At 62.7% G+C, this 51,292-nt stretch carries 62 protein-coding genes, 2 tRNA genes and 2 pseudogenes (1 of these 66 running past the window's edge); 39 read left to right on the plus strand and 27 right to left on the minus strand.

Annotation, left to right across the window (positions count from 1 at the left end; genetic code table 11):
• On the plus strand, window positions 1–649 hold the 3' portion of the coding sequence (gene mazG, locus ACWKV7_RS19265) for a nucleoside triphosphate pyrophosphohydrolase (protein WP_483859313.1). Its footprint begins 188 nt before the window's first position; the window shows 649 of its 837 coding nt (coding positions 189–837); its start codon lies beyond the left edge, outside the window; its stop codon occupies window positions 647–649.
• A 45-nt stretch (window positions 650–694) separates the two neighbouring features.
• Window positions 695–1,234 (plus strand): DUF2058 domain-containing protein, encoded by a 540-nt coding sequence (locus ACWKV7_RS19270; RefSeq protein ID WP_483859314.1) that lies wholly within the window; start codon window positions 695–697, stop codon window positions 1,232–1,234.
• A gap of 49 nt (window positions 1,235–1,283) precedes the next feature.
• On the opposite strand, the gene ACWKV7_RS19275 is transcribed toward ACWKV7_RS19270, so the two are convergent.
• The 3 genes from ACWKV7_RS19275 to ACWKV7_RS19285 are packed head-to-tail and all read right to left on the minus strand — an operon-like array spanning window position 1,284 to window position 2,061.
• Window positions 1,284–1,553, minus strand: coding sequence for a Rho-binding antiterminator (locus ACWKV7_RS19275; protein WP_483859315.1), 270 nt, complete (start codon window positions 1,551–1,553; stop codon window positions 1,284–1,286).
• Window positions 1,554–1,562: 9 nt separating this feature from the next.
• Window positions 1,563–1,817 carry a DUF2024 family protein gene (locus ACWKV7_RS19280; protein WP_483859316.1) on the minus strand — a complete coding sequence of 85 codons (255 nt, stop codon included), beginning with the start codon at window positions 1,815–1,817 and terminating at the stop codon, window positions 1,563–1,565.
• Between the two features lie 10 nt (window positions 1,818–1,827).
• Window positions 1,828–2,061: a glutaredoxin family protein gene (locus ACWKV7_RS19285; protein ID WP_483859317.1), complete on the minus strand. Its 234-nt coding sequence runs from the start codon at window positions 2,059–2,061 to the stop codon at window positions 1,828–1,830.
• Window positions 2,062–2,176: 115 nt separating this feature from the next.
• Between ACWKV7_RS19285 and ACWKV7_RS19290 the strand changes: the two genes are divergently transcribed.
• Complete coding sequence (locus tag ACWKV7_RS19290; protein ID WP_483859318.1) at window positions 2,177–2,737, plus strand: MarR family winged helix-turn-helix transcriptional regulator; 561 nt, start codon at window positions 2,177–2,179, stop codon at window positions 2,735–2,737.
• A gap of 51 nt (window positions 2,738–2,788) precedes the next feature.
• Here the strand turns inward: ACWKV7_RS19290 and ACWKV7_RS19295 are convergent, their stop codons facing one another.
• Genes ACWKV7_RS19295 through purM form a run of 3 tightly spaced genes read right to left on the minus strand, consistent with a single transcriptional unit; the run spans window position 2,789 to window position 5,219 of the window.
• Entirely contained in the window at window positions 2,789–3,505 is a 717-nt protein-coding gene (locus ACWKV7_RS19295; RefSeq protein WP_483859319.1) for a DUF3108 domain-containing protein, read from the minus strand.
• An 8-nt stretch (window positions 3,506–3,513) separates the two neighbouring features.
• The gene (gene purN / locus ACWKV7_RS19300; protein ID WP_483859320.1) at window positions 3,514–4,161 is read right to left on the minus strand and encodes a phosphoribosylglycinamide formyltransferase; all 648 of its coding nucleotides are present in this window, start codon (window positions 4,159–4,161) and stop codon (window positions 3,514–3,516) included.
• On the minus strand, window positions 4,161–5,219 hold the full coding sequence (purM, locus tag ACWKV7_RS19305; RefSeq protein WP_483859321.1) for a phosphoribosylformylglycinamidine cyclo-ligase: 1,059 nt from the start codon (window positions 5,217–5,219) through the stop codon (window positions 4,161–4,163). Before purM ends, purN begins: the two co-directional genes overlap by 1 nt.
• A gap of 207 nt (window positions 5,220–5,426) precedes the next feature.
• Here purM and ACWKV7_RS19310 point away from each other — a divergent pair, with 207 nt between their 5' ends.
• The 4 genes from ACWKV7_RS19310 to hda are packed head-to-tail and all read left to right on the plus strand — an operon-like array spanning window position 5,427 to window position 8,832.
• Window positions 5,427–6,437, plus strand: a complete 1,011-nt coding sequence (locus ACWKV7_RS19310) for a DUF2066 domain-containing protein (RefSeq protein ID WP_483859322.1) — start codon at window positions 5,427–5,429, stop codon at window positions 6,435–6,437.
• Window positions 6,438–6,481: 44 nt separating this feature from the next.
• Window positions 6,482–7,033 (plus strand): CDP-alcohol phosphatidyltransferase family protein, encoded by a 552-nt coding sequence (locus ACWKV7_RS19315; protein WP_483859323.1) that lies wholly within the window; start codon window positions 6,482–6,484, stop codon window positions 7,031–7,033.
• 3 nt (window positions 7,034–7,036) lie between these two features.
• On the plus strand, window positions 7,037–8,131 hold the full coding sequence (locus ACWKV7_RS19320; RefSeq protein WP_483859324.1) for an AI-2E family transporter: 1,095 nt from the start codon (window positions 7,037–7,039) through the stop codon (window positions 8,129–8,131).
• Entirely contained in the window at window positions 8,128–8,832 is a 705-nt protein-coding gene (gene hda / locus ACWKV7_RS19325) for a DnaA regulatory inactivator Hda (RefSeq protein WP_483859325.1), read from the plus strand. Before ACWKV7_RS19320 ends, hda begins: the two co-directional genes overlap by 4 nt.
• Before the next feature lie 10 nt (window positions 8,833–8,842).
• Here hda and ACWKV7_RS19330 read toward each other — a convergent pair whose 3' ends face one another.
• Genes ACWKV7_RS19330 through arsC form a run of 4 tightly spaced genes read right to left on the minus strand, consistent with a single transcriptional unit; the run spans window position 8,843 to window position 10,899 of the window.
• Window positions 8,843–9,526, minus strand: a complete 684-nt coding sequence (locus tag ACWKV7_RS19330) for an alpha/beta fold hydrolase (RefSeq protein ID WP_483859326.1) — start codon at window positions 9,524–9,526, stop codon at window positions 8,843–8,845.
• Window positions 9,527–9,540: 14 nt separating this feature from the next.
• On the minus strand, window positions 9,541–9,951 hold the full coding sequence (locus ACWKV7_RS19335) for a DUF2069 domain-containing protein (RefSeq protein WP_483859327.1): 411 nt from the start codon (window positions 9,949–9,951) through the stop codon (window positions 9,541–9,543).
• Window positions 9,944–10,549, minus strand: coding sequence for an NAD(P)H:quinone oxidoreductase (gene wrbA, locus ACWKV7_RS19340; RefSeq protein ID WP_483859328.1), 606 nt, complete (start codon window positions 10,547–10,549; stop codon window positions 9,944–9,946). The genes ACWKV7_RS19335 and wrbA overlap by 8 nt, the downstream gene beginning before the upstream one ends.
• Complete coding sequence (gene arsC, locus ACWKV7_RS19345; protein ID WP_483859329.1) at window positions 10,546–10,899, minus strand: arsenate reductase (glutaredoxin); 354 nt, start codon at window positions 10,897–10,899, stop codon at window positions 10,546–10,548. The genes wrbA and arsC overlap by 4 nt, the downstream gene beginning before the upstream one ends.
• A 101-nt stretch (window positions 10,900–11,000) precedes the next feature.
• Here arsC and ACWKV7_RS19350 point away from each other — a divergent pair, with 101 nt between their 5' ends.
• Entirely contained in the window at window positions 11,001–12,221 is a 1,221-nt protein-coding gene (locus tag ACWKV7_RS19350; protein ID WP_483859330.1) for a virulence factor BrkB family protein, read from the plus strand.
• Between the two features lie 165 nt (window positions 12,222–12,386).
• Window positions 12,387–12,578 carry a hypothetical protein gene (locus ACWKV7_RS19355; protein WP_483859331.1) on the plus strand — a complete coding sequence of 64 codons (192 nt, stop codon included), beginning with the start codon at window positions 12,387–12,389 and terminating at the stop codon, window positions 12,576–12,578.
• A 48-nt stretch (window positions 12,579–12,626) separates the two neighbouring features.
• Here the strand turns inward: ACWKV7_RS19355 and ACWKV7_RS19360 are convergent, their stop codons facing one another.
• Both ACWKV7_RS19360 and ACWKV7_RS19365 read right to left on the minus strand, forming a co-directional pair.
• Window positions 12,627–13,019: a hypothetical protein gene (locus tag ACWKV7_RS19360; protein ID WP_483859332.1), complete on the minus strand. Its 393-nt coding sequence runs from the start codon at window positions 13,017–13,019 to the stop codon at window positions 12,627–12,629.
• Window positions 13,020–13,132: 113 nt separating this feature from the next.
• Window positions 13,133–14,545 carry a PilZ domain-containing protein gene (locus ACWKV7_RS19365; protein ID WP_483859333.1) on the minus strand — a complete coding sequence of 471 codons (1,413 nt, stop codon included), beginning with the start codon at window positions 14,543–14,545 and terminating at the stop codon, window positions 13,133–13,135.
• A gap of 30 nt (window positions 14,546–14,575) precedes the next feature.
• On the opposite strand from ACWKV7_RS19365, the gene ACWKV7_RS19370 reads away from it, so the two are divergent.
• On the plus strand, window positions 14,576–15,043 hold the full coding sequence (locus tag ACWKV7_RS19370) for a TlpA disulfide reductase family protein (RefSeq protein WP_483859334.1): 468 nt from the start codon (window positions 14,576–14,578) through the stop codon (window positions 15,041–15,043).
• 4 nt (window positions 15,044–15,047) lie between these two features.
• Window positions 15,048–15,323 (plus strand): acylphosphatase, encoded by a 276-nt coding sequence (locus tag ACWKV7_RS19375; protein WP_483859335.1) that lies wholly within the window; start codon window positions 15,048–15,050, stop codon window positions 15,321–15,323.
• A 46-nt stretch (window positions 15,324–15,369) separates the two neighbouring features.
• Here ACWKV7_RS19375 and ACWKV7_RS19380 read toward each other — a convergent pair whose 3' ends face one another.
• Window positions 15,370–16,326 (minus strand): hypothetical protein, encoded by a 957-nt coding sequence (locus ACWKV7_RS19380; protein ID WP_483859336.1) that lies wholly within the window; start codon window positions 16,324–16,326, stop codon window positions 15,370–15,372.
• Window positions 16,327–16,340: 14 nt separating this feature from the next.
• Window positions 16,341–18,056 (minus strand): proline--tRNA ligase, encoded by a 1,716-nt coding sequence (locus ACWKV7_RS19385; protein WP_483859337.1) that lies wholly within the window; start codon window positions 18,054–18,056, stop codon window positions 16,341–16,343.
• A gap of 113 nt (window positions 18,057–18,169) precedes the next feature.
• Between ACWKV7_RS19385 and ACWKV7_RS19390 the strand changes: the two genes are divergently transcribed.
• Window positions 18,170–18,577 carry a PaaI family thioesterase gene (locus ACWKV7_RS19390; protein WP_483859377.1) on the plus strand — a complete coding sequence of 136 codons (408 nt, stop codon included), beginning with the start codon at window positions 18,170–18,172 and terminating at the stop codon, window positions 18,575–18,577.
• Between the two features lie 68 nt (window positions 18,578–18,645).
• Here ACWKV7_RS19390 and ACWKV7_RS19395 read toward each other — a convergent pair whose 3' ends face one another.
• On the minus strand, window positions 18,646–19,938 hold the full coding sequence (locus ACWKV7_RS19395; RefSeq protein ID WP_483859338.1) for an OprD family porin: 1,293 nt from the start codon (window positions 19,936–19,938) through the stop codon (window positions 18,646–18,648).
• A 755-nt stretch (window positions 19,939–20,693) separates the two neighbouring features.
• Between ACWKV7_RS19395 and ACWKV7_RS19400 the strand changes: the two genes are divergently transcribed.
• Together ACWKV7_RS19400 and ACWKV7_RS19405 are read left to right on the plus strand one after the other, a co-directional pair.
• Entirely contained in the window at window positions 20,694–21,122 is a 429-nt protein-coding gene (locus ACWKV7_RS19400; protein WP_483859339.1) for an HIT family protein, read from the plus strand.
• Complete coding sequence (locus ACWKV7_RS19405) at window positions 21,119–21,328, plus strand: SlyX family protein (protein WP_483859340.1); 210 nt, start codon at window positions 21,119–21,121, stop codon at window positions 21,326–21,328. The genes ACWKV7_RS19400 and ACWKV7_RS19405 overlap by 4 nt, the downstream gene beginning before the upstream one ends.
• 43 nt (window positions 21,329–21,371) lie before the next feature.
• Here the strand turns inward: ACWKV7_RS19405 and ACWKV7_RS19410 are convergent, their stop codons facing one another.
• From ACWKV7_RS19410 to ACWKV7_RS19430, 5 genes are all read right to left on the minus strand, one after another.
• Window positions 21,372–21,977 (minus strand): cold-shock protein, encoded by a 606-nt coding sequence (locus ACWKV7_RS19410; RefSeq protein ID WP_483859341.1) that lies wholly within the window; start codon window positions 21,975–21,977, stop codon window positions 21,372–21,374.
• 194 nt (window positions 21,978–22,171) lie between these two features.
• Window positions 22,172–23,236 (minus strand): GGDEF domain-containing protein, encoded by a 1,065-nt coding sequence (locus tag ACWKV7_RS19415; protein WP_483859342.1) that lies wholly within the window; start codon window positions 23,234–23,236, stop codon window positions 22,172–22,174.
• Window positions 23,237–23,344: 108 nt separating this feature from the next.
• Complete coding sequence (locus tag ACWKV7_RS19420; protein ID WP_483859343.1) at window positions 23,345–23,815, minus strand: Dps family protein; 471 nt, start codon at window positions 23,813–23,815, stop codon at window positions 23,345–23,347.
• 115 nt (window positions 23,816–23,930) lie between these two features.
• Complete coding sequence (locus ACWKV7_RS19425) at window positions 23,931–24,764, minus strand: SDR family NAD(P)-dependent oxidoreductase (RefSeq protein WP_483859344.1); 834 nt, start codon at window positions 24,762–24,764, stop codon at window positions 23,931–23,933.
• 92 nt (window positions 24,765–24,856) lie between these two features.
• Entirely contained in the window at window positions 24,857–25,975 is a 1,119-nt protein-coding gene (locus ACWKV7_RS19430; protein ID WP_483859345.1) for an HD-GYP domain-containing protein, read from the minus strand.
• Window positions 25,976–26,152: 177 nt separating this feature from the next.
• Here ACWKV7_RS19430 and ACWKV7_RS19435 point away from each other — a divergent pair.
• The 17 genes and pseudogenes from ACWKV7_RS19435 to nadA all read left to right on the plus strand — a co-directional run.
• Window positions 26,153–26,351, plus strand: a pseudogene (locus ACWKV7_RS19435) (FmdB family zinc ribbon protein); the annotation flags it as partial.
• 95 nt (window positions 26,352–26,446) lie between these two features.
• Window positions 26,447–28,222: an aspartate--tRNA ligase gene (aspS, locus tag ACWKV7_RS19440; RefSeq protein WP_483859346.1), complete on the plus strand. Its 1,776-nt coding sequence runs from the start codon at window positions 26,447–26,449 to the stop codon at window positions 28,220–28,222.
• Window positions 28,223–28,286: 64 nt separating this feature from the next.
• The gene (locus ACWKV7_RS19445; RefSeq protein ID WP_483859347.1) at window positions 28,287–29,036 is read left to right on the plus strand and encodes a YebC/PmpR family DNA-binding transcriptional regulator; all 750 of its coding nucleotides are present in this window, start codon (window positions 28,287–28,289) and stop codon (window positions 29,034–29,036) included.
• A 165-nt stretch (window positions 29,037–29,201) separates the two neighbouring features.
• On the plus strand, window positions 29,202–29,726 hold the full coding sequence (gene ruvC / locus ACWKV7_RS19450; RefSeq protein ID WP_483859348.1) for a crossover junction endodeoxyribonuclease RuvC: 525 nt from the start codon (window positions 29,202–29,204) through the stop codon (window positions 29,724–29,726).
• 16 nt (window positions 29,727–29,742) lie between these two features.
• Window positions 29,743–30,348 carry a Holliday junction branch migration protein RuvA gene (ruvA, locus tag ACWKV7_RS19455; protein WP_483859349.1) on the plus strand — a complete coding sequence of 202 codons (606 nt, stop codon included), beginning with the start codon at window positions 29,743–29,745 and terminating at the stop codon, window positions 30,346–30,348.
• A 5-nt stretch (window positions 30,349–30,353) separates the two neighbouring features.
• Window positions 30,354–31,406 carry a Holliday junction branch migration DNA helicase RuvB gene (gene ruvB / locus ACWKV7_RS19460; RefSeq protein WP_483859350.1) on the plus strand — a complete coding sequence of 351 codons (1,053 nt, stop codon included), beginning with the start codon at window positions 30,354–30,356 and terminating at the stop codon, window positions 31,404–31,406.
• 54 nt (window positions 31,407–31,460) lie between these two features.
• Entirely contained in the window at window positions 31,461–31,913 is a 453-nt protein-coding gene (gene ybgC / locus ACWKV7_RS19465) for a tol-pal system-associated acyl-CoA thioesterase (protein WP_483859351.1), read from the plus strand.
• A 2-nt stretch (window positions 31,914–31,915) separates the two neighbouring features.
• Window positions 31,916–32,608, plus strand: a complete 693-nt coding sequence (tolQ, locus tag ACWKV7_RS19470; RefSeq protein WP_483859352.1) for a protein TolQ — start codon at window positions 31,916–31,918, stop codon at window positions 32,606–32,608.
• A 14-nt stretch (window positions 32,609–32,622) separates the two neighbouring features.
• Window positions 32,623–33,081, plus strand: a complete 459-nt coding sequence (gene tolR, locus ACWKV7_RS19475) for a protein TolR (RefSeq protein ID WP_483859353.1) — start codon at window positions 32,623–32,625, stop codon at window positions 33,079–33,081.
• Window positions 33,081–34,034 (plus strand): cell envelope integrity protein TolA, encoded by a 954-nt coding sequence (gene tolA / locus ACWKV7_RS19480; RefSeq protein WP_483859354.1) that lies wholly within the window; start codon window positions 33,081–33,083, stop codon window positions 34,032–34,034. The genes tolR and tolA overlap by 1 nt, the downstream gene beginning before the upstream one ends.
• Before the next feature lie 26 nt (window positions 34,035–34,060).
• Window positions 34,061–35,320: a Tol-Pal system beta propeller repeat protein TolB gene (gene tolB / locus ACWKV7_RS19485; RefSeq protein WP_483859378.1), complete on the plus strand. Its 1,260-nt coding sequence runs from the start codon at window positions 34,061–34,063 to the stop codon at window positions 35,318–35,320.
• 54 nt (window positions 35,321–35,374) lie between these two features.
• Window positions 35,375–35,872 carry a peptidoglycan-associated lipoprotein Pal gene (gene pal, locus ACWKV7_RS19490; RefSeq protein WP_483859355.1) on the plus strand — a complete coding sequence of 166 codons (498 nt, stop codon included), beginning with the start codon at window positions 35,375–35,377 and terminating at the stop codon, window positions 35,870–35,872.
• A 6-nt stretch (window positions 35,873–35,878) separates the two neighbouring features.
• A complete protein-coding gene (gene ybgF / locus ACWKV7_RS19495) occupies window positions 35,879–36,682 on the plus strand; it encodes a tol-pal system protein YbgF (RefSeq protein WP_483859356.1) in 804 nt (267 codons plus the stop codon).
• Window positions 36,683–36,799: 117 nt separating this feature from the next.
• On the plus strand, window positions 36,800–37,447 hold the full coding sequence (gene queE, locus ACWKV7_RS19500; protein ID WP_483859357.1) for a 7-carboxy-7-deazaguanine synthase QueE: 648 nt from the start codon (window positions 36,800–36,802) through the stop codon (window positions 37,445–37,447).
• Between the two features lie 47 nt (window positions 37,448–37,494).
• Complete coding sequence (queC, locus tag ACWKV7_RS19505) at window positions 37,495–38,169, plus strand: 7-cyano-7-deazaguanine synthase QueC (RefSeq protein ID WP_483859358.1); 675 nt, start codon at window positions 37,495–37,497, stop codon at window positions 38,167–38,169.
• 58 nt (window positions 38,170–38,227) lie between these two features.
• Window positions 38,228–38,303, plus strand: a tRNA-Lys gene (locus tag ACWKV7_RS19510).
• Between the two features lie 104 nt (window positions 38,304–38,407).
• Window positions 38,408–39,466, plus strand: coding sequence for a quinolinate synthase NadA (gene nadA / locus ACWKV7_RS19515; RefSeq protein WP_483859359.1), 1,059 nt, complete (start codon window positions 38,408–38,410; stop codon window positions 39,464–39,466).
• A gap of 57 nt (window positions 39,467–39,523) precedes the next feature.
• Here the strand turns inward: nadA and ACWKV7_RS19520 are convergent, their stop codons facing one another.
• Window positions 39,524–40,957, minus strand: coding sequence for a M48 family metalloprotease (locus ACWKV7_RS19520; RefSeq protein ID WP_483859360.1), 1,434 nt, complete (start codon window positions 40,955–40,957; stop codon window positions 39,524–39,526).
• A 106-nt stretch (window positions 40,958–41,063) separates the two neighbouring features.
• Here ACWKV7_RS19520 and ACWKV7_RS19525 point away from each other — a divergent pair, with 106 nt between their 5' ends.
• Together ACWKV7_RS19525 and ACWKV7_RS19530 are read left to right on the plus strand one after the other, a co-directional pair.
• A complete protein-coding gene (locus ACWKV7_RS19525; protein ID WP_483859361.1) occupies window positions 41,064–41,300 on the plus strand; it encodes a sulfurtransferase TusA family protein in 237 nt (78 codons plus the stop codon).
• A 43-nt stretch (window positions 41,301–41,343) separates the two neighbouring features.
• Complete coding sequence (locus ACWKV7_RS19530; protein WP_483859362.1) at window positions 41,344–42,414, plus strand: AI-2E family transporter; 1,071 nt, start codon at window positions 41,344–41,346, stop codon at window positions 42,412–42,414.
• A 69-nt stretch (window positions 42,415–42,483) separates the two neighbouring features.
• Here ACWKV7_RS19530 and ACWKV7_RS19535 read toward each other — a convergent pair whose 3' ends face one another.
• Both ACWKV7_RS19535 and ACWKV7_RS19540 read right to left on the minus strand, forming a co-directional pair.
• Complete coding sequence (locus tag ACWKV7_RS19535) at window positions 42,484–42,957, minus strand: peroxiredoxin (RefSeq protein WP_483859363.1); 474 nt, start codon at window positions 42,955–42,957, stop codon at window positions 42,484–42,486.
• Window positions 42,958–42,984: 27 nt separating this feature from the next.
• Window positions 42,985–43,542, minus strand: coding sequence for a glycine cleavage system transcriptional repressor (locus ACWKV7_RS19540; RefSeq protein WP_483859364.1), 558 nt, complete (start codon window positions 43,540–43,542; stop codon window positions 42,985–42,987).
• Window positions 43,543–43,709: 167 nt separating this feature from the next.
• On the opposite strand from ACWKV7_RS19540, the gene dapA reads away from it, so the two are divergent.
• From dapA to ACWKV7_RS19560, 4 genes are all read left to right on the plus strand, one after another.
• On the plus strand, window positions 43,710–44,588 hold the full coding sequence (dapA, locus tag ACWKV7_RS19545; protein ID WP_483859365.1) for a 4-hydroxy-tetrahydrodipicolinate synthase: 879 nt from the start codon (window positions 43,710–43,712) through the stop codon (window positions 44,586–44,588).
• Window positions 44,589–44,606: 18 nt separating this feature from the next.
• Window positions 44,607–45,725 carry an NlpB/DapX family lipoprotein gene (locus ACWKV7_RS19550; RefSeq protein ID WP_483859366.1) on the plus strand — a complete coding sequence of 373 codons (1,119 nt, stop codon included), beginning with the start codon at window positions 44,607–44,609 and terminating at the stop codon, window positions 45,723–45,725.
• 89 nt (window positions 45,726–45,814) lie between these two features.
• Window positions 45,815–46,684, plus strand: coding sequence for a phosphoribosylaminoimidazolesuccinocarboxamide synthase (locus ACWKV7_RS19555; protein WP_483859367.1), 870 nt, complete (start codon window positions 45,815–45,817; stop codon window positions 46,682–46,684).
• A gap of 101 nt (window positions 46,685–46,785) precedes the next feature.
• Window positions 46,786–46,875, plus strand: a tRNA-Ser gene (locus ACWKV7_RS19560).
• Window positions 46,876–47,062: 187 nt separating this feature from the next.
• Here ACWKV7_RS19560 and arsN2 read toward each other — a convergent pair.
• The 4 genes from arsN2 to ACWKV7_RS19580 form a co-directional block, all read right to left on the minus strand.
• Complete coding sequence (gene arsN2 / locus ACWKV7_RS19565) at window positions 47,063–47,491, minus strand: arsenic resistance N-acetyltransferase ArsN2 (RefSeq protein ID WP_483859368.1); 429 nt, start codon at window positions 47,489–47,491, stop codon at window positions 47,063–47,065.
• A gap of 47 nt (window positions 47,492–47,538) precedes the next feature.
• Window positions 47,539–48,648 carry a hypothetical protein gene (locus ACWKV7_RS19570; RefSeq protein WP_483859369.1) on the minus strand — a complete coding sequence of 370 codons (1,110 nt, stop codon included), beginning with the start codon at window positions 48,646–48,648 and terminating at the stop codon, window positions 47,539–47,541.
• A gap of 66 nt (window positions 48,649–48,714) precedes the next feature.
• Window positions 48,715–49,203 carry a YchJ family protein gene (locus ACWKV7_RS19575; protein ID WP_483859370.1) on the minus strand — a complete coding sequence of 163 codons (489 nt, stop codon included), beginning with the start codon at window positions 49,201–49,203 and terminating at the stop codon, window positions 48,715–48,717.
• Between the two features lie 2 nt (window positions 49,204–49,205).
• Window positions 49,206–49,703, minus strand: a complete 498-nt coding sequence (locus ACWKV7_RS19580; RefSeq protein ID WP_483859371.1) for a DUF6231 family protein — start codon at window positions 49,701–49,703, stop codon at window positions 49,206–49,208.
• 175 nt (window positions 49,704–49,878) lie between these two features.
• Here ACWKV7_RS19580 and ACWKV7_RS19585 point away from each other — a divergent pair, with 175 nt between their 5' ends.
• Together ACWKV7_RS19585 and ACWKV7_RS19590 are read left to right on the plus strand one after the other, a co-directional pair.
• Entirely contained in the window at window positions 49,879–50,616 is a 738-nt protein-coding gene (locus tag ACWKV7_RS19585; RefSeq protein WP_483859372.1) for a PA1041 family peptidoglycan-binding anchor lipoprotein, read from the plus strand.
• Window positions 50,617–51,129: 513 nt separating this feature from the next.
• A pseudogene (locus ACWKV7_RS19590) lies at window positions 51,130–51,292 on the plus strand (IS5/IS1182 family transposase); the annotation flags it as partial.

The raw sequence follows: 51,292 nt of genomic DNA on the forward strand, positions 1-51,292 counted from the left end.
GTTCCAGGTCGTCTACTACAGCCAACTGGCCAGGGAGGAGGGGCGCTTCGAGTTCGCCGCCGTGGTCGACGGCATCACCCGCAAACTGATCCGCCGTCATCCCCATGTCTTTCCCGACGGTGACCTGTATGGTGCGCCGGATGCTGCGAGGCTGGAGGAAGCTGCGGTCAAGCAGCGCTGGGAAGAGCTCAAGGCCGAGGAGCGTGCGGAAAAAGCCGGCGTGCCGGAGCAGTTGTCGTTGCTCGACGACGTACCCATGGCATTGCCGGCGCTGTCGCGGGCGGTCAAGTTGCAGAAGCGCGCGGCCCAGGTCGGCTTCGACTGGCCGGAAGCCCTGCCGGTGGTGGACAAGCTGCGCGAGGAGCTGGATGAGGTGCTGGAAGCCATGAGCGAGAACGATCCCGAGGCGGTGGCCGAGGAAGTCGGCGACCTGTTGTTCGTGGTCACCAATCTGGCCCGGCACCTGAAGGTCGACCCGGAGACTGCGCTGCGCGCCGCCAATGGCAAGTTCGAGCGGCGCTTCCGTTTCATCGAACAGGCATTGCGCGAAGCGGGTCGGGCCATGGAAGATTGCGCCCTCGAAGAACTGGATGCGCTCTGGGGCGAAGCCAAGCGCCGGGAGAAAGATGCGCTCGGTTGTGGCCGCTGAACCGGCGTCGCGCCCTTTAACCTCTTTTGAACACGTAGGACAGTTATGAGCCTTTCCCTCCGAGACCAGCTGCTCAAAGCCGGGCTGGTCAATGAAAAGCAGGCCAAGCAGGCTGGCAAGCAGAAGCAGAAGCAACAGCGCCTGGAAAAGAAGGGCCAGGTCGAGAAGGACGATTCGCAGCGCCAGGCCGCGCTCCAGGCCCAGGCCGAGAAGCTTGCCCGCGACCAGGAACTGAACCGCCAGCAACAGGAAAAGGCCGAGCAGAAGGCGCGCGCCGCCCAAATCAAGCAGCTCATCGAGCACAGCCGCCTGCCAAAGCTGACTACCGAGGACTACTACAACTTCGTCGACGAAAAGAAGGTCAAGCGCCTGTCGGTGAACAACCTCATGCGCGACAAGCTGAGCAGCGGCTCGCTGGCCATCGTTCGCCATGGCGGCGGCTACGAGGTGGTGCCGCGCGAAGCAGCGTTGCGTATCCAGGAGCGCGACCCGCGCCGCATCGTGCTGTTGAACACGCCGAAGGAAGCGCCGGATGCCGACGATCCCTACGCGGCCTATCAGGTGCCTGACGACCTGATGTGGTAGCCGTGTTGGCGTCTGAAAAAACAGCCGGGCATCGCCCGGCTTTTTTCTGTCAGCGCTCTTCGGCCAGTTCGATCCGCGCAAAGCACGCGCCGGCGGAGCAGGGCGTGATGGCTCGAAGCCGATCGAGGCGCAGCCTCAGGCGCTTGCCCTCGGTCTCGACGATAAGAAACTCCTCCTTGCTGGCATCGGTCTGGGTGTCCAGTGCGTCCGCCTCCAACGGCGCTGCATCATGCAGTTCGATCCAGAGCCGGTAGCGATGCAGGCAGGCGATCTCCAGATAGTCGTGCAGGTCGCAGGCCAGTGGCCGATAGTCGCTCATTTAGCCTCCTCAGCAACCCTCCAGCGGCAGAACGAAATGTCCCTGGCGGTGAATGGTCTCGATAACCGCTGGCGATGCGCTTTCGCGATGGCAAAAACGGCACTGGCTCTGTTCGATATCGATCTCTTCGATGCCGCGGTTCGCCAGCCACTGTCGAGCATAGCGCTCGGCCCGGTCGGCCGGGCCGGCTTGCACCAGCACATCGAAGTGCAGGTAACGGCCATCCCAGGTATGTACGTGGGTATCGAATACCTGCACTTCCATGGCTGCCTCCCTATTTCAACGCGCTGAGCGCAGCGCCGAAGTTCAGGTGCAGCACCTGGCCATCCACCAGCAGGGCGGGAACCGACTGCACGCCGGCGCGCTCGGCCTCGCCCAGCCGCTCCGGTTGCTGCCCCAGGTGAACGATTTCCACCTCGACCTTCTGTGCATCCAGCAGGGGCAGCAGGTTCTGCTCGGCGTCCAGACACACGGGGCAGCCGGCATGGTAGTAACGGGCATGGGTCATGATCTTCTCCTTGAATGAAATTAAGTATCGAATCGATACAATATCAAGGTAGTGCGGATCTCCGTTTTTTGTCAATATGGTTTTTATTCGATACTATCTTGGCGGAGGTAAATCCATGACCGCGACCGTTCTCTACGACTATCTGGAGCGCCTGACCAGCCTGATGCGGGTCTGGTCCCGCGAACATCCGCTGCTGGCCGACCTGCAGCCGATCCATGTCAGCGCCTTGCAGTACCTGGCCCAATGCAACCGCTACTCGAATACGCCGCTGGCGGTGACCGAGTACCTTGGACTGACCAAGGGCACGGTCTCGCAATCGCTCAAGGCGCTGGAGGCCAAGGGGCTGATCGACAAGCAACCTGATCCGCGGGACAAGCGCAGCGTGCACCTGCAGTTGACCCCGCAGGGGCAGGCGCTGGTGGATACCTTGATCCCGCCGCAGTTCATCCGCGAAGCGGTGGACGACATGGGAGAAGAGGCCCTGCACCTGGTGCGGCTGCTCGATCGGCTGTTGAGGGGTATCCAGCGCCGTCATGACCTGCCGGGCTTCGGTCTGTGCAGGCATTGCCGTTTTCATCGCCAGAGCGAGGACGGCTCGTTCTGTGGGCTGACGGAGGAGCCGCTGGAGCCCCGTGAGGCCGGATTGATCTGCCGCGAGCACCAGAGCGTCGCCTGAATCGCGGGCAAGAAAAAGCCGGGCAAGCCCGGCTTCGTGCGGTACTGTCGCTCAGTCTCGGCGACCTGAGACGGGTTTGCCGTCGACTTCGCCTTCCTCGAGCATGATCTGGTATTCCTTGCCGTCCTTTTCCACCTGATGCAGACGCACCAGCAGGTAGTCCCAGTCCTTGGCGAACCAGAGCACGGTCTTGCGGTTGCTCTGGCCCGGATCGCGCACGCGCTCGACCTTGAGTGCGTCGATCAGGCCGGCCTTGGTGCGCACCACTTCCTCGCCGAGCACGCGGAAGTCATAGGTGTCGATTTCGTCGCCGTCCACCACCTGGTAGCTCATGCTCTGCTTGCCGTCGGCAACGTCGCGCTGCAGTGCCAACTGGTAGGTCGACTTGTCTTGCAGGCCTCGGTTGAGCTGCAGGCGTACCGGTTCACCGCGATCGCTGCCGATCACTTGTTTTTCGGTCCAGTCGAAGTCGTACTCGACTTCCTTCGACTTGCCCAGGCCGCTGCGGTTGAGGCGGTAGGTCAGCGGCAGGTAGGCGTTGTTCTCGATGCGGAAGGTGCTTTCCTCGGTAAGGCTGGCGACCAGCATGGCGGCCTCGAAGCTCAGCTCCCAGCGGCCGTCTTCCTTGTGCTTGAGGCTCCGCTCGGCAGTGCCGCTCACCGGCAACTGCTTCCAGTCGGCGGTGTAGCTGGCGGAGAAGGGTTTCGGTTCGAAAGCCTGGACCGGTAGGGCCAGCAGGGCCAGGGCGAACAGCATGGCGCGGCGCATAAACTCTCCTAGGTTCGAATCAAATGGCCGGTGGCCGGCAACGGCTGGCCATCCAGCAAGGCTCCTTGCTCACCGAGGCGCAGGCGGCCCTCGGCGAACCAGCGCACGGCCAGCGGATAAATCCGGTGCTCCTGGGCGTGCACTCGCATGGCCAGGTTTTCCGGCGTGTCACCGGGCTGTACCTGGACGATTGCCTGCACCGCCAGCGGCCCGCCATCGAGTTCCTCGGTGACGAAATGCACGCTGCAGCCGTGTTCAAGATCGCCGGCTTCCAGTGCGCGCTGGTGGGTGTGCAGACCTTTGTACTTGGGCAGCAACGACGGGTGGATGTTCAGCAGGCGGCCCTGGTAGTGGCGTACGAAGGCCGGGGTGAGGATGCGCATGAAGCCGGCCAGCACCACCAACTGCGGATCGCATGCGTCGATCGCTTCCATTAGCGCCTGGTCGAACGACTCGCGGTCGCTGAAGGCCTTGTGATCGAGCACCAGGGTCGAAATGCCGGCGTTCTCGGCGCGGGTCAGGCCATAGGCATCGGCGCGGTTGGAGATCACCGCGCGGATGCGCAGAGGATTGTCCTCGGCCTGGCTGTCGATCAGGGCCTGCAGGTTACTGCCGGACCCCGAAATCAGCACGACCACATTGCAGGCGTCGGTCATCAATGGGTTTTCAGGTTGTTCAGCTGGACCTGGGTCGCGCCTTCGCCGGCCTGGGCGATATGGCCGATGACCCAGGGTTGTTCGCCGGAGGCGCGCAGGTTGGCCAGGGCGGACTCGACCTGGTCCTGGGCCACGCAGATAACCATACCGACGCCGCAGTTGAGTACGCGGTGCATCTCGTGCTCGTCGACGTTGCCCTTCTCCTGCAGCCAGTCGAATACTGCCGGCCGGGTCCAGCTGGCCACGTCGATCACGGCCTGGGCGCCTTCCGGCAGCACGCGCGGAATGTTGTCCAGCAGGCCGCCGCCGGTGATGTGGGCCATGGCCTTGACCGCGCCGGTGTCCTTGATCAGCTTCAGCAGCGGCTTGACGTAGATGCGCGTCGGCGCCATCAGCAGGTCAGCCAGGGGCTTGTCGTCGAGCTTCACGCTTTCGATATCGGCACCGGAGACTTCGATGATCTTGCGGATCAGCGAATAGCCGTTGGAGTGCGGACCGGAGGAGGGCAGGGCGATCAGGGCGTCGCCGTTAGCGACTTTCGAGCCGTCGATGATCTCGGCCTTTTCCACCACGCCGACACAGAAGCCGGCCAGGTCGTAGTCTTCGCCTTCGTACATGCCGGGCATTTCGGCGGTCTCGCCGCCGACCAGGGAGCAGCCAGCCAGTTCGCAGCCGGCGCCGATGCCGGTGACCACGGTGGCGGCCACGTCGACGTTGAGCTTGCCGGTGGCATAGTAGTCGAGGAAGAACAGCGGCTCGGCACCGCAGACCACCAGGTCGTTGACGCACATGGCGACCAGGTCCTGGCCGATGCTGTCATGCTTGTTCAGATTCAGCGCCAGGCGCAGCTTGGTGCCGACACCGTCGGTGCCGGACACCAGCACCGGCTGCTTGTAGCCGGCCGGGATTTCGCAGAGGGCGCCGAAGCCGCCCAGGCCGCCCATCACCTCAGGCCGCGCGGTGCGCTTGGCCACGCCCTTGATGCGTTCGACCAGGGCTTCGCCGGCGTCGATGTCGACACCGGCGTCCTTGTAGCTGAGGGAGGGTTGCTTGCTCATAATCCAGGCCTTTGAGGGGGAAGTCGGAGGTCGACCGGGGCGGCGCGCGCCGGTCGGCGAAGGCGCGCGATTTTATCAGGCTTGCCCGGCAGCGGCCACCAAGGCGCTATCGCGCCGGCGGGCACATCCTGCGGCCACGGTTGCCGGGTGACGGACGGCTGTTTAAGGTATACCCCTTTGCCGCTGCAAGTCTCCCGAGAACCCATCATGCCTCCCATTTCCCGTCTGCTGATCCTTTGCCTGTCGCTGCTTGCCCTGCCGGCTCTTGCCGAGCCGGTCAACGGGCTCTACCAAGTGCGCGAGGCGGTCGCCAACCAGACGCCGGAGGAGCGCGACCAGGCCTTGCAGCGGGCCTTGGATACCCTGGTGGTGCGGTTGACCGGCAGCAGCGCGGCGGCGCAGAACCCGACAGTGGCGGAATTGCGCCGCGATCCGCAGCAATTGATCAGCACGTACGGCTATGAGGGCAACGCCTTGGTGGTGGATTTCGATCCGTCTACCACCGACTACCGTCTGCGCGAGGCCGGGCTCTCGTTGTGGGGCGTCAATCGTCCGGCCCTGCTGGCGTGGTGGCTGAACGAAGGCAATGGCGGCAGCAATCTGGTGGGCGACGGCCAGGACAGCGCGGCGCCGCTGCGGCGCGCCGCTGAGCACCGGGGCCTGCCGCTGCGCCTGCCGCTGGCCGATCTGAACGAGCAGCTGGTCGGCACCGCCGGCAACCTCACCGCGGCCGAGCCGAACGAGCTGCGCGAGGCCTCCGCCCGCTATGCCGCCGATGCATTGCTCGCCGTATATGCCCGTCAGGAGGGCGATCAGTGGCGCGCGCAGTGGCGGCTCTGGCTGGGCGACAGCCGCGAGCAGGGCAGCGCCGAGGGCGTCGACCAGGCTACCGTTGCCGATGCCGTACTGCTGGCAGTGGCCGAGCGCCTGGCGCCACGCTTCGCCGTCGTCCCAAAGACCGCTTCCGACAGCCTCACCGTGCAGGTCGAGGGCGCCACGCTGACCCACTACGCCGAACTGGAGCGATTGCTGGAGCCGTTCGGCGCACGCTTGCAGCAGGTTGACGGTACCCGGCTGATCTATCGGGTCAAGGCCAGCGCTGAGCAACTGCGTGCCCAACTAGCGCTGGCGCGCTTGCAGGAAGTGCCGGCCGATGCCCCGGCGCCGGACGCCCCTCTGCAGCCGGCGCGCGAGTCGGTGCTGCGCTTCCGCTGGTAGACGGCGTAAACTGCGGGCTTGCCGAGGCCTCGACAAGGACTGCCATGCTGCGCCAACTGCCCAATCTGCTGACTGCCCTGCGTCTGGCGTTGACGGTGCCGATCGCCTTCCTGTTGATGGCCGAGCGCCACGGCCAGGCGTTGGTGCTGTTCGTTGTCGCCGGTGGTTCCGATGCGCTGGACGGCTTCCTCGCCCGTCGTTTCGGTTGGACCAGCCGACTCGGCTCCATTCTCGATCCGTTGGCCGACAAGCTGCTGCTGGTCTCCAGCTATGTCTGCCTGGCCGTTACCCAGGTGCTGCCCTGGTGGCTGACCGTCGCGGTGCTGCTGCGCGACCTGCTGATCGTCGCCGGGGCCAGTATGTACCGCCTGCTGCTCGGCCCGTTCGAGTTTCGTCCGAGCTGGCTGGGCAAGCTATCCACCCTGCTGCAGATGCTGCTGATCGTCGTCGTTCTGCTGCAGATGAGCGTGCTGCCGGCCTGGAGCAATGCGGTGCGGTTGCTGGTGTTCCTGGTGCTGGCGGCCACCGTGGTTAGCGGCCTGCAATATGTATGGGCCTGGGCCCGGAAATTCCATTCGGCACGTCTGCAAGGATAAGAAATGTCCGACTCCCATCGCTGGCTTTGGTTGGCCGGCCTGTTGTTCGCTGGCTGGCTGGTCTACCTGCTGACCCCGATCCTCTCGCCGTTCCTCATCGGGCTGTTGATCGCCTATCTGGGCGATCCGCTGGTGGATCGCCTGGAGGTGCGCCGGGTGCCGCGTATCTGGGGCGTGGTGCTGGTGTTCGGCGTGTTCACCCTGGCTTTCCTGATCGCCCTGCTGGTGTTGTTGCCGATGCTGGGCAAGCAATTGATGCGCCTGTACCAGCTTGTCCCGCAGCTGCTCGACTGGCTGCAGCACGGTGCCTTGCCCTGGCTGCAGGTCAAGCTCGGCCTGGCGGAGGGTTTCTGGCGCTTCGACCAGCTCAAGACGAGTCTTTCCGGGCAACTGGGCAAGACCGGCGATCTGCTTGGTCTCGTGGTTTCGCAGGCCACCGCCTCGGGCCTGGCATTGCTGGCCTGGCTGGGCAACCTGATGCTGATCCCGGTGGTCAGCTTCTACCTGCTGCGCGACTGGGACATCATCATGGCCAAGCTGCGCGGCTTGCTGCCGCGTCGCCGCGAGGGCGTAGTAGTGCGCCTGCTCGGCGAATGCCATGAGGTACTGGGCGCCTTCCTGCGCGGCCAGATGCTGGTGATGCTGGCGCTGGCGGTGATCTATTCGACAGGCCTGATGCTGGTCGGCGTGGAGCTGGGGCTGTTGATCGGCCTACTGGCCGGCGTCGCCAGCATCGTGCCCTACATGGGGTTCGTGGTCGGCATCGGCTCGGCTGTTGCGGCGGTGCTGTTCCAGTTCGGCGGCGAGGCGCTGTATCCGCTGATCGGCGTGGCGGTGGTATTCACCGTCGGGCAGTTGCTCGAGGGCATGCTGCTCACCCCCATGCTGGTGGGCGATCGCATCGGCCTGCATCCGGTGGCGGTGATTTTTGCGATCCTCGCGGGCGGCCAGCTGTTCGGCTTCACCGGCGTGCTGCTGGCGCTGCCGGTGGCCGCGGTAATCATGGTCCTGCTGCGCCACGTGCATGATTTGTATAAACTTTCCGAACTTTACGGAGAGTCTTCCGGCGGTTCCGAGGAGCCGCCCAGCCCGGCATGACACCTATCCAGCTCCCTCTCGGGGTGCGTCTACGCGACGACGCCACCTTCGCCAACTATTATCCCGGCGCCAATGCCGCGGCCCTCGGCTATGTCGAGCGTCTCTGCGAGGCCGATGCCGGCTGGACGGAGAGCCTGATCTACCTCTGGGGTGGCGAGGGGGTGGGGCGTAGCCATCTGTTGCAGGCCGCCTGCCTGCGCTTCGAGCAGCGCGGCGAGCCGGCGGTATACCTACCGCTGACCGAGGTGGTGGATTACGGTCCGGAGCTACTGGACAACCTGGAGCAGAGCGAACTGGTGTGCCTGGATGACCTGCAGGCGGTCGCCGGGCGCGCCGACTGGGAAGAAGCGCTGTTCCACCTGTTCAATCGCCTGCGCGATGCCGGTCGGCGCCTGCTGCTTGCCGCCGACGCTGCGCCGCGCGAACTGCAGATCCGGCTGCCGGATCTGCAATCGCGTCTGACCTTGTCGCTGGTCTTCCAGCTGCAATCGCTGTCTGACGAGGACAAGCTGCGTGCCCTGCAATTGCGTGCATCGCGTCGCGGCCTGCACCTCACCGACGAGGTCGGCCGATTCATTCTCACCCGCGGCAGTCGCAGCATGAGTGCGCTGTTCGAGTTGCTCGAGCGGTTGGACCAGGCTTCACTGCAGGCCCAGCGCAAGCTGACCATTCCCTTTCTCAAAGAAACCCTCGGCTGGTAGACGCCACTCGTTACCAGTTGGCGTCTTCTCCTGCCAGATGCGCCAGGAAGCCATCGATGGCGGTGGCGCAGGCCTTGGGCTGGGCCTGCAACAGAAAATGCGGGCCCTCGATACTCACCTGTCGCAGATTCGCGCAATGGAGTGCGAGGCTGGCGTGGGCATCGCGGCAGACCAGTCGGTCCCGGCCCGGCAGCAGCTGCAGAACGGGTAGCTTCAAGCGTTCCGTGGGCGGCTGCAGGGTGCGTAGCGTGTTCAAACGTTCGCGCAGTATCGCCTCCGGGATATCCCCGATTACCTTGGCCAGCAATTGCAGCGTGGCTTCCGGCGCCTCGTGCCCGAGGCAGAAGCTGCGCAGCAGCAAACGGTTGCGGAGCAGACGCCTCGGCACCCGGGGGGTGCCCAGCCAGCGCAGCAGATGGTTCGGGCAGCTCAAGAAGGATGCCGCGAAGATGACGCCCCGCAACCCTGCCGGGGCGTTCAAGGCGATCCGATGAGCCAGCGGCCCGGAGAAGGACTCGGCGAGCAGGACGAAAGGCCCGGTACTGGCGTCCAGGCGCTGCTGCACTGCGCTGGCAAGACTGGCGTAGTCCTGCGGGCCTATCGCCGGCAGGGCAACGGCCTGTGGCGGTTCACTGAGCCAGGGCCGCAGCGGCGCGAACAGTTCGCTGGTTCCGTCGAGCCCTGGCAGCAGCATCAGTCGCGGTGGTTTCAAGCCTCACCGGCGAGTTTGCGGTCGTACTGGAAACGCCAACGTGTATACAGCAGGGCGCTGCAGAACAGGCTGCAACTGAGCAGGGTGCTCAGCCAGCCATACCACTGGCGACTCGGGTCGGTGGCGGCAAGTACGCCCTGGATGAAGTAGATATTGACGATGAAGCACGCCCAGGCGTGGGTACGGGCGTGTCCGAGCAGCATGCCCGGCAGCAGCAATAGCAGGGGCAACAGCTGGATGCTCAGCACTACCCAGGGGCGCGCCCCATGCAGGTCGGCGAACGTCAGGTTCCACAGCACCACCAGGGCGGCCAGTGCAATAAAACTGAGCATGCTGAGACCGCGGCTGAGTGCCAGGCGCGGTTTCAGCCAGTCGAGGGAGGGTAACGGCTTCGGGGTTCTAGCCACGGGCATTCTCCAGTTGCAGCGCGGTCTGGGCCAGGCGCTGGCCGAGGGCGCGGCACAGGCTGGTTTCGTGCTCATCCAGCGGTCGCTTGCTATCGGCGCCGGCATGGTGGCTGGCTCCGTAGGGCGTGCCGCCGCCACGGGTTTCGATCAGTGCGCTCTCGCTGTAGGGCAGGCCGAGCAGCAGCATGCCGTGGTGCAGCAGCGGCAGCATCATCGACAGGAGCGTGGTCTCCTGGCCGCCGTGCAGACTGGAGGTGGACGTAAAGACGGCGGCGGGCTTGCCTACCAGCTGGCCGGTCAGCCAAAGGTTGCTGGTGCCATCGATGAAATATTTCAGCGGTGCCGCCATGTTGCCGAAGCGGGTGGGGCTGCCCAACGCGAGGCCTGCGCAATTCTTCAGGTCATCAAGGCTGGCGTAGGGTGCGCCTTCGGCAGGAATGCTCGGCGCAACCGCTTCGCATTCGGTGGAGACCGCCGGTACGGTGCGGATGCGGGCTTCCAGCCCCGTCAGCTCGATGCCGCGGGCGATCTGCCGGGCCATTTCGGCGGTGGCGCCGTGGCGGCTGTAGTAGAGCACCAGGATGTAGCGAGCGCTCATGGTAGTAACTCCAGGACTCGCTCGGGCGGCCGGCCGACCACGGCCCTGTCGCCGACGATCAGGATCGGCCGCTCGATGAGTTTGGGATGGGCGGCCATGGCCTCGATCAACTGCTCTTCTCCAAGGCTTGGATCGGCGAGGTTCAGCGTCTTGTAGTCGTCTTCGCCGGTGCGCAGCAACTGGCGCGCGTTCATGCCGAGCTTGGCGAGCAGAGCCCTGAGTTCGGCAGCAGTCGGCGGGGTCTCCAGGTAGCGGACCTGGCGTGGTTGCAGGCCGCGGGCTTCGAGCAGTTCCAGCGCGCCGCGGGATTTCGAGCAGCGCGGATTGTGATAGAGCGTCAATTCGGTCATTTGCGGGTCGCATCTTGCCTTGGGTGGTGGCTATTCTAACCCCCTCGGCACCTCCGCCTGAACCGTGCGGGCCTTCAGGGTGCGACAGCTAAGGAGACGGCATGCGCCTGGGTTTCAACGAAGTCATGGATTTCTGGCGTTTTCTGATCAAGCGCTTTCTCGCCGACCGCTGCATGCACAACGCCGCGGCCCTGACCTACACCACCCTGTTCGCGGTGGTGCCGATGATGACCGTGACCTTCGCCATGCTGTCCGCCATTCCTGCCTTCCAGGGCGTTGGCGAGGAAATCCAGAACTTCATCTTCAGCAACTTCGTTCCCTCCACCGGGGTGGCGGTGCAGGAATACCTGCTGTCCTTCACCAACCAGGCGCGGCAGCTGACGTGGATCGGCGTGGCGCTGCTGATGGTGACCGCGCTGATGATGTTGCTGACCATCGAAAAGTCCTTCAACACCATCTGGCGCGTGCGCCAGGCCCGCCGTGGCGTGTCCAGTTTCCTGCTCTACTGGGCGATCCTTAGCCTCGGGCCGCTGTTGCTCGGCGCGGGTTTTGCGATGAGCACCTATATCACCTCGTTGTCGCTGATTTCCGGCCCGGACGCGTTGGTGGGGGCAAAGGACCTGCTGGCGGTGATGCCGCTGGTGTTCAGCGTGGCGGCGTTCACCCTGCTGTACGTGGCTGTGCCCAATACTCGGGTACCGCTCAAGCATGCCCTGCTGGGTGGCCTGTTCACCGCATCGTTGTTCGAGGCGGCCAAGGCGCTGTTCGCGCTCTATGTGCGGCTGTTCCCCGGATACCAGTTGATCTATGGGGCCTTTGCCACGGTGCCGCTGTTCCTGCTGTGGATATACCTGTCCTGGATCATCGTGCTGTTGGGGGCGGAACTGGTCTGCAACCTTTCTTCGTCCCGGCAATGGCGCCGCTATCCAGTGCCACGGCTGTTGGTGCTCTTGGGCATCTTGCGGCTGTTCCATGAACGGCAATTGCGTGGCAAGTCGCTGCAGCACCGCGATGTACAGCGTGCCGGCTGGCCGCTCCCGGAAGACGAGTGGGACGAGCTGCTGGATTTTCTCCAGAGCGAGCGATTGGTTTGCCGAACCAATGGCGGCGCCTGGGTGCTCTGCCGGGACCTGTCCCACTACAGCCTGAACGAGTTGCTCGCCCGATGCCCTTGGGGGCTGCCTCAGGTCGCGCAGTTGCCCAGCCAGCTGGACCAGGTCTGGTATCCGGGGTTGCGCGAAAGCCTGGAGAAGCTGCAGCAGGAACAGGCGCGCTTGTTCGAAGGCAGCCTGGCCCAGTGGCTGCAGACGAAGGTGGAGTGACAAAAAAGGTCAGTTTCCGGCATGCAGCCGACCACCGTGGGTGCCGGGCATGGCTTGAAACAGGCAACCGTGCGTCATCCAAAGCTGGCACGGTTCTGGCAATCTCAGGAAGAGTTTGCTATCACTCTGCTACCAGGCAGGGATTGGCTAAGGAAGATCAGGAACATGAGCAGCGCGAAGCACAAGGTTATCCATCTGCATCAGCGGGACCCGCAGGAGGCGCTGGAGCGCCTTAACCGGGTCACTGGCCTGCGTTTCTCCCGCTGGCCGGAGTCCCTGGTGCCCTCCGTGCCGGCCGAAGAGCTGGATCAGTTGGCCAGCAACTGCTGTGCGCCGTCCAAACTCAACGCATCCTGAAAAAGAAAAACCCGCGGCAAGCGCGGGTTTTTCATGGAACGCAGGGCGTCAGGCGAGTGCTTGGCGACTGTCCGCCGTGGCGACCTCCACCGGCTGAACGAACAACTCCTCCACGACGATACCCGAGACCGGTACGGCCGAGCGCAAGCGCACCTGCACATCTTCGATCTTTTGCTTGGCCGGGAGGCGGGCGATGCCGGACAGCAGGATCTTGCTGTAGGAATTCACCTTGCCATGATCGACCATCACCTCGCGGCGGCTGTTGCCGTCGCGGTAGCTGACCAGCAGGGAGACCGGCAGGTTGGCCAGGCCCGGTACTTGCAGCCATGCAGCCACGTTGTACTCGGCCACTCGGCCTTCATAGGGGGTAACGATCAGGCGGGCGGCTTCGACGATGCGGGACGGCACCGGGCCGATCAGCTTGTCATTGGCTTGGGACATGGTCTGGCTTCCAGGCTGATAGCGAGCGTAAGTATGCAGGCCGAATTATAAGCAGGTGACTGCCGATGAAACTGTGCGCTTGGCCGACGTACGGCGTGACTCGTCTCGCAGTTTTATCCCAAGCGCAGCGGATGACGGGTAACCAAGGGGCTGTTCAGGTTGGCGGCCGGCAGAGGAACCATCACTTGGTTGTTCACGCTCGGCAATTGCAGCCAGAGGCTTTCCCCTTCGACGAACTGCCCCTGGGCGAGCCACAGGCCATGGTGCCAGCCCTGGCCGGGAGAGGGTGTGCTCTGCAGCACGCCAAGGTGAGTCTGGGCGTTAAGGGCGCGGCGCAACCACACCGGCCGAGCCAGGCCCTTGAGATAACGCAGGCCGAGATGCAGCCCTTCGCCGTTCTGATGGCGCCAGCGGATCAGGGCCAGCACCGGGGTGGGGCTATCGCTCAGCAGCAGTAGCAACTGGCCTACCGGCATCTGCCGCGCCTGGTCGATACCACACAGCAGGCGTGCACCGCCGGGACTCGAATCCAGCAATTGGGCGGGATTCCTGGCGGGATGTTGCTCCAGCAACTGCGCATGGATGTTTGCCAGTCCTGCGACCAATTCGCACTGGCCACCATGCCCGGTTCGGGCGTGTCGACGCTGCTGGCGGCCGATCCAATGCAGGCGGACCCGCTCCAGCAGGTTTCGCTCGGCAGCGCTTTGCAGGGGGGCTGGTTCCTGCAGGGCAACCAACAGCGCGCCCAGTTCGAAGCGGCGCAGATCGGCAGCCTGACTCACCGGAGGTTGATCGACGGCCAGGCAGGGCTGAGGCAGTCCGAGGTCGACGACCGGCATCTCGCTGTCTTCTTCTTCGTCCCAGGGCAGCAGGCGGGCCAGGCCGGCCAGGGGGGCGAGCGCATCGAACAGCAGCAGGCATTCGCCCTCGGCCAAGTGGAAAGGGTTGCTCAGCGCCATCAGCAGCATCTGTTGGTAAAGGCCACGCAGACTGTTGGCGGCTATCGGCTGGAAGGCCGCTGCCACTTGCTCGTCCAGGCACTGTTGCTGCTCGCCGAGCCTATAGAGCTGGTGGCTGTCGCTCCACACGCCGGCCGGCGCTTCGAGATAGAGCTGGTAGTGACGCAGCAGCGTTTGCGCGAGGAAGTGCTGGGCCATGTACAGGCACCAGGCCAGGTGCGGGGGCGACGGTTGATGACCCTGCGCGATCTGCAATAACAGGCGCTTGAAGCCTATGGCCAGTTCGCTGCACAAGCGCACGAACAGGGGCGGCGGTGCGGAGCCGCCATGTTGGTAACCCGCCGCGTAATGCCGGTACTCCTCGGCGAAGCTTTGCAGCGCACGTTGCCTTTCGAGTAAGGTCATGGCGCTGCGATTGAAGCGAAACAACAGCGCCAGCACCTGTTGCAGCGCATTGCCCCGGGGCAGCAGGCGGGCCTGGTCGAGCTGCTCGCGAAGCTCGCCCAGGGGGATGGCCGGCTCGTCCAGCAGTGCGGGTACTTCCAGTCGTATGGCCTCCAGTGTCATATCAACCCTGCGTGTACGAGGATCGAATGCATGGTAATGCGGCTCCAACTTGTCATGGCAATACTCGCCGGGCTATTGCTTGCCGGCTGTGGTGAGGGTCTGGGTGTCGATCAGCATGGACAAAAGGTAGCGGCTGAGGACTTGGAAGGCCAGTGGCTGGTTATCAATTACTGGGCCGAGTGGTGCGCACCTTGTCGCATCGAAGTGCCGGAGCTGAATGCCCTTGCCGAGCAGCTCGATGGCCAGGGGGGGCGGGTGCTTGGCGTGAACTTCGACGGACTGCAAGGCGAGGCGCTGACCGAGGCCAGCGATGCGCTGGGCATCGAATACCGCGTATTGGCGGCGGATCCGGCCACGCGCTTCCAACTGCCGCGCAGCGAAGTGCTGCCGGTAACCTACATCGTCGATGACCGGGGGCGCATGCGCGATCGTCTGCTCGGCGAACAGACGGCTGCAGGCGTCCTGCGGCGGCTCGGCGAACTACGGAAACAGGAGTGAACCAATGGCACGTATCTGTCTGCATGGAATAGTCAGCGGCCGAGTTCAAGGCGTGAGCTATCGCCAGGCTACGCAAGAGCAGGCCGAGCGCCTGGAACTCGATGGCTGGGTGCGCAACCTCGCCGATGGCAGCGTCGAGGTGCTGGTCGAAGGCGAGGAGGCGGGCGTGCGCGAACTGGCGGGATGGCTGGAACAGGGCCCGAGCAAGGCCAAGGTGATTGCGGTGACGCTGGAGGAGCAGCCCTTGCAGGGAATCGCTGGCTTCATCGTGCGTCGCTAGGGAAACCCAGCCCCCTTGGGCGGCAAAGGGGGCAGTGCCCAGGATGTCAGTCGCTGGCTCCGGGGTCTGCCACCAGGCGGCCGGCGTCTTTCATCAACGCCTTGAGAAACTCCTGCTGCAATTCCGGATCGTTGCGGGTCAGCTCGATCAGGCTCTGTTCCAGCTCGCTAGCCTCTTCTTCCAGGCCAAGGTCGGACAGGCGCTTGACGCGATGGACCCACTGCGACAGCTCGTCATCTTCCAGGTCGTCGTAGATCAGCCCATGGGCCTCCTGCAACTTTCCGCGCAGGCTGCGGCTGACCAACAGCGTCGCTTCGGTCCGCGTGCCGTCTTGAGGGTCTTCGACGCTCAGCAGCAGCTTGCCGACGGGCGTGATGTCCTGTTCGGCCAGCGAGCCGTCGAGAAGATTCAGCTGCAGGATGCCGGCGCGATTGGTCAGCAGTTCATGCTGCTGTTCTCCCGCCTGGACCTGAACGGGGCGCTCGGCCCAGGGCAGGCTGGAGTATTCGATGCGCTTGTCCTTCTGCTCCTCGACGAGTTCGGCCAGGTTCTGCTGCGAGCGGCCATTGGACTCGGCGTTCAGGAACGGATTGATGCCGGCGAAGCCGTAGCTGATCCAGTCTTTGGTGGCGCTGTCCGGCAGGTTGCCGAGCAGCGGCACGTTCAGCACGTTGGCACCGACCCCGGCAACGATCGCCAGCGCGCCGAGCGGGATCTCGTAGAGTTCGCGCCATGGCTGGTAGGGGGTGTAGCGATCATAGCGGCGGGTGACTTCGAACTCGGTGACCTCGAATGTTTTCTGCTCGTTGATGCGTACCCGCCGCTGCGGCAACTCCAGCACGCGCGGCTCACCGACGTCGATTTGCAGGCTGTGGTCGAGCAGCTTGCGCTCGATGCGCTCCTCATGCTCGCTGCGTTGCGGCAGATGGTTGGCGCAACCGCTGAGGAAGAGAGCGCCGCAGAGTGCGGCGGCGCCGATGCGTAGAGGGTATCGCATGAACATGTCGGCTCTCGGGATCAGCGCGGGATACGGGCCTGGATGAAGGACAGTATGTCGCCGGCCGCTACGGCCTGGGGCTCTGCGTCACGGCGATTCTTGTATTCCAGCTGACCGTCGGCCAGGCCGCGCTCGCTGACTACGATGCGATGCGGAATACCGATCAGCTCCATGTCGGCGAACTTGATGCCTGGGCTGGTCTTCTTGTCCCGATCATCCAGCAACACCTCGAAGCCGGCGCCGGTCAGTTCGGCATAGAGCTTGTCGGTGGCCTCGCGCACGGCCTCGTTTTCATAGCGCAGCGGGACCAAGGCTATCTGGAACGGAGCGAGGGCGTCCGGCCAGAGAATGCCGCGCTCGTCGTGGTTCTGTTCGATGGCGGCGGCTACAACCCGGGAAACGCCGATGCCATAGCAACCCATGGTCAGGGTCACCGGCTTGCCGTTCTCGCCAAGCACTTGGCAATTCATCGCCTGGCTGTACTTGGTGCCGAGCTGGAAAATATGCCCGACCTCGATGCCCCGTTTGATCACCAGGGTGCCCTTGCCATCGGGGCTGGGGTCGCCAGCGACCACGTTGCGCAGGTCGGCGACCGTCGGCAGCGGCAGGTCACGCTCCCAATTCACGCCGAAATAGTGCTTGTCATCGATATTGGCGCCGATGGCGAAGTCGCTCATCAGGGCCACCGAGCGATCGACGATGCAGGGCAGCGGCAGGTTCAGCGGGCCGAGGGAGCCGGCGCCGGCGCCGATGGCTGCTCGCAGTTCGGCTTCCGAAGCGAATACCAGGGGGCTGGCAACTTGCTCCAGATTGGCAGCCTTGATTTCGTTCAGTTCATGATCGCCGCGAATGATCAGGGCGACGAGGGTGCCTTCTTCAGCGCCGTGTACCACCAGCGTCTTGATGGTTTTCTCGATGGGCAGATCGAAGCCTGCCACCAGCTCGGCGATGGTCTTGGCATTTGGCGTATCGACCAGTCGCAGTTGCTCGGTAGGGGCGGGGCGCTGTGTTTCCCTCGGAATCGCCTCGGCCTTCTCGATATTGGCGGCGTAGTCCGACGTATCGCTGAAGGCGATGTCGTCTTCGCCGGATTCGGCCAATACGTGGAACTCATGGGAGCCGGTCCCGCCGATCGAGCCGGTATCGGCCTGCACGGGGCGGAAATTCAGCCCTAGGCGAGTGAACACATTGCAATACGCCTGGTGCATGCGGTCGTAGGTTTCCTGCAGGGAAGCCTGGTCCAGGTGGAAGGAGTAGGCATCCTTCATGATGAATTCACGACCGCGCATCAGGCCGAAGCGCGGGCGGATCTCGTCGCGGAACTTGGTCTGGATCTGGTAGAGGTTGATCGGCAACTGCTTGTAGCTGTTCAGCTCGTTGCGGGCCAGGTCGGTGATCACTTCCTCGTGGGTCGGGCCGGCGCAAAAATCGCGGCCGTGGCGGTCCTTCAGGCGTAACAGCTCGGGCCCATATTGTTCCCAGCGGCCGGATTCCTGCCAGAGCTCGCCGGGCTGAATGCCCGGCATGAGGACTTCGAGGGCGCCGGCGGCATTCATTTCCTCGCGAACGATGGCTTCCACCTTGCGCAGCGCGCGAAGACCCAGCGGCAGCCAGGTGTAGAGGCCGGATGCGAGCTTGCGGATCATGCCGGCGCGCAGCATCAGTTGATGGCTGATCACCACGGCGTCCGAGGGGGTTTCTTTCAGGGTGGATAGCAGGTACTGACTGGTACGCATGATTGGCCGTTATGTCGGTTGCGAGGGCAAGTAATGGCTGGGCATTGTACAGGATCAGTGCAGGAGGCGGCAGGCATCAGGCCGCCCTAACCGGAGGAAACGAGATGACGGCATTGACCGCCGAGCAGGTACAGGCGTTGATCCGCCAGGGGGTTCCCATGGCTGAGGATATCGATTTGCGAATCGATCGGCTCGAGGGGGAGGGAGCCCTGGTGCGGGTTCCGTTTCAGCCAAAGCTGGTGCGCCCTGGCGGCACATTTTCCGGTCCGGTGATCATGGCCTTGGCTGATGCCGCCATGTACGCCGTCGTGCTGGGGCGGTTGGGGCGGGTAGAAATGGCGGTGACCGCCAATCTGAACATCAACTTCCTGGCCCGGCCCGGGCCGGTGGATCTAATGGCCCATGCTTCCATCCTGCGCCTCAGCCGCCGACAAGCGGTTTGCGAGGTTTCGCTCTACTCGCTGGGCGGCGAGGAAGAACTCGTGGCGCATGTGACGGGAAGCTATGCATTGCCGCTTTGAACTGCCGAGACAAGAAAAAGCCCGGCGGAGCCGGGCTTTTTCATTTTCTGCTGGGGGCAGCCTGATTATTACAGGATGCTCAGCGGGTACTCGACGATGAAGCGGAAATCGTTCACGTCGGTGCCGACTGCGCTATCGGCGCGGTAGACGGCATTGCGAACGCGGAACGAAAGATCCTTCGCGGCACCTTCCTGAATTACGTACTTGGCTTCCATGTCCCATTCATGACGATTGTTGTCATTGGTTTCGCCAGTGCGAATGTTGGAGCCTTTGACGTAGCGGGTCATAAAGGTCAGGCCGGGAACGCCGAACTCTGTCATATTGAGATCGTAGCGAGCCTGCCAGGAACGCTCATCTTCCTTCTCGTAATCACCGATCTGTACCGAGTTGGCCAGATAAATGGTGCCGCCGCCATCTACACCGTAAGCGTAACCCGAGCTGCCCGAAGAGCGCTGGTGGGCCACGGTGAACTTGTGAGCGCCCATGGTATAGGCTGCTGCAAGGCTCCAGATCTTGTTATCAACTTCGCCGGCCAGTTTCTGGCCATCATCGGTGCTTCTATAGAAGTTGAAGTCGAAGTTCAGAGCTTGAGACTCTGCCAGCGGCAGGTTGTAATTCAGGTTCAGGTAGCGCTTCTTGAAATAATCTTCAATGTCGGATGCGTAGATCGCACCGCTGAAGTCATCTGTGAAGCTGTAGTTAGCGCCGATGATGTTGGCGGACTTCAAGCCCGGCTCGCCTTTACCGTTGATGTCATCACGGCTGGAGCCAGTCTGGCTGCTCAGTGCGGTGAAGCGACCTGCGGTCAGGGTCAGGTTTTCGATTTCGTTGCTGGTCAGCAATGTGCCAGTGGCAACTTCCGGCAGGATGCGGCTGTCGTCAGTGGAGAACACCGGAGTGTCGACCATCTGATTGCCATATTTCAGAACGCTGTCGGAAATACGGAACTTGATAGCGCCACCAACTTCGGACTGGGTATCGTCAGCGCTGCCGTCGTCAGTCTGTGCAAACAAACCATTACCGTAACGGCCTTTGCCGCTGTCGAGTTTGATGCTGCTCAGAGAGTGTGCGTCTACACCTACGCCGACAGTGCCTTGAGTGAAGCCGGACTCGAACAACAGGCGAATGCCAACGCCTGTCTCTTCACGGTATCCATTGCGCTCGCCGGTCGGCTTAGTAGCATGAGATCCGTTTTCTGCACCATTGCGGAAATCACGGTTCATATACAGAGCGCGGGTGAAAACATTGAAGCTGCTGTCTTCAACGAAGCCCTTGGATTCGGACTGGCTGGAGGCTACTGCCATTTGAGTGGTACCCGCGGCTACTGCCAGGGCGATTACGCTCCACTTCATCACTTGCATCGTGATTGCTCCTTTGGTTTAGAAGATTCGCACTGTTCATTGTTTGTTTTTTGAACAGTTCTTTCTTTTTTGTGTCGGCGCTAACTTATAGCACGCGCTCCCCGTTGGCGATAGTTGTCACCTATTCCCAACGTGCTCTTCACAAATCGTGTCGCAAATCTGAACATCAAATGTCGCAAAATGGTAGGTTTCACTTGCATCCCCGTGATTCTACCGGCCGCGCCCATGGCTTCAAGGGTTTCGCTGCCCCTCTTTACGGCTGAGTGACGCTCCTTTTGATTCAGGTCACTTAATGGTCGCGAACGAAAGGCGCGTATGCGGCGTTCGTTCAAGCCGTGCCCGGTCTTCGGGCTGGTAAGGCAATATCCATGCCTAAGGCTTGGTCTGTGTTCGGCTGCTTTCGCTGAACGCTTTTTTGGGGCAGTGGCGATTGCGTAGTAGAGACATGGCATTGGCTTATCCGGGGTCTAGCGTAGAGCCAGTGGGGCGATGAGTGGCCTGTTTGACTGCAAGGTCTCGTCCCGGTTCCAGCGTCCCTTGGCGTTACCTCGATGTCTGTGAGCGGGAAAGGATTACGACCGGTAACGTTTCTTGGCTGGAGCGCCCCAGGTTGGTGCGCGTAAGCCGAACGGATCCGGCAGGGCTTTCGCTCGTATGTCGTCTTGGGTAGGCTGCGCCGCCTTGGGCTCCTGTGCCGCTTGCAGGGGTCTGCCAGGAATCTAAGCTCAATAACTGAACTTTACGGGAGGGGCGGTATGTTTGCCTTGGATCCGCGCTTGCAGCAGGACTGTCTTGTAATCGGAGATTTCCCGCTGTGCCGGTTGTTGCTGATGAATGACGCTCAGTATCCCTGGTTCATCCTGGTGCCGCGTCGGGAGGAGGTCAGCGAACTGTTCCAGCTCGATGCCGCTGATCAGATGGCGCTATGGCGGGAAACTACCGCGTTGGCTGAAACGCTCAAGGACACCTTTCGTGCCGACAAGATGAACGTTGCTACGCTTGGCAATGTCGTGGGGCAGTTGCATATGCATGTCATCGTGCGGCGCCGGGATGACGTAGCCTGGCCTGCACCGATATGGGGCAAATTTCCCCCAAGCCCTTATAGCGCTGAGCAGGTCGCGGCGATTCGTAGCAAGCTGCGGCTGGTCCTGACCGAGGATTTTCGTTTCGAGGTCGAATCATGAGTTTGGAAATGCGTATCACTGAGCTGGAGACCCGTCTGGCTTTCCAGGATGACACCATTCAAGCGCTCAACGAGGTGCTGGTGGTCCAGCAAGGCGTTATCGATCGCTTGCGGTTGCAGGTGGAGGCATTGGCGCGGCGCCAGGAAGAGCTGCTGGGGCAGTTGGGTTCCATCGAAGAGGATGAGGCGCCGCCGCCTCATTATTGATAACAGAAAAAGCCCGCCGATTGGCGGGCTTGTCGTTTCGAGGTTAGCGCCGGCTGGGCAGGGCGGCGACGACATCCTCGGCCTGCAGGCCCTTGTCGCGCTGCATGACGGAGAATTCCACGCGCTGTCCTTCTACCAATACCCGGTGCCCTTCGCCGCGAATGGCTCGGAAGTGCACGAAGATGTCATCGCCTGAATCGCGGGAGATGAAGCCAAAGCCCTTGGAGGTGTTGAACCACTTGACCGTGCCGGTTTCGCGGTTGTCCATGTTCTGTGCCTGGCTCGGCTGCAGTTGCGTGTCCTGCCGGAGGTTGGCTGCCAGATGCAACAGGATGGCGGCGACCAGGGTGAGCAGGCTGATCAGGACGGCCGGTTGTCCGCCGATCATCGGCAGCGGGGCGAGTAGAACCAGTGTCTGCAAGACCACCACCAGAACGAGCAAGGCTGAAACCAGGTTCTGCAGTTGGTGGCGAGTGCCATGGGTCCAGATCGGCAGTAGTGGGGCGATGAAGAGATTGAACAAGCCGAACAGGGCCAGGTAGACGGCGTCCGGTTGTTGCAGGTAGGGCAGGGCATCGTTCCGCAGGCTGGGAACGAAGGAAAGTAGCAGGGCTGCTGCACCGGTCAAAAGATGAACGATTTTCAACATGTTCGATGAACTCACTTGGATAAGAAGAAGGGTCGCGGGGGAAGAGCCGGCGTAGCGTAAGCGTCAGGCGTTAGAGCCTTTGGCGCCGGCCTATGCTCCGGCGGAGCCGAAACACGGGCGTATTTAACCGCAAAGAGGTTGGCTTCTCAAATTGGGCGCGGGCAATAGGCCGGTAGTGGTGTGTGCCGGATGGTTCAGGCGCTGAGCGCTGGTTCCGGGGTGGGGGGGTGAACCCGGTTGCGGCCATTGTGCTTGGCCTGGTAGAGCGCGTCGTCGGCGCGGGTGATCAGGCTTTCCAGGTTGTCGCCCGCTTCGGCCATGGCAACGCCGAAAGAGGCTGTAATGCTGTCGAGCACCTTGTCCGTGCGCCTTACCTTGACCCTCAGGGCCTGGATCTTCAATCGCAACTGCTCGGCGAAGGCATGGGCGCTTACCGGGTCGCTGTTGCGCAGGATCACGCAGAATTCCTCGCCGCCATAGCGGGCGGCCATGCCCTGCGCTGGAAGCAGGTCGCGCATCAGCTGGCCGACATGTTGAAGTACGCGGTCGCCCAGTGGGTGTCCGTAGTGGTCGTTGAATTGCTTGAAGTGGTCGATATCCAGCATGACCAGGGCCAGGCCGCGATATTCGCTGGTCAGCGCCTGCCCCAGTAGGCGAGTGAAGGCGCTACGGTTGAAGACGTGGGTCAGGCTGTCCAGGGTGGCGGCGATCTGGGCGCGTTCCAGTTGGCCTCGCAGCTGCTGGATTTCCTCCTGGGCTGAGCGCAGGCGGGTGAGAAAATGTTCCTGCTGGCTCTGCATTTGCTGCGTGCTCTGTTGCAGTTCGTGCAGCACGTTTGGCAGGTCGTCGACGATGGGCTCGTGCAGTGCCGCAAGGCCCTGGCTCAGGCTGTTCTGGTAGGCCTGGCTACCTTGCACGCTCCTGGATACATCGACCTCGATGTCGTCCACCAGGGCGATCACCTCCTGTTGGCCGATGCGTGCTTCGTCCAGTTCACCGCGAATGACGTAGTCGCGGAACAGCTTGGCCGCCGTTTCCGGCGGGAAGCAGGTGAAGTCCTGGATGATCTTGTCGAGGCGGCGGTTCAGCTCGGGCTCGGTGCCTTTGCAGTAGGTGTACCAGAGGGCGTAGTGGATCGGGTTCGGCGGAATGTCGTGACGCACCATGTGCGGTATCGCCTGCTTGAGGAGATCGGCAGCCGCGCGGGTCTCTTCAGGATACAGCTCGAGGATCGAGGGGGCTTTGGGCGGCTGGCTCATGCAGGTCACTGCGGTAGGTCCGGTTATTGCCAGAGCATAGAACAGCCGGTGACCGTCGCCTAGTAAAAGGCCCGATCAAATCGGGCCCATTGGTCAATGCGGGAATGCTCAGGAATCGAGCAGGCTGCGCAGCATCCAGGCGGTTTTTTCATGCACTTGCATACGCTGGGTGAGCAGGTCAGCGGTGGGTTCGTCGCTGACTTTGTCGAGCAGCGGGAAAATGCCCCGCGCGGTGCGAATCACGGCCTCCTGGCCTTGTACCAATTGCCGGATCATATCCTGGGCGCTGGGTACGCCTTCCTCTTCCTTTATAGAGGAGAGGCGAGCGTAGGCGGCGTAGGTGCCGGGCGCGGGAAAGCCAAGGGCGCGGATGCGTTCGGCGATTAGGTCGACGGCGAGTGCAAGTTCGGTGTACTGCCCCTCGAACATCAGGTGCAGGGTATTGAACATCGGTCCGGTGACGTTCCAGTGAAAGTTGTGAGTCTTCAGGTACAGGGTGTAGGTGTCCGCCAATAGCCGGGATAGGCCTTCGGCGATGGCGGCGCGGTCCTGCTCGGCGATACCAATATTGATTTCCATGGGTTTCTCCTTGCGAATGACTGATAACGGCTGCCGGGGCTGCGAGGGAACGAGCCTAGCACAGGGATTCCGCCGACAAGTGCCGCTGCGTATCAATGGAGACGATAGTCGTACCCTATTGGTTCCGTTCGCTGACTCTGTCCAGCAGTTTCGCCAACAGCCAGGTATAGGCGCTGGGCATCAGGCGCTGGGCGTAGTCGAGTAGGTGCGCATCCTGGCCGATGAGAATGCGCGGCCGCTTCTTGCGAATCCCCGAAATGATGACTTCAGCGGCTCTTTGCGGGTCGGTGCGGGCCAGCTTGTCGAAGCGTGCCCGATAGCGCTCCACATCCTGAAGCCCATCGGGGGCTTGGTAGAAGCGCGAGGTGCGGGCGATGTTGGTCCTGATCCCGCCGGGGTGAACGCAACTGACGGCTACGCCGCTGTCGGCGAGTTCCTGACGCAGCGCTTCGGTGAATCCGCGTATCGCGAACTTGCTGGCGTTGTAGGCGCCCTGGGTGGGTACGCCGACCATGCCGAAGATGCTAGAGACATTGACGATGTGCCCGCGATTATTCTTCAGCAGATGAGGCAGAAATGCCTTGGTGCCGTGCACGACGCCCCAGAAGTTGATGTTCATCAGCCACTCGAAGTCGATGTAGGTGAGTTCGGCGATGGTCTGCGACACCGAGACACCGGCGTTGTTGATAATGAGCTGCGCGTCGCCATGCTCGCGCAAGACGTCATCGGCGAAGGCGTAGACGGCGCTGCGCTCGGCAACGTCCAGTACATGACAGGAGACTTCCGTCCCCCTCTGGCGCAACACCTCGGCGATGCTGGCGAGGCTGCCTGCGTCGATGTCGGCCAGGGCCAGGCGGCAGCCGTGCGCGGCCAGTTGTTCGGCCAGCGCACGGCCGATGCCGGAGCCGGCACCGGTGATGACGGCTACCTGGTTGTCGAAAGCTTGCATGGCTGCTCCTTGTCGATCGGTTGTCTTCCATGGGGCGCCCGGCAGGCGCCTGGTCGCGAGCTTAGCCAGCCACGGGCGCTGGGTACAGCCGCTCAGCGATGCCCCAGGTGTGGATATTGATGAAGTGTGCGGTTGAACACTTCCACCCAGTGGGTGCTGAACTGGCTGCCGGCCAGATTGTTGAGTTCGAGGATGGCGCGTAGCACCGGGCGCTTGCTCAACGATTGATGGGCGCGCTCGTGGGTGCGGGCGTCGAAGGTGTCGACAATGTGCAGGATCAGCGCGCCTGGCGCGATTTCCGCTTCTCGGAGTTCCTTCGGGTAGCCGCTGCCGTCCACATGCTCCTGGTGCTGCAGGACGATTTCGGCCGCCGCTTTCCAGCTGGGCAGGCGCCGCAGGAGGTCATGTGCCAGGCGAGGGTGGGCCTGCATCTGGCGGCGTTCGTCGCGGCTGAGATCGAATTGCTTGTGCAGCAGCTCCAGTGGCAGGAAGGCCATGCCCAAATCATGCATGCAGACCGCCGCCGCCAATTGCGCCGGCGGTTCCGGTTGGCCGCCGATGGCGTTCATCGACAGGGCCAGGTCGAGCAGGCGCTCGCCTCGACCGAGCCAGTATTGCGAGCGGCGCTCGGCAGCCTGCATGAGATCGATGAAGAACTGTAGGTCGGCATCGACTTCCACGCCATGACGTGCCAGGAGCGCCGCCAATTCTCCTCCGTCATCGGCTGTCGCCGCCTGCACCTGGGTATGTGGGTCGAGTTGCAGCAGCAGTCGGTGGCGCAGTTCCCCCTGTTGTTCACGCGGGGCACGTGCCAGGGCTTGCAGTGCGCGGCAATGTTCATCGATCTGTCCGCTCTCCAGCTGCGCGGCGGTGCCACCGAGTGCCTCGCCGATCAGTGCACGAATGCGGTCCAGGGTCAGCAGCAGGATGTCGCCGAGGGTACTGTCGAATTGCAGTTCTTCGGCGCGCAGGCGCTCGAGCACGTCTTCCAGGGCCTGAGGTAGCGGCACCAAGTCGTTCAGGTCGACCAGGGAAAGATTGCCCTTGAGGTTGTGCGCTAGGCGGAACAGCTTGCGCAGGCGTTCGCTGTCTTGGGGGAAGTGCTCCAGTTCGATCAACAGTTGCTCGCATTGCGGCAGTTGATCGGCGACGTCCAGGCGGAAGTCTTCCAGTTGGTCGCTGGACAAGTCCAGGGCGCGGGCGATGGCCATGGCGGTTCTCCATGGGGGGTGGGGTCGCTGGTTTCGTCAGTATAGAACTCGCGCTGAAAGCGAAGCGGTGGGCGGCTGCACCGAGCCGATTATCCATATATAATCCCGCCCCTTGCCGCGGAAAGCGGGCTCGCGGCGCTGATTTTTCCGATGAGCGGAGTGAGCCGATGCCTATTTATGAGCCCGTCCTGTGTCCATCGGCTGGGAAGCTATCCAGAAATTCAGCGATGCGCCGTTGGTCGAATGCCCGACCTGCAACGCACCCGAATTGAAGAAAATGCTCTCTTTGCCGGTTTTCCGCCTGCGGGGCGGCGGCTGGTACGAGACCGACTTCAAGGCCGGCGCGAAGAAGAACCTCGCCGGCGGCGACAGCGCCCCGCCTGTTCCGGCGGTAGCTGCGGTAGCCCCGGTTGCTCCGCCGCCGATTGAGCGGCCCGACGAATTCACGACTCACGAGAAGCGAACCACGACATGATGCGCAGCCACTATTGCGGCCAACTGAACGAGAGCCTGGACGGCCAGGAAGTCACCCTTTGCGGCTGGGTTCACCGCCGCCGCGACCATGGCGGGGTGATCTTCCTCGACATTCGCGATCGTGAGGGGTTGGCCCAGGTGGTGTTCGATCCTGATCGCGCCGATACCTTCGCCAAGGCCGACCGTGTGCGCAGCGAATATGTGGTCAAGGTTACCGGCAAGGTGCGCCTGCGTCCGGAAGGTGCACGCAACCCGAACATGGCCTCCGGCGCTATCGAAGTGCTCGGCTATGAACTGGAAGTGCTGAACCAGGCGGAGACCCCACCGTTCCCGCTGGACGAGTACTCCGACGTCGGCGAGGAAACGCGTCTGCGCTATCGCTTCATCGACCTGCGCCGGCCGGAAATGGCCGCCAAGCTGAAGCTGCGTTCGAGCATCACCAGCAGCATTCGCCGCTACCTTGACGAGAACGGCTTCCTCGATGTGGAAACGCCGATCCTCACTCGTGCGACGCCGGAGGGCGCGCGCGACTACCTGGTGCCGAGTCGTACCCACGCCGGCAGCTTCTTCGCTCTGCCGCAATCGCCGCAGTTGTTCAAGCAATTGCTGATGGTGGCCGGCTTCGACCGCTACTACCAGATCGCCAAGTGCTTCCGCGACGAGGATCTGCGTGCTGACCGGCAGCCGGAATTCACCCAGATCGACATCGAGACCAGCTTCCTCGACGAGCAGGACATCATGGGACTCACCGAGAACATGATCCGCAAGCTGTTCAAGGAAGTGCTCGACCTGGAATTCGGCGAATTCCCGCACATGACCTTCGAAGAGGCGATGCGTCGCTATGGTTCCGACAAGCCGGATCTGCGCATCCCGCTGGAGCTGGTTGATGTCGCCGATCTGATGAAGGATGTCGACTTCAAGGTGTTCTCCGGGCCGGCCAACGACGCGAAGTGCCGCGTCACTGCACTGCGTGTTCCGGGCGGTGCGAGCATGCCGCGCAAGCAGATCGACGATTACACCAAGTACGTCGGCATCTTCGGTGCCAAGGGCTTGGCCTATATCAAGGTCAACGAGCGTGCCAAGGGCGTCGACGGTCTGCAGTCGCCGATCGTCAAGAACATCGCCGAGTCCAATCTCAACGCGGTGCTCGACCGTGTCGGTGCGGTGGATGGCGACATCGTGTTCTTCGGTGCCGACAAGTCCAAGATCGTCACCGATGCGCTGGGTGCGCTGCGCATCAAGCTTGGGCACGACCTGAACCTGCTCACCTGCGAGTGGGCGCCGATGTGGGTCGTGGATTTCCCGATGTTCGAGGAAAACGACGACGGCAGCCTGACCTCGCTGCACCATCCGTTCACCTCGCCCAAGTGCAGCCCGCAAGAGTTGGAAGCCAACCCTGCTGCCGCGCTGTCCCGCGCCTACGACATGGTGCTCAACGGCACCGAGCTGGGTGGCGGCTCCATTCGTATCCACGACAAAGGCATGCAGCAGGCGGTGTTCCGCGTGCTGGGCATCAGCGAGGAGGAGCAGCAGGAGAAGTTCGGCTTCCTGCTCGATGCCCTCAAGTACGGTGCCCCGCCCCATGGCGGCCTGGCCTTTGGCTTGGATCGCCTGGTGATGCTGATGACCGGCGCCAGCTCGATCCGCGAAGTGATTGCCTTCCCGAAAACCCAGAGTGCCGCCTGCGTCATGACCCAGGCGCCGGGTGTGGTGGATGCCAAGGCACTGCGCGAGCTGCACATCCGCCTGCGCGAGCAGCCGAAAGCCGAATAAGTCGAATCAACCCTTGGGGCGGCACTGCTGTGTGCCGCCGAGCTTAGCAACTAAGGAGTGAGTTATGGCCGGTCATTCCAAATGGGCCAACATCAAACACCGCAAGGAGCGTCAAGACGCCAAGCGCGGCAAGATCTTCACCAAGCTGATCCGTGAGTTGACCGTGGCTGCCAAGCATGGCGGCGGCAATCCGGCGGACAATCCGCGCCTGCGCCTGGCGGTGGACAAGGCGCTGACCGCCAACATGACCCGCGACACCATCGATCGGGCCATCGCCCGCGGCGCCGGTTCGAACGATGCCGACAATATGGTCGAGCTGAGCTATGAGGGCTACGCCCCCAGTGGCGTGGCGATCATCGTTGAGGCTATGACCGACAACCGCAACCGCACTGCCGCCGAAGTGCGTCACGCCTTCAGCAAGTGCGGCGGCAACCTGGGTACCGACGGCTCAGTGGCCTACATGTTCGACCGCAAGGGCCAGATCAGTTATGCGCCGGGTGTCGACGAAGATGCTTTGATGGAAGCGGCCCTGGAGGCTGGTGCCGACGACGTGGTTGCCGCCGAAGACGGCTCGGCCGAGGTCTACACCTCCTTCGCCGATTTTCTCGCGGTGAACGAGGCGCTGACGGCGGCGGGATTCAAAGGCGACGAGGCCGAGGTGGCGATGATCCCGTCGATCACCGCTCCCGTCACCGATGTGGAAACTGCGCAGAAAGTGCTGAAGCTGATCGACATGCTGGAAGACCTGGACGACGTGCAGAACGTCTACCACAACGCGGATATCCCCGACGACGTCATGGAACAGCTCGGCTAGGCCTGGCGTGTCGGCGAGGCCGGATGCGACGGGTGTGCCATGCCCGGCGCTTCCGGCCTTTTCTTTTGGTGCGGCGGGTGACGCCACCTGCCGGCATCCCTATACTTCGAGCCTGGATAAATAGACAGTGACTGCCCTTCGCCGGCAGCGCGAGTGGATGAGTGCATGACGTTGATCCTCGGTATCGATCCCGGCTCGCGTATTACCGGCTTCGGTGTAGTGCGGGATACCGGTCGCGGTTGTGAATATGTCGCGTCCGGCTGCATCCGTACCGGCAGCGGTGTGCTGCACGAGCGCCTGCAGATCGTCTATCGCGGTGTGCGCGAAGTGATCCAGAGCTACGGTCCGGTGATGATGGGTATCGAGCAGGTATTCATGGCGCGCAATGCCGACTCCGCCCTGAAGCTCGGACAGGCCCGCGGTGCCGCCATTGTCGCCGCGGCGGAGGAGGGGCTGGAGATCAGCGAGTACACGGCGACCCAGGTCAAGCAAGCGATCGTCGGCACCGGGGGGGCGGACAAGCAGCAGGTGCAGATGATGGTGATGCACCTGCTCAAGCTCACGCAGAAACCACAGATCGACGCCTCCGATGCCTTGGCCATCGCCCTGTGCCATGCCCACACGCGGCAGAGCCTGGCCCCCCATGGCCTGATCGGCGGCAAGCGCCGCGGCGGGCGTCTGCGCTTATGAATGAAGGAAACCCAGCATGATCGGACGTTTGCGCGGCACCCTGGCGGAAAAGCAGCCGCCCTACCTTGTGCTCGATGCCAATGGTGTCGGTTACGAACTGGAAGTGCCGATGACCACCCTGTACCGCCTGCCGTCGGTGGGCGAGCCGGTTACCTTGCATACCCATCTGGTGGTGCGGGAGGATGCCCATCTGCTCTACGGATTCTTCGAAAAGCGCGAACGCGAGCTGTTCCGCGAGCTGATCCGGCTCAACGGCGTCGGCCCCAAGCTGGCCCTGGCCTTGATGTCCGGCCTGGAGGTGGATGAGCTGGTCCGCTGCGTGCAGGCGCAGGATACCTCCACCCTGGTGAAGATCCCCGGGGTCGGCAAGAAGACTGCCGAACGCCTGCTGGTGGAGTTGAAGGATCGCTTCAAAGCCTGGGAGAGCATGCCTAGCATTGCCCCGCTGGTGGTTGAACCCCGCCCGGGTGCGGCAGTCTCAAGCGCGGAGGGCGATGCCGTCAGCGCTTTGCTCTCCCTCGGCTTCAAGCCACAGGAAGCCAGCCGTGCGGTGGCGGCCGTGCAGGAAGAGGGCCTTTCCAGCGAAGAACTGATCCGTCGTGCCCTTAAAGGGATGGTATAGCCCCGATGATTGAAGCCGACCGCCTGATCGCCGCCAGCCCGCGCGAGCGCGAAGAGCAGCTGGACCGAGCCATTCGCCCGCTGAGGCTGGCCGACTATATCGGTCAGCCGATCGTGCGCGAGCAGATGGAATTGTTCATCCAGGCCGCCAAGGGGCGAGGCGAGGCGCTCGACCATACGCTGATCTTCGGCCCGCCGGGGCTCGGCAAGACCACCCTGGCCAACATCATTTCCCAGGAGATGGGCGTGTCGCTGAAGAGCACGTCCGGACCGGTGCTCGAGCGCCCCGGTGACCTGGCGGCACTATTGACCAACCTGGAAGCGGGCGACGTGCTTTTCGTCGATGAGATTCATCGGCTGTCGCCGGTGGTCGAGGAAATCCTCTATCCCGCCATGGAGGACTTCCAGCTCGACATCATGATCGGCGAAGGTCCGGCCGCTCGCTCGATCAAGCTCGACCTGCCGCCTTTCACCCTGGTCGGCGCCACCACGCGTGCGGGCATGCTGACCAATCCGCTGCGCGACCGCTTCGGCATCGTTCAGCGGCTGGAGTTCTACAGCATTGCCGACCTGACCACGATCGTCAGTCGTTCAGCCGGTATTCTCGGCCTGCCCATCGAGCCAGAGGGGGCCTACGAAGTGGCCCGGCGTGCCCGCGGCACGCCGCGTATCGCCAATCGACTGCTGCGCCGCGTGCGCGACTACGCCGAGGTGCGTGGCACGGGGCATATCAGTCGGTCGATTGCCGACCAGGCGCTGAACATGCTGGATGTAGACGAGCACGGTTTCGACCATCAAGACCGTCGCCTGCTGCTGACCATGATCGAGAAGTTCGATGGTGGCCCGGTGGGTATCGACAGTCTGGCTGCTGCCATCAGCGAGGAGCGCAACACCATCGAGGATGTGCTGGAACCCTACCTGATCCAGCAGGGCTTCATCATGCGTACTCCGCGCGGGCGGGTCGTCACGCGGCATGCCTACCTGCACTTCGGTTTGAACGTGCCCAAACGCTTGGGCGAATCGCCGGTTATCGACCTGTTCGATGATGGCGGAAGCTGACGAAAAAAATTGTTATCAAGCCGGATTGGCAAGCCTGGGAGCTAGCACTAGAGTATGCGCGCGCAAAACGGAGTTCAGCCGTTCACCCATCGTTGTCGTGTCTATTACGAGGACACCGATGCCGGTGGCATCGTCTACTACGTCAATTACCTCAAATTCATGGAACGGGCTCGCACCGAGCGGCTGCGTGACCTGGGTTTTGCCCAGTCGACGCTGGTCGGGGAGAACCTGTTGTTCGTCGTGCATTCGGCCGAGGCGCGCTACCACGCGCCGGCGCGACTGGACGACGAGTTGCTGGTGAGTTGCGAAGTGATCGAGTTAAACCGTGCCAGCCTGCGCTTTCGTCAACAGATCAGGCGGGTTGCGGATGAAGCGCTGCTCTGCGAAGGGCAGTTCCTGGTGGCCTGTGTGCGCGCCGACAGTTTGAAACCCCGAGCCCTGCCCGAAGCGCTGCGTTCAGCCTTCGCTGGTCAGCCTGGAGCGGGTACCCCAGCAGCAGGAGAGTAAGCGTGGAAGCCAACGTCGACCATATGTCCATGTGGAGCCTGATCAGCAATGCCAGCGTGCTGGTGCAGCTGGTGATGCTGATTCTGATGGCCGCTTCGGTCACTTCATGGATCCTGATCTTTCAGCGCAGCAACATGCTTCGTGCGGCGCGACGCGCTCTGGACAACTTCGAGGAGCGCTTCTGGTCGGGCATCGATTTGTCCAAACTCTATCGCCAGGCCGGCAGCAATCCCGATCCGGATTCCGGTGTCGAGCAGATCTTCCGCAACGGCTTCAAGGAGTTCTCGCGTCTGCGCCAGCAGCCGGGCGTCGACCCGGACGCCGTGATGGACGGCGTGGCGCGCGCCATGCGCGTGGCCATTTCACGCGAAGAAGAGAAGCTCGAGCAGAGCCTGCCGTTCCTGGCTACCGTTGGCTCGACCAGTCCGTATATCGGCCTGCTCGGTACCGTCTGGGGCATCATGAACTCCTTCCGCGGCCTGGCCCAGGTCCAGCAGGCGACCCTCGCCACCGTGGCCCCAGGCATCGCCGAGGCCCTGATCGCCACCGCCATCGGCCTGTTCGCCGCGATCCCGGCAGTGATCGCCTACAACCGCTTCTCCGCGCGCAGCGAGACCTTGATCGGTCGCTACTACACCTTCGCCGACGAGTTCCAGGCCATCCTGCACCGCAAGGTGCACGCAAGCGACGACTGAGAAGGTAATCCTCCATGGCCCGCATACGCCATAAACGCAAACCGGTCGCCGAAATGAACGTGGTGCCCTACATCGACGTGATGCTGGTGTTGCTGGTGATCTTCATGGTCACCGCGCCCATGCTCAACCAGGGGGTCAAGGTCGACTTGCCGAAGGTGAGCAGCGAGGCGCTGCCACAGGACACCAATGCCCGCGTGTTGACCATTTCGATCAAGGCCGACCGTACCTACTACTGGACCATGGGCGAGGAAGTCGACCCGGACCAGGGTAAGGACAGCGAGACCGCTACTGCGTTGCCCCAGTTGGTGCAGGCGGTGAGCGCGATCATGAATCAGAACGCCAGCCAGGGTAAGAAAGTGCAGGTCTTCGTGCGTGGCGACAAGAGCGTCGACTACGGCGCGGTCATGGCGGTCATGGGCGGCTTGCAGCAAGCCGGCGTCGGCAACGTCGGACTGATCACCGAGGCGCCTTGATGCAACAGCGGAGCGAGCGTTCGTCCTCGGAAGGCTACTTCTGGCCGACGGTCTTGGCCGTTGCGCTGCACCTGCTGGTGTTCGCCATGCTGTTCGTCAGCTTCGCCATGACGCCTGAACTGCCGCCGGCGCGACCGATCGTTCAGGCTACCCTGTACCAGCTGCAATCGCAGAGCCAGGCGACCACCCAGACCAACCAGAGGATCGCTGGCGAAGCCAAGCAGACCAAGGCCCCGCAGTACGAAGTCGAACAGCTGGAACAGAAAAAGGCCGAGCAGCAGAAGCAGGAAGCCATCAAGGCCGCGGAACGCAAGAAGATCGAAGAGGCTCGAAAGGCCGAGGAAGTGAAAAAACAGGCCGAAGCCAAGAAGGTGGAAGAGGCGATGAAGGCTGCCGAGCAGAAGAAACTGGCCGATATCGCGAAGAAAAAGGCCGAAGACGAGAAAAAGAAGGCCGAGGAAGCCAAGAAGAAGGCCGCAGCTGAAGCTGCCAAAAAGGAAGAGGCCAAGCGGAAGGCTGCCGCTGATTCCGCCAAGAACAAAGCCGCACAGGAAGCCGCACGTAGGTCAGCGGAGGAGCAGAAGGCGGCAGCATTGGCAGATCTGCTTTCGAATCAAACGGAGCATCAGCAAGCTCTAGCTGATACGGTAGGGGATCAGGTTGCTGGCAATCTCGATGATCTGATTGTTCGGCTGATTCGAGAAAACTGGATCGAACCCGGTACTGCTCGTGCAGGGATGCAGGTCACCATTCTGCTTCAAATGCTACCCGATGGGACTATTACCAACGCTTCCGTCATCCGCTCTAGTGGCGATACCTTGGTTGATAGCTCGGCTATAGCTGCGGCGCGAGGTATAGGACGCATACCTGAAATGCAACAGCTGGATGCAGCGACTTTTGATCGCTTGTACCGCAAACGTGAAGTCATATTGAGAGCAAAGGGAACACAATGATTCGTACTTTTTTGCTTGGGCTGATCATGCTGGTCGGCAGTGTGCAGGCTGCCGATCCATTGCTGGTTGATGGAGGCACCAATCGCGCGATCCCTATTGCGGTGGTGCCCTTTGGCTGGCAAGGCGGCACGGTGCTGCCCGAGGACATGGCTGAGATCATCGGCAACGACCTGCGTAACTCAGGCTACTACGAGCCGATTCCGCGGCAGAACATGATCAGCCTGCCGACTAGGGCCGGCGAGGTCATCTATCGTGACTGGAAAGCGCTGGGCGCCCAGTACCTGCTAGTGGGCAGCATCGTGCCGGCGGGGGGACGCCTGCAGGTGCAGTTCGCGCTGTTCAACGTCGCCACCGAGCAACAGGTGCTGACCGGTACTGTTGGCGGCGGCGTCGACCAACTGCGCGACATGGCGCACCACATCGCCGATCAATCCTTCGAGAAGCTCAGTGGCATCAAGGGGGCGTTTTCCACGCGCCTGTTGTATGTCACCGCGGAGCGCTTCTCGCAGAACAACACCCGCTATACCTTGCAGCGTTCTGACTACGACGGCGCCCGCGCCGTGACCCTGCTGCAGTCCCGCGAGCCAATCCTCTCGCCGAGCTTCGCGCCGGACGGTCGTCGCATCGCCTATGTGTCCTTCGAGCAGAAGCGCCCGCGCATCTTCATCCAGCACATCGATACCGGGCGTCGTGAGCAGATCACCAACTTTGAAGGGCTCAATGGTGCTCCGGCCTGGTCGCCGGACGGCAACCGCCTGGCCTTCGTGCTGTCACGTGATGGCAATCCGGAAATCTATGTGATGGATCTCGGCAGCCGCCAACTTCGCCGCGTTACCAATCACTTCGCCATCGACACCGAGCCGTTCTGGGGCAAGGATGGCCAGACCATCTACTTTACCTCCGACCGTGCCGGCAAGCCGCAGATCTACAAACTCAACATCAACAGCGGGGCGGTCGAGCGAGTGACCTTCAAGGGTAACTACAACGCCAACCCGAAGCTGTCCGCTGACGAGAAGACCCTGGTGATGGTGCATCGCCAGGATGGTTTCACCGTATTCCGCGTTGCCGCCCAGGACCTGGTCAAGGGCGATCTGCGCATTCTGTCCGCTACCAGTCTGGATGAGTCGCCCACTGTTGCGCCTAATGGCACCATGCTAATCTACGCCACCCGTCAGCAGGGTCGGGGAGTCTTGATGCTCGTGTCCACCAATGGGCGCGTGAGGCTCCCGCTTCCTACCGCTCAAGGCGAAGTCCGTGAGCCGTCCTGGTCCCCCTACCTGAACTGAAGCGGTACCAACACACTCTTTTATAAACACCCTGGGGTTCTTTAGGAGCTATACATGGAAATGCTGAAATTCGGTAAGTTCGCTGCTCTGGCTTTGGTTGTGGCCGTTGCCGCTGGTTGTAAGTCCACTGCTAACGACGCTGGCGGTCAGGAAGCCACTGATCCGAACGCCGGCTACGGCACCAACACCGGTGACGTAGACGGTAGCCTGAGCGAAGAAGCCGCCCTGCGCGCCATCACCACCTTCTACTTCGAGTACGACAGCGCCGACCTGAAGCCGGAAGCCATGCGCGCTCTGGACGTTCACGGTAAGGACCTGAAAGCCAACGGCGCCCGCGTCGTTCTGGAAGGCCACGCTGACGAGCGCGGCACTCGCGAGTACAACATGGCTCTGGGCGAGCGTCGTGCCAAGGCCGTTCAGCGCTACCTGGTACTGCAGGGCGTTTCCCCGGCTCAGCTGGAACTGGTTTCCTATGGCGAAGAGCGTCCGGTTGCCACTGGCAACGACGAGCAGTCCTGGGCCCAGAACCGTCGCGTAGAGCTGCGTAAGTAAGTCGCCATGATGAATTGCCGCCGTGCCCTGACTCTGTTGGCTCTGGCCCTGCCGCTCGCGGCCTGGGCCGAGGTTCCCGTGGTGGATAGCAATGCCGGTTATACCGACGGCAGCTACCCGCAGGCGGGTTATGGTACCGGTGGCGCCTACGCCGGGGGCGGAGCTACAGCTCCGGCCTCGGCGCAGGGTCAGCTGTTCATGCAGCTGCAGCAACTGCAGGACGAGGTGTCCCTGCTGCGCGGCATGCTTGAAGAACAACAGCATGAAATCAAGCGCCTGAAGCAGGAGAGCCTGGAGCGCTACCAGGATCTCGATCGGCGCATGCAGGGCGGTTCTCCCGCCGCTGTCCAGAATTCCGCTGCCGGCGCAATCGACGCCAGTGGCACTCCGACGCCGCCGGCCGCTAGCCAGGCGAGCAGTCAGCCGGCCGATCCGGCGAAAGAAAAGCTCTACTACGATGCCGCTTTCGATCTCATCAAGGCGAAGGATTTCGACAAGGCCAGTCAGGCATTCACCGGCTTTCTGCGCATGTATCCGAATAGTCAATACGCTGGTAACGCCCAGTATTGGCTGGGCGAGGTGAACCTTGCCAAGGGTGACCTTCAAGGTGCCGGGCAGGCCTTCGCCAAGGTCAGCCAGAATTATCCAAAACATGCGAAGGTGCCGGACTCGCTGTACAAGCTGGCCGATGTCGAGCGGCGCCTGGGTAACAACGACAAGGCCAAGGGCATCCTTCAGCAGGTCGTGGCCCAGTATGCGGGTAGCTCCGCGGCTCAGCTCGCGCAGCGCGATCTGCAGAATATGCGCTGAAGGCTACCGGCCTCGGCAATAAACCCGCGCCTGGCGCGGGTTTTTTCGTTAGAATCGCCGCCCCGATTCCCGCAACGGAGGCGGATGGCCTGTTTCGCCGTCACGCCCGTGGCTGATATGCAAGAAACCCTGCGAATTACCGAGATTTTCTACTCGCTGCAGGGCGAGACGCGCACCGCCGGTTTGCCGACCGTGTTCGTCCGCCTCACCGGCTGCCCCCTGCGCTGCCAGTACTGCGACACCGCCTATGCCTTCAGCGGCGGCGAGATCATGTCCCTGGACGCGATCCTGGAGCGTATTGCCGCCTATCGGCCGCGCTACGTCTGCGTCACCGGCGGCGAGCCGCTGGCCCAGCCCAACTGCATCCCTCTCTTGCAGCGTCTCTGCGACGCCGGCTATGAGGTCTCCCTGGAAACCAGCGGTGCGCTGGATATCTCTGCTGTCGACACGCGCGTCAGTCGGGTGCTCGACCTGAAAACCCCGGGTTCGGCGGAAGTCGCGCGCAATCGCTACGAGAACATCGGCTTGCTCACCCGTCATGACCAGGTGAAGTTCGTCCTTTGCTCGCGGGAGGACTACGACTGGGCGGTTTCCAAGCTGATCGAATACCGCCTCGACCAACGTGCCGGGGAGGTGCTGTTCTCGCCGAGCCACCATGAGCTCGACGTGCGTGCGCTGGCCGACTGGATCGTCAGCGACAACCTGCCGGTACGTCTGCAGCTGCAGTTGCACAAGATTCTCTGGAACGACGAGCCGGGCCACTGACCGGTTTCGCGGCGACCAGGCTGCCATTCTTGCGAGAGGAAACGCCGATGAGCGACAAGAAAGCTGTCATTTTGCTGTCTGGTGGGCTGGATTCGGCCACCGTGGTGGCCCTGGCCAAGGCAGAGGGCTATGCCTGCTACAGCATGAGCTTCGATTATGGGCAGCGGCACCGCGCCGAACTGCGCGCGGCCGAGCGCGTAGCCAGGCAGCTGGGCGTGATCGAGCACAAGGTCATCGGGCTGAATCTCAACGGTATTGGCGGCTCGGCGCTGACCGACAGCAGCATCGCCGTACCTGAAAGTCCTACCGAGGGCATCCCGGTTACCTACGTACCGGCGCGCAATACGGTGTTCCTGTCGTTGGCGCTTGGCTGGGCCGAGGTGCTGGGCGCCCGGGATATTTTCATTGGCGTGAATGCGGTGGACTATTCAGGTTATCCGGATTGCCGTCCGGAATTCATCGACGCGTTCGAGCGAATGGCCAATCTGGCCACCAAGGCCGGTGTGGAAGGGCAGGGCTTTCGCATTCGCGCGCCGTTGCAGAACTTGAGCAAGGCCGAAATCGTCCAGGCCGGCGTGCGGCAGGGCGTGGACTATGGGTTGACGGTGTCCTGCTACCAGGCCGATGGCGAGGGGCGTGCCTGCGGCAAATGCGACAGTTGCCGCCTGCGCGCGGCCGGCTTCGCCGCCGCCGGCATCTCCGATCCTACCCGGTACCAATGAGTTTTTTCTCGAGAGGTGTTGATTTTCTGAATTAAATCAGTATCATGCCGCTCGCGTTGGGTCGTTAGCTCAGTCGGTAGAGCAGTTGGCTTTTAACCAATTGGTCGTAGGTTCGAATCCTACACGACCCACCATCCTTCCCTGGCTGCACCTCTTTCGATCCCGTCTCCGCTCACCTGGCGCCGCTAGTGCCGGTGGTATACTGTCTTCCGCGTTTTCGCGCTTGCAGGTCCAGCATATGACGCAGATTCCCGAACGCATCCTCGTTCAAGCCCACCTCGCCGCCAAGCAGCCCAAGCCGCTGAGTGCCGAAGAAGAAGTCCATTACCGCGCCGAAATCGCTGCCGAGCTGAAGGAGCAGAATGCCGTGCTGGTGGCCCACTATTACTGCGACCCGGTGATCCAGGCGCTCGCCGAGGAAACTGGTGGCTGCGTCTCCGATTCCCTGGAGATGGCCCGTTTCGGCAACCAGCATCCGGCGCAGACGGTGGTGGTGGCCGGCGTGAAGTTCATGGGCGAGACGGCAAAGATTCTCAACCCTGAGAAGCGCATCTTGATGCCGACCCTGGAGGCCACCTGCTCGCTCGACCTCGGCTGCCCGGTGGAGGAGTTCTCTGCCTTTTGCGACCAGCATCCCGAACGCACCGTGGTGGTCTACGCCAACACCTCGGCGGCGGTCAAGGCGCGCGCGGACTGGGTGGTGACCTCCAGTTGCGCCTTGGAGATCGTCGAGAGCCTGATGGACAACGGCGAAAAGATCATCTGGGCCCCGGACAAGCATCTGGGGCGCTATATCCAGCGCGAAACCGGCGCCGACATGCTGCTCTGGGACGGTGCCTGCATCGTGCACGAGGAGTTCAAGGCCAAGCAGCTGGAAGACATGAAAGCACTGTATCCGAGCGCTGCCGTGCTGGTGCATCCGGAATCCCCGGAAGCGGTGATCGAACTGGCCGACGCCGTGGGTTCCACCAGTCAGCTGATCAAGGCAGCGCAGACGCTGCCGAACCGTACCTTCATCGTCGCGACCGATCGCGGCATCTTCTACAAGATGCAGCAGTTGTGCCCGGACAAGCAGTTCATCGAGGCACCCACCGCCGGCAATGGCGCCGCTTGCCGCAGTTGCGCGCACTGCCCGTGGATGGCGATGAACACCCTGGAGCGCACGCTGCAGAGCCTGCGCGAAGGCAGCAACGAGATTTTCGTCGACCCGGCGCTGGTGCCGCGCGCGGTCAAGCCGCTCAAGCGCATGCTGGACTTCACTCAGGCGGCGCGGCTGAAGCTGGCGGGCAATGCCTGAAGTGAGGCGCATAAGGAAAAGCCCGGCGACGAGCCGGGCTTTTTGCTTTCTGGCGGATCAGCGCAGCATCTGCTTGATCAGTCGCTGCTCCTCCATCATTTCCTTCTGTCTTGCATCGATGCGCGAGGCGAGCTGGAAGTTGTTGGGGGAGCGACGCTTGGCGAAGTCGAGTTGCTCGATGGCCTGGTCGTAGTCGCCCACCAGGGCGAAGTATTCCGCCCTCGCCTGGTGCAGGCCGACAATGTTGCCGGAGAGGCCGCGAACCTCGGCGACCAGATACCAGACATCCGGATCCTTCGGCCGGCTTTTCAGCAAGTCATCCAGCACCTTCTCCGCTTCTGCCGCTCGGTTCTGCTTGAGCAGCAGGTCGGCCCTGGCCTGCTTCAACGGGTAATCGCGCGGGTACAGCGACTGCAGGCGCTCGATGCGCTTTTCGACATCGGCCAGCCGATTGGAGGCCATGTCCAGTTCGATCTGCGCCAGGTTGTAGATCAAGTCATCCGGCGCAGCCTGCAGCAGCGGCGCCAGAATCTGCCGTGCCTCGCTGAGCTGGCCACTCTTGATCTGCCCCAGTGCCAAGCCGTAGCGAGCAGCGTCCTGCCTTGGGTCCTCGTTGAGCATGGCGCGAAAGCGCTTGACCGCCATGCCTGGCGTGGTTTCGAACGCTAGCTGCATGCGGGCACGCATCAGCTGGTAGCGCAGGCTGTCGGCGTTGCCGGTCTCGGGGTACTGCTCGGCGCGATTCTTGGTGTCGGCGATGCGGGACTCGCTCACCGGGTGGGTCAGCAGGAACTCCGGCGGCTTGCGATCGTAGCGGTACTGGCGCATGAGTCGCTCGAACATGCTCGGCATGGCCCGCGGGTCGTAGCCGGCGCGTTCCAGGTTGATCAGGCCGATACGGTCGGCTTCCTGTTCGTTCTGCCGCGAGAAGCGTCGCTGTTCCTGGATGGCCGCAGCCTGGGTCGAGGCGATCGCCGCGATGCCTGCATCGCCAGCGCCGGCGGCCGCGGCGATGATGCCGGCGAGCATGGCGGCCATCATTGGCACCTGCATGCGCTGCTGGGCCTCGATGCCTCGGGCGAAGTGGCGTTGCGACAGGTGCGCCAACTCGTGGGCCAGCACCGAGGCGTACTCGGCCTCGGTCTGGGCATAGAGGAACAGGCCGCCATTGACGCCGACGATTCCGCCCGGAGCGGCAAAGGCGTTCAGCTCGGGACTATTGAGCAGGACGAATTCCAGGCGCCGGTCCTGCAGCTGGCTGGTCTCCGCCAGGCGATAGACGCTGGTCTCCACGTAGTCCTTGAGCAACGGGTCGGCGATCTGGTCGATCTGTCCACGCAGCAGGCTCAGCCAGGCGCGGCCGAGTTGATGCTCCTGTTCCGGCGAGACGATCGATGAGCTGGCGTCGCCGAGCGACGGTAGGTCGCTGCCGGTGGCCGGTGTGCCCAGCAGGCAGGCCAGGGTCAGCAGGGTGGGGCGCAGAAGCTTCATGCACGGAGCTCGATGGAGTGAGGTTGCTACTTTAGCTGGCGGTCCGGGCCGCTGGCCAGGGTTGCGCCGGCTTGGGTATCCTAGCGCTCCCTATTGGAGATCCCCTATGACGCATGCAGCCTGCGACGCAGAGCTGGACGCCAGTGGCCTCAACTGCCCCTTGCCATTGCTCAAGGCCAAGCTGGAGCTCAATCGTCTGCCCAGTGGCGCGATACTCAAGGTGACGGCCACCGATGCCGGATCGCAGCGCGATTTTCGCGCCTTTGCCACGCTGGCCGGGCACGAAATGCTGCATGAGGAAGTCGAAGACGGCGTTTATCGCTATTGGTTGCGCAAGGCGTAGCCGGTTGCTTCTCCGGCGCAGGCCGGGTTCATAAGGATTGCTGATGCTCAAGGTTTTTCGCGGCTGGGTGCAGCGCTACTTCTCCGACGAGGAGGCGGTGGTGCTGGCGGTACTGTTGACCCTTGGTTTCGCCGCCATATTGACCCTGGGCGACATGCTGGCCCCGGTGCTGGCTGGGCTGGTGCTGGCGTTCCTGATGCAGGGTCTGGTCAATCTGCTGGAGCGGTTGCGATTGCCACAGCTGGCCGCAGTGCTGATCGTCTTCATGTTGTTCATGGCCTCGCTGGGTGTTTTCCTGCTGGTGGTCGTGCCGTTGCTCTGGCAGCAATTAATTACCCTGCTCAACGAATTGCCGCGCATGTTCGGCGAGTGGCAGTCGTTGCTGCTGCTGTTGCCCGAGCGCTACCCGCAGTTGGTGACCGAGGAACAAGTGCTGCACGCCATCGAGGCCGGTCGCGGCGAGGTCGGCAAGCTCGGCCAGTGGGTCTTGTCGATCTCCCTGGCCAGCCTGCCGTTCCTGGTCAACATGATGATCTACTTGGTGCTGGTGCCGATCCTGGTGTTTTTCTTCCTCAAGGACCGGGCATTGATCAGTGGCTGGATCAGCGGGTTCCTGCCCAGGGAGCGAGAGTTGCTGACCCGTGTCGGCAGCGAGATGAACCTGCAGATCGCCAACTACATCCGCGGCAAGGTGATCGAGATCATCATCTGTGGTGTGGTGACCTACATCGCCTTCGCCTGGCTGGGATTGAATTACGCTGCGTTGCTGGCGCTGCTGGTCGGGTTGTCAGTGGTGGTGCCCTACATCGGCGCAGTTGTGGTCACGGTGCCGGTGGCGCTGATCGGCCTGTTTCAGTGGGGCTGGGGCGACCAGTTCATCTACCTGATGGTGGTCTACGGCATCATCCAGGCGCTGGATGGCAATGTGCTGGTGCCGCTGTTGTTCTCCGAGGCGGTCAACCTGCACCCGGTGGCGATCATTTGCGCGGTACTGCTGTTCGGCGGGCTATGGGGGTTCTGGGGAATCTTCTTCGCCATTCCGCTGGCTACCCTGTTCAAGGCCGTGCTCAATGCCTGGCCGCGCAGCGCGCCCCTGGCCCCGGCCGGCGACTAGCGTCACCCAGTGGCCACAAAAAAAGCGCCGCTGGCAGGGCTGCGGCGCTTCATCGGTGCGCTGGCAAGGTCAGGCCTGGGCCAGTTCGCGGGCGGCGGCAAGCACTTCTGCTACGTGCCCCGGTACTTTAACCGCGCGCCATTCCCGGCGTAGCACGCCGTTCTGGTCGAGCAGAAAGGTGCTGCGGTCGATGCCCAGGTATTCCTTGCCGTAGAGCTTCTTCAGCTTGATCACGTTGAACAGCTGGCAGAGCGCTTCGTCCTTGTCGCTGATCAGCTCGAAGGGAAATTCCTGCTTGCACTTGAAGTTCTCGTGGGATTTCAACCCATCGCGAGAAACGCCGAAAATCAGGGTATTAGCCGCCTGGAAGTCGGCGTGGTGGTCACGAAACCCCTGGCCTTCGGTGGTGCAGCCCGGGGTGCTGTCCTTCGGATAAAAGTAGATCACCACCTGCCGGCCTTTGAGGGCGGACAGCTTGACCTCCTGGCCACCAGTGGCCTGGGCGGTGAAGTCGGCGACGGGCTTGTCGAGGGTGACGGCCATCGGGAGTCTCCTTGCGGCGGCTTGGGTCTACGGGTTCTGCGGGCGCCAGGGCTCGATCAGTGCATCCAGGTTCAGGGCGTCGGCGAAGTCGAGGAACTGGTCGCGCAGCCAACTGATCTGGGTGCCGGCCGGCAGGGTCACGGTGAGGGTGGCATTGAGCATGGTGCCGCCGGTTTGCGGGGCCTGGTAGGTGTCACAGGTGAGGCTTTCCAGTTCGACGCGGTGATCGATGAAGAACTGGCACAGCTCATTGAGGATGTCGGGGCGATAGGCTGAGCTGACATAGGCCACGTACGGTAGGGCCTGGGGGCGGTTTTCCAGGGCGGAACTGCGGGTATCGCTGACAATGAAACCGTGCTTCTTGGCCAGCGCCGGCAGGCCGGCTTCCAGGCGAGCCAGGGCGTCCCAGCTGCCGGTGACCTGCAGCACCAGCGCGCTGAACTCGCCGTGACGGGTCAGGCGGGTACTGACCACGGCGCAGCGGTTTTCCTGGCTGGCGCGGCAGAGCACATTGGTCAGCTCCATGGGGTTGGGGCCGAGGGCGCTGATGACGAGGAATTGTTCGCGAACTGGGGGGGTGGACATGCAGCTTTCCTAAAACGAGGGAGGCCGGCGCACGCAGCGCCCGGTAAAGGCGAAAGGGTAGCGAAAAGCGCGGTCCAGGGGAATGCTTGAAGGGCCTGGACTTGGCTTGTGAAAGGTAGATGGCGACAGTACCATTACCGCTCTCTTTTTCCGGCAGGAGCGGTTGCATGATTGCGGGCAGTATGGTGGCGCTGGTCACGCCCATGGATGCACAGGGTGGTCTTGACTGGGACAGCCTGAGCAAGCTGGTGGACTTCCACCTGCAAGAGGGCACCAATGCCATCGTCGCGGTCGGTACTACCGGTGAGTCCGCTACCTTGGACGTGGCCGAGCATATCGAAGTGATCCGTCGCGTCGTCGACCAAGTCAATGGCCGTATTCCGGTGATTGCCGGCACCGGCGGCAATTCCACCCGCGAGTCGGTGGAACTGTCCAGCGCTGCGAAGAATGTCGGCGCAGATGCCTGCCTGCTGGTCACCCCCTACTACAACAAGCCGACCCAGGAAGGCTTGTACCAGCACTTCCGCCATATCGCCGAAGCCGTGGCGATTCCGCAGATTCTCTACAACGTTCCCGGCCGTACCGCCTGTGACATGCTGCCCGAGACCGTCGAGCGGCTGGCCAAAGTGGACAACATCATCGGCATCAAGGAAGCCACTGGCGACCTGCAGCGTGGCCAGGAAGTGCTGGACCGCGTGGGCAAGGACTTCCTGGTTTACTCCGGTGACGATGCCACTGCCGTCGAGCTGATGCTGATGGGTGGCAAGGGCAATATCTCGGTGACTGCGAATGTCGCCCCGCGCGCCATGAGTGACCTGTGCGCCGCGGCCATGCGCGGCGAGGCCGCCATCGCCCGGGCCATCAACGACCGGATGATGCCGCTGCACAAAGCCTTGTTCAGCGAATCCAACCCGATTCCGGTGAAGTGGGCTCTGCACGAAATGGGGTTGATCCCCGAAGGCATCCGCCTGCCCCTGACCTGGCTCAGCCCGCGTTGTCACGAACCGCTGCGGCAGGCCATGCGCCAGTCCGGCGTACTTGCTTAATTCGAGGAATCTTTACGCATGAAGCGACTGGCCGGATTCTCCGCGCTCGCCTTGATCATCTCCGGCACCAGCGGTTGTGGCTGGCTCTGGGGTGAAGACGGCTACTTCCGTGATCGCGGTAGTGACTACCTGGAGGCGCGGCAGACTGCCCCGATGCAACTGCCCTCCAACGTCAATGCCAAGCCGCTCGACCCGCTGCTGCCGGTGCCCGAGCAAGTCGCCACGACGACTGCCAGCGGTGAGTACGAAGTGCCACGTCCGCAGCAACTGGCAGTGCGCGAGCAAGCCAGCGACTTCAGTCTGCAGAAAAGCGGCGAGTCGCGTTGGCTCGTCGCCCAGCGCACGCCGGCGGAAGTCTGGCCGGTCGCTCGCCAGTTCTTCGAGGACAACGGCTTCCGCATTGCCGAGGAACGTCCGCAGACTGGCGAGTTCAGTACCGCCTGGCAGCGCCTCGATGAGCTGTCTGCCTCCATGGCTCGTCGCATTACCAGCCGTGTCTCCGGGGTCGATCCGGATAGCGAGACCCGCCTGCGGGTACGCATCGAGCCCGGTGTGCAGCGCAATACCAGCGAAATATTCGTCGTGAGTGCCCAGCGCCCTGCCGGCAGCAGCGCCGATGTGGCCTTTCCCAGTCGCAGCGGCAATGCCAGCCTGGACGCGGCCTTGCTCGACGAGCTGCTGGCCAATCTGGCGCGTAGCGCCGAGCAGGGCGGTTCGGTCTCGCTGCTGGCAGCTCGTGATTTCGATGCGCCCAGTCGTGTGAGCCTCACCGAGGACGGCAACGGCAACCCACTGCTGAACCTCGGCGCCGATTTCGATCGCGCCTGGTCCGGCGTCGGCCGCGCCCTGGAGATGGGGGACGTGCGCGTGGAAGATCTCAACCGCAGCCTCGGCCTGTACTACATCAACCTCGCCGAGGGCGCGGTGAAGAAGGACGAGGAGCCGGGTTTGTTCAGCCGTGTGTTCGGTAGTGAGCCGACCAAGGAAGAGATCGATGCCCGTGCCGAGCGCTATCAGGTCCGCCTGACCACCGTTGGCGACAGCGTACAGGTCACCGTTGAGAAGAACCTGAATACGGTCGCTCCCGAGGACGTGGCTCGCCGGGTACTGCAACTGATTCAGGACAACCTCGGCTGATCGAACCGGTCCGATACGGCAACGATACGCAAGCAATAGGCGAAACCCCTGGTTTCGCCTGTTTCGTTTAATCAAGGCGGAAATCCGACATGAGCGCTCCCACCACCCTCAGCCTGAAGAAAATCTATTCGGGCAAAGTTCGCGACCTTTACGAGATCGACGCCAAGCGCATGCTGATGGTGGCCACCGATCGCCTGTCGGCGTTCGATGTGATTCTCGCCGAGCCGATCCCGGACAAGGGCAAGATGCTCACCGCCATCTCCAACTTCTGGTTCGAAAAGCTAGCCGGGCTGGTACCCAACCACTTCACCGGAGACAGGGTGGAAGACGTGGTAACAGCCGCCGAATTGCCGTTGGTCGAAGGACGTGCCGTGGTTGCCAAGCGCCTCAAACCGGTGGCTGTGGAAGCTATCGTGCGCGGCTACCTGGCCGGCTCCGGCTGGAAGGAATACCAGCAGAGCGGTACCGTCTGCGGCATTTCCTTGCCGGCAGAGCTCAAAGAAGCTTCCCGGCTGCCGCAGCCGATCTTCACGCCATCTACCAAGGCGGCCGTGGGTGATCACGACGAGAACATCAGCTTCGAACAGTGCGAAGCCATCATTGGCGAGGAGCTGGCGGCCAAGGTTCGGGATACGGCCATTGCCCTGTACAGCGCGGCTGCCGAGTTCGCTGCCGGGCGCGGTATTATCATCGCCGATACCAAGTTCGAGTTCGGCCTGGACGAAGATGGCACCCTGACCCTCATGGACGAGGCGCTGACGCCCGACTCCAGCCGCTTCTGGCCAGCTGACAGCTACGTGGAAGGCCAGAATCCACCCAGCTTCGACAAGCAGTTCGTGCGCGACTGGCTGGAATCCACCGGCTGGAACAAGCAACCGCCGGCACCGGCCGTGCCCGCCGAGGTGGCCCAGAAAACTGCCGACAAATACCGCGAAGCGCTGACCCGCCTGATGGACTGAGCGTCGCAACGCCTGCACGGCGCAAGCGCCTGATCGCACACGAAAAAAACGAGCCCCAGGGCTTCGCCCAAGCGCTTCGAACTGCTATCATGCGCGCCGCTGGAGAGATGCCGGAGTGGCCGAACGGGACGGATTCGAAATCCGTTGTACCCTCGCGGGTACCTAGGGTTCAAATCCCTATCTCTCCGCCATTATTGATGCTTAAGCCCCTGAAATTCCTAGAGTTTCAGGGGTTTTTGCTTTCTGGATTCTTTAATGTGTCGACGATGTGTCGAAGTGCCTCGTGCGCCCCGTAGGCTGCGATTGAGCGAAGCCCAACGAATGGCGCGTCATACCCCGATGCCATATCTGCTCTGTGGAACAGGTGCGCTGGCGGCGCTACGCCAATGTCTTGCCCATGAAGGTCGCGGACGCAGGACACAGGCCGCTGAACTGGGCAGTGCCTCGAATACAGGAGGGGGCTGTTTCACGCGAATGCGGGGCATAACCCAGGCGCATGAAGAAGGGTGCGGCGGAGGTGGTCAGCAGGTACAGGTGCCGGACGCCCAGTCGACGGGCGTGCTGCTCGGCAAAATCCACCAGGGCCCTGCCCAGGCCTTGCTGGCGCTGTTGCAGGTGCACGGCGAGGGAACGCAACAGCGCATGCTCACCATAGGTTTCGAGCCCGACCGATGCCTGCAGCTCGCCGGAGACGAAGCAACCGAAGAGTTGCAGGTTCGCCTGCTGCGCGACGTCGTCGGCCGGCAACTGGCACGCCTCGAGCAGGCTGAACAGCGCGGCATCGGGTTGGATGAGCGAGATATCCACACGGCTCCCGGAAGGACCCGCCCCTGGCATCAGGGGCGGGTGGCTGGTCAGCCCGCGGTGCACTTGGCCTTGGCCTGCTCCGGGGTAAGGTCGCGGATCGAGGTATAGAACAGCTCGCAGCTCTGCACCTGGTCGGTGACCTGCCACTTCTGCGTGCAACTGCTCAGCGTGGTTTGTGCGTCCGCACTGGGGTTGGCGCCCATGCCGGCCTGCCAGCAGGCGGCGCTGAGGTCCTGGCCCATCACCTTGAGTCCGGCTGCGTCGGCCTTCTGCTCGTTGCCGTCGTAGTTCTCCGGGTCCGCCGCGTACCAGATGTAGCTGGGGTGATTGGCGCCGAGCACCTCGACCGTGCGACCGGTCTGCGGGGCGATCTGTGCCAGGCCCAGAACACTGAGGCTGACGCCGTACTGCTGCTGCACCCAGGTGCGCACCGGCGAGCCGAAGGCCACCATCGGCAGGGAGGGCGCGCCACTGCTGGCCGGTTCGGTGAGTTCGTCGACCATGCGCGTCTGGTAGTCCTTGAAGTAGTCGTAGACGCCTTCCAGGGAGCTGCCGGCGCTTGCCGGAGCGGCGATCGGGGCGATGTCGATGATGGTCTGGTAGGCCGGAGTCTGCGCCGCGGGAACGCCGTTGACGGTGAGCAGCGCGGCCCAGCGGTCGGTGGTCTTGGATTCCAGGTAGTCCTGCGCCTGGGTCAGCGAATAGTCCGGCGGGAAGTGCAACAGTTCGATGCTGCGACGGTTTTCCAGGGCCATGCCCAGCGGCAGGAAGAAATACCAGCTGTACTGCCACTTGCCATCGCCATTGAGCTTGCTGGCGCCATCGAAGGCCAGGTCGCCGGCATCCAGTAGTGCCTTCAGTGGCGTGCCGTAATCGTCCGGTACGCCACTGAAAGAGGCGTAAAGAGAGTCCTTGTCCTGGTGGACCTTGACCTTGGCGTTGGGATAGCCATCACGCTGCACGCTCTGGCCGAGGTAATGCTCGACGGTCTGCTCCAGGGTCCAGTCGCGGTAGCAGACGACCGCGCAGTTGTTGGGGTAGGCGAACAGCCGGGTGACGCGTTCGTGGTTACCGAGATCGACCCTTACATCGGCCGACACATTCACGGCGAACAGTGTGGCGGCGAGAGCGATCGCCAGTCCTTCAGTTCTTCTCATGGTCCTGCTCCTTGTTAGCCGGGCTCTGTACCGAACCCTGGCTAACACTGAAGCATCGCTATCCGATTAAAGAAAGCCGGAGCAGCATTTTTTGAATTTCTGCCCGCTGCCGCAGGGGCATGGATCGTTGCGTCCTGCATTGAGCGGGGCAGTGGGGTCGATGAAATACCATTGCCGTTCGCGCTGCACGAACGCCGAGCGTTCGCGGTGGGCATGCTCGCCGCCGCCATCGTGCCAGCGTGCGACGAAGGTGACGAAGGCATGCTCCGGCTTGCCACCCAGTACCTCGGCATGCTCCACCTCCAGGCCGAGCCAAGTGCTCTGTGCACTCCAGGCGGCGATGGCGGCACGGTCCAGTGCGCTTTGCTGGGCGGGCAGGGTGGTGGTCACCAGGTAGTCGATCAGTCCCAGCACGTAGGCGCTGTAGCGCGAACGCATGAGCAGTTCGGCACTCGGTGCCGGCGTGCCGGCATGGTAGCGGCCACAGCAGGCGCCCAGAGGGCTGCCGCTACCGCAGGGGCAACTGGGGGAATCGATCGGGTCGAGGCTGGCCATGGTCACCACCAGTATTTGCCGAAATTCTGCGGGTTGGCCCAGAACTTCGCATTGAGCCAATCGGGCACCTGCTTGTACTCGCGCAGGTCGTAGGTGAACAGGGTGAGGCTCTGCTCGCCGCGCTGAAAGCGTTCGCTGGCCTGGAGCGCGAGGGAGAAGAAGTCGGTGTCCTGCCAGCCGCAGGCGTCGAGGTCGGCCAGCACCGCGATGCGACTGGCGTTGAGGTTGCGAATGCCGCCGAGCAGCTCCAGGCCGACGCGTTTGGGCAAGTGTTCCAGGCAGTCGACCACCAGTGCCAGGTCGAAGCGCTGCCCAGCCAGTTCGGCCGGCAGCGGGCCGGCTTCGGCGTAGGCCAGTCGTGTCTGTGGGTGGGCGTCGAGGAAGGCATTCACCGCCGGCAGCTCGTCGGCGCCGATCAGCAGCAGATGCCGCGGGGCATGGCGATCGAGCAGGGCAGCCAGGGCCTGCTGCGGTGTACGCGAAGAAGGGCTGTCGGTCATCGGAATTCCTCATGCGGGGCCAAGAGACTAACGCGCCGCCGCGTGTACGCCTAGATTCTGTCGCCGGTGGGGTTGCGAGCCGCGTCGGTCATGGCGTTGTGCCTTGAATGAAGCGAGCCTGGGGTCTTTACTTCTCGGTTACCGGTATTCACCGGCGACACAGGAGATTCCCACCATGAGTGCTTTCGCGAGGACTATGGTTCCCCTTCTTCTGGTCAGCAGTGTTCTATCTGGTTGCGTCACGACTTCCAGTACGGGAGACGCGCCGCTCAACCAGGGGAACTGGCCCTTGTGCAGTGCGATTGGTGGCCTGGCCGGTGGCGGTCTGGGTGCAGTCGAGAGTTCCGCCTGGGCAGGCGGTGGCGCGGTGGCCGGTGCGGTCATCGGTGGCCTGATCTGTTACGCGCAGGATGGCGACCAAGATGGCGACGGCGTGTTCGACAGGCGCGACCGCTGCCCCGATACGCCGCCCAACACGCCGGTGCACCATAACGGTTGTCCGCTCAAGGAATACCCGAGCAGCCCGCCGTCGATGGCCGAGCCGGAACCGATGCCGGCGCAAAGCGAAGTCATCGTGTTGAGCGACCTGGGTGCGGTGCTGTTTGCCTTCGATTCGGCGGAACTGACCGAAGCGGCGCGTACGCAACTGGATGCCATCGTCGGCAAGTTGCAGGGCGCCGATGTGGTGAGCGTCAAGGTGGTCGGGCATACCGACAGCGTCGGTACCGATGCCTATAACCAGGGCCTTTCGGAGCGGCGGGCGCGTAGCGCTGCCGATTACCTGATCGCCCAGGGCGTGCCCGCCGCCAATCTGACCACCGAAGGCATGGGCGAAAGCCAGCCGACGGCGGACAATGGCAGCGATGCCGGACGCGCGCAGAACCGCCGGGTGGAAATCCACGTCACTCGGTGAGCGAGCGCAACGCAGCGGGGGCCCTCCGGGCCCCCTTTTTTGTTCTAGGCGTCGGTTTTGATAACGGGCTGGCAGATGTGTGGAATTGCACTGACTTGACCACCCATTTGCACAACCACTGATCAGTCAATTGCATTCCAGCTGATCAAGCGTTTGCATTCGACTTGACCAGCGCACGCTGTAGTGACAATTGGCAGAGAACGGCCAAAAGCGGACCTGAAGGAAATCTGCTCCTGCACCGGAACAAGGCCGACAGCAATGATGATTTTCGTGATCGCTTGAACGCTTGGCCCCCGCTGCGCGAACTACAGAATGGCCAGGGCTATGCCCGCAACAAGGCCGGATATATGAATGCAACCGCGCTGACGACAGGATCGGGAAAAGCTGTCCTCACTGCTTGTGGGGAGAGTCCATATAAGTTGTTAGGCTTCACCCCAAACTTCGCCTAGGGAAACTCTGAAAAAGACTTCCTGATTTTGGCAAAATGCCAGGACTCCACCGCCGAGTTTTCCGATGAAGCAGATGACCTTCGCCGACGCCGAGTACGCAGGCAAGCGCAAGCAGACCCGCAAAGAGTTGTTCCTGATCGAGATGGATCGGGTGGTGCCGTGGAAGGGCTTGGTTGCCCTGATCGAGCCGCATTACCCGAAGGGTGAAGGCGGTCGCCCAGCGTATC

The sequence above is a fragment of the Zestomonas ipomoeae genome (genome assembly GCF_057128665.1).

Coding starts and splice junctions, on each gene's coding strand:
- ACWKV7_RS19580 (WP_483859371.1), bottom strand. CDS start 49,703: ATGACCGACAGCCCTTCTTCGCGTACACCGCAGCAGGCCCTGGCTGCC.
- nadA (WP_483859359.1), top strand. CDS start 38,408: ATGACGCAGATTCCCGAACGCATCCTCGTTCAAGCCCACCTCGCCGCC.
- ACWKV7_RS19555 (WP_483859367.1), top strand. CDS start 45,815: ATGAGCGCTCCCACCACCCTCAGCCTGAAGAAAATCTATTCGGGCAAA.
- ACWKV7_RS19280 (WP_483859316.1), bottom strand. CDS start 1,817: ATGGAAGTGCAGGTATTCGATACCCACGTACATACCTGGGATGGCCGT.
- wrbA (WP_483859328.1), bottom strand. CDS start 10,549: ATGAGCGCTCGCTACATCCTGGTGCTCTACTACAGCCGCCACGGCGCC.
- ACWKV7_RS19290 (WP_483859318.1), top strand. CDS start 2,177: ATGACCGCGACCGTTCTCTACGACTATCTGGAGCGCCTGACCAGCCTG.
- ruvA (WP_483859349.1), top strand. CDS start 29,743: ATGATCGGACGTTTGCGCGGCACCCTGGCGGAAAAGCAGCCGCCCTAC.
- ACWKV7_RS19350 (WP_483859330.1), top strand. CDS start 11,001: ATGCGCCTGGGTTTCAACGAAGTCATGGATTTCTGGCGTTTTCTGATC.
- ACWKV7_RS19275 (WP_483859315.1), bottom strand. CDS start 1,553: ATGAGCGACTATCGGCCACTGGCCTGCGACCTGCACGACTATCTGGAG.
- tolA (WP_483859354.1), top strand. CDS start 33,081: ATGCAACAGCGGAGCGAGCGTTCGTCCTCGGAAGGCTACTTCTGGCCG.
- ACWKV7_RS19585 (WP_483859372.1), top strand. CDS start 49,879: ATGAGTGCTTTCGCGAGGACTATGGTTCCCCTTCTTCTGGTCAGCAGT.
- ybgF (WP_483859356.1), top strand. CDS start 35,879: ATGATGAATTGCCGCCGTGCCCTGACTCTGTTGGCTCTGGCCCTGCCG.
- ACWKV7_RS19330 (WP_483859326.1), bottom strand. CDS start 9,526: ATGCTGCTGCCAGGGCTCGACGGAACCAGCGAACTGTTCGCGCCGCTG.
- ACWKV7_RS19370 (WP_483859334.1), top strand. CDS start 14,576: ATGGTAATGCGGCTCCAACTTGTCATGGCAATACTCGCCGGGCTATTG.
- queC (WP_483859358.1), top strand. CDS start 37,495: ATGAGCGACAAGAAAGCTGTCATTTTGCTGTCTGGTGGGCTGGATTCG.
- arsC (WP_483859329.1), bottom strand. CDS start 10,899: ATGACCGAATTGACGCTCTATCACAATCCGCGCTGCTCGAAATCCCGC.
- ACWKV7_RS19285 (WP_483859317.1), bottom strand. CDS start 2,061: ATGACCCATGCCCGTTACTACCATGCCGGCTGCCCCGTGTGTCTGGAC.
- ACWKV7_RS19430 (WP_483859345.1), bottom strand. CDS start 25,975: ATGGCCATCGCCCGCGCCCTGGACTTGTCCAGCGACCAACTGGAAGAC.
- purN (WP_483859320.1), bottom strand. CDS start 4,161: ATGACCGACGCCTGCAATGTGGTCGTGCTGATTTCGGGGTCCGGCAGT.
- ACWKV7_RS19385 (WP_483859337.1), bottom strand. CDS start 18,056: ATGCGTACCAGTCAGTACCTGCTATCCACCCTGAAAGAAACCCCCTCG.
- ACWKV7_RS19395 (WP_483859338.1), bottom strand. CDS start 19,938: ATGCAAGTGATGAAGTGGAGCGTAATCGCCCTGGCAGTAGCCGCGGGT.
- dapA (WP_483859365.1), top strand. CDS start 43,710: ATGATTGCGGGCAGTATGGTGGCGCTGGTCACGCCCATGGATGCACAG.
- tolB (WP_483859378.1), top strand. CDS start 34,061: ATGCTGGTCGGCAGTGTGCAGGCTGCCGATCCATTGCTGGTTGATGGA.
- purM (WP_483859321.1), bottom strand. CDS start 5,219: ATGAGCAAGCAACCCTCCCTCAGCTACAAGGACGCCGGTGTCGACATC.
- ACWKV7_RS19525 (WP_483859361.1), top strand. CDS start 41,064: ATGACGCATGCAGCCTGCGACGCAGAGCTGGACGCCAGTGGCCTCAAC.
- ACWKV7_RS19405 (WP_483859340.1), top strand. CDS start 21,119: ATGAGTTTGGAAATGCGTATCACTGAGCTGGAGACCCGTCTGGCTTTC.
- aspS (WP_483859346.1), top strand. CDS start 26,447: ATGATGCGCAGCCACTATTGCGGCCAACTGAACGAGAGCCTGGACGGC.
- pal (WP_483859355.1), top strand. CDS start 35,375: ATGGAAATGCTGAAATTCGGTAAGTTCGCTGCTCTGGCTTTGGTTGTG.
- ACWKV7_RS19380 (WP_483859336.1), bottom strand. CDS start 16,326: ATGTTCATGCGATACCCTCTACGCATCGGCGCCGCCGCACTCTGCGGC.
- ACWKV7_RS19420 (WP_483859343.1), bottom strand. CDS start 23,815: ATGGAAATCAATATTGGTATCGCCGAGCAGGACCGCGCCGCCATCGCC.
- ACWKV7_RS19535 (WP_483859363.1), bottom strand. CDS start 42,957: ATGGCCGTCACCCTCGACAAGCCCGTCGCCGACTTCACCGCCCAGGCC.
- ACWKV7_RS19520 (WP_483859360.1), bottom strand. CDS start 40,957: ATGAAGCTTCTGCGCCCCACCCTGCTGACCCTGGCCTGCCTGCTGGGC.
- ACWKV7_RS19540 (WP_483859364.1), bottom strand. CDS start 43,542: ATGTCCACCCCCCCAGTTCGCGAACAATTCCTCGTCATCAGCGCCCTC.
- ACWKV7_RS19410 (WP_483859341.1), bottom strand. CDS start 21,977: ATGTTGAAAATCGTTCATCTTTTGACCGGTGCAGCAGCCCTGCTACTT.
- ybgC (WP_483859351.1), top strand. CDS start 31,461: ATGCGCGCGCAAAACGGAGTTCAGCCGTTCACCCATCGTTGTCGTGTC.
- ACWKV7_RS19355 (WP_483859331.1), top strand. CDS start 12,387: ATGAGCAGCGCGAAGCACAAGGTTATCCATCTGCATCAGCGGGACCCG.
- ACWKV7_RS19415 (WP_483859342.1), bottom strand. CDS start 23,236: ATGAGCCAGCCGCCCAAAGCCCCCTCGATCCTCGAGCTGTATCCTGAA.
- ACWKV7_RS19310 (WP_483859322.1), top strand. CDS start 5,427: ATGCCTCCCATTTCCCGTCTGCTGATCCTTTGCCTGTCGCTGCTTGCC.
- ACWKV7_RS19400 (WP_483859339.1), top strand. CDS start 20,694: ATGTTTGCCTTGGATCCGCGCTTGCAGCAGGACTGTCTTGTAATCGGA.
- ACWKV7_RS19530 (WP_483859362.1), top strand. CDS start 41,344: ATGCTCAAGGTTTTTCGCGGCTGGGTGCAGCGCTACTTCTCCGACGAG.
- ACWKV7_RS19315 (WP_483859323.1), top strand. CDS start 6,482: ATGCTGCGCCAACTGCCCAATCTGCTGACTGCCCTGCGTCTGGCGTTG.
- ruvC (WP_483859348.1), top strand. CDS start 29,202: ATGACGTTGATCCTCGGTATCGATCCCGGCTCGCGTATTACCGGCTTC.
- ACWKV7_RS19295 (WP_483859319.1), bottom strand. CDS start 3,505: ATGCGCCGCGCCATGCTGTTCGCCCTGGCCCTGCTGGCCCTACCGGTC.
- ACWKV7_RS19320 (WP_483859324.1), top strand. CDS start 7,037: ATGTCCGACTCCCATCGCTGGCTTTGGTTGGCCGGCCTGTTGTTCGCT.
- ACWKV7_RS19375 (WP_483859335.1), top strand. CDS start 15,048: ATGGCACGTATCTGTCTGCATGGAATAGTCAGCGGCCGAGTTCAAGGC.
- tolR (WP_483859353.1), top strand. CDS start 32,623: ATGGCCCGCATACGCCATAAACGCAAACCGGTCGCCGAAATGAACGTG.
- ACWKV7_RS19360 (WP_483859332.1), bottom strand. CDS start 13,019: ATGTCCCAAGCCAATGACAAGCTGATCGGCCCGGTGCCGTCCCGCATC.
- ACWKV7_RS19425 (WP_483859344.1), bottom strand. CDS start 24,764: ATGCAAGCTTTCGACAACCAGGTAGCCGTCATCACCGGTGCCGGCTCC.
- ACWKV7_RS19575 (WP_483859370.1), bottom strand. CDS start 49,203: ATGGCCAGCCTCGACCCGATCGATTCCCCCAGTTGCCCCTGCGGTAGC.
- ACWKV7_RS19550 (WP_483859366.1), top strand. CDS start 44,607: ATGAAGCGACTGGCCGGATTCTCCGCGCTCGCCTTGATCATCTCCGGC.
- queE (WP_483859357.1), top strand. CDS start 36,800: ATGCAAGAAACCCTGCGAATTACCGAGATTTTCTACTCGCTGCAGGGC.
- ACWKV7_RS19365 (WP_483859333.1), bottom strand. CDS start 14,545: ATGACACTGGAGGCCATACGACTGGAAGTACCCGCACTGCTGGACGAG.
- ruvB (WP_483859350.1), top strand. CDS start 30,354: ATGATTGAAGCCGACCGCCTGATCGCCGCCAGCCCGCGCGAGCGCGAA.
- ACWKV7_RS19270 (WP_483859314.1), top strand. CDS start 695: ATGAGCCTTTCCCTCCGAGACCAGCTGCTCAAAGCCGGGCTGGTCAAT.
- ACWKV7_RS19445 (WP_483859347.1), top strand. CDS start 28,287: ATGGCCGGTCATTCCAAATGGGCCAACATCAAACACCGCAAGGAGCGT.
- ACWKV7_RS19570 (WP_483859369.1), bottom strand. CDS start 48,648: ATGAGAAGAACTGAAGGACTGGCGATCGCTCTCGCCGCCACACTGTTC.
- hda (WP_483859325.1), top strand. CDS start 8,128: ATGACACCTATCCAGCTCCCTCTCGGGGTGCGTCTACGCGACGACGCC.